The organism is Alkalicoccobacillus gibsonii (genome assembly GCF_016798245.1).
Lineage (GTDB): Bacteria > Bacillota > Bacilli > Bacillales > Bacillaceae_D > Alkalicoccobacillus > Alkalicoccobacillus gibsonii.
The window spans coordinates 389,923-447,593 of sequence record NZ_JAEUZA010000001.1; the positions used below are offsets into that span (position 1 = coordinate 389,923).

Below are 57,671 nucleotides of genomic sequence, written 5' to 3' on the forward strand. Positions count from 1 at the left end.
CTCCATTTTTTATAATAATGGAGGAGGACGGGATGTTTTGTCAGCTCGTAAAAATGTAGGAGGCGGTTTAAGTGAATATGATGGTACACGTTGTGCCAGTCCGTTCCAAATTGTTTAAACGTCGTTGCTCTAGCGACGTTTTCTAATGGTTTCCAGGGTAGTTTTATGTTAACTTGATTCATTCCTTTTGTGAGTGAAATCGGTTTTAATTCATAGTAGTCCGGTTTCTGTTTGTCTACTTCTCGTTTGGGTGCGTATCTTGGAGCGAGAATGCTGAGATTCAAAAGTGTATCTTTGGGACTATACACTTCCATTTGAAGTTCATTTTCAACAGGGTATGAGTAACGACTGATGAGTAAGCTAATTGTTGCACGTTTGTCTTTTGTGAAAATTGCATCGTCACTTACATGGACAGTGGATGCAAGCATAATGTTTTCGTATAAGTTCTTTTCAGCGACATGAACCTCAGAATTTCCTTCCTCTGGCACATAAAGTTCTACTTTTTTGAATTCAATGTCTGTGTGCTCTACCTTAAGTTTAATCGTTGCGATCCCGTTAAGCGCATATCTGGAATTGGCTAAAAGGGGGGCGTCATACAATGGCAACATTTTAATCAATGTTTCTAAGTTATCATGCCAAAACGCCTCAGCATCACCATCCGCTGCGATGGTCGCATACGAGCTTATCGCGGATATGGCAGAAAACCAACCATTTAAAACATAACCGTTTGGAGACATCGGGTATTCTTGAATACTAGGTCCTTTTGTGGATAGGTGCATCACACCACCATTTTGGACAGGGATTTTTAGACTGAGGTAAACGCGTTCGGCTGCTTTTAAAAAACGGTCTTCTTGAATGGTCTCATACACTTGGGCAAAGACTTCTGCGTAATACGATTGCGTTAAAGCTGAATAATAGGATTTACTTGTAGAATTAAACACGGAATCATTTTTATACCAGAATACAAGGGCACCTTGAAATTCCTCCATCCGATTAATCGCGGCTTCGGCTACTTGGATAACTGCTTGTTTGAATCGTTCTTCCTTTGTTTTCTTATATTGGTAGAGGTAGTCTCGAATGACGTAAATCCCGTAAATAGGATGAAGTTCTACTTTGTCTCCAATCATCTTCCCAGGATATCCGTCGGGCAAAAATGAAATCTTATACCTTTCTTTGCTTATCTTAGATAAGCGTGGGGTGAAGGGCGGCATTTGCATCTTTGTACACTCCTTAAAAGTCATTAGCTGATCCTATTTTATGCTGGAATGTCAGTGCCCGATAAGGACAAGTAATAGCAGAGATCTGTCTATTTTATACAGATGAAAAGAAGGTTTTAGAGAAGAAAGGGTAGAGATTATTAAACGGATTTTTTTTTAGAATTAGCACTACCATACTTGTATGGTAGTATGGTAGTATAGAGATCGTAAAGGAGGAAGGCTCGTTGAACTCATCTGTGAATCGTCCGTCATCTTCAAGCTCATCAAGAGTGTTTGTGTATGAAACGTTACGACAAAGCATCACAACGTTAAATTTGAAGCCTGGTGTTGCAATCTCAGAAAAAGAAATTGCAGCTGAATTAAATGTTAGCAGGACACCGGTTAGAGAAGCATTCCTACAATTAGCTCATGATCAATTATTAGAAGTTAGGCCACAACGAGGATCGTTTGTTACGTTGATTGACTTAGATCAAGTAGAAGATGCCAGATTTATTAGGGAGCAGCTTGAAGTTGGAATTGTTCGCTTAGCCTGTTCTACGTTTTCAGAAGATGATCAACAAAAAATGGAAACAAATTTAATCCTTCAAGAGCAAATGATGAAGAATCAGAAGTATGATGAACTCTTTAAACTGGATGGTGAATTTCATCGATTGATTGCCTCGAGTTGTGGAAAAGTGAAGGTCGCTGAAATGATTCAACATATGAATGTTCATTTTGATCGATTGCGGATGCTGAGTTTATCTTCCAACCTAAATTGGGAGGCCATTTATAATCATCATCAGAACATTTTGAAAGCCATCGTTAATCAAAATGAAGATCAAGCTGAGCAAGTAATGAAAGAACATCTTTCACTTATTACCGTGGACCAAGTCGCTTTAAAGAAGCAATTCCCGATTTACTTCAAATAGCTTGTCTATTTGAACATCAAATGTAAACGCATACGTGGCAAGGAGTGTTCGCATGTTTAAGAAATGTATGATTTTAACGTCTTTTCTTTTATTAGCAGGGTGTTCGCAGCAAGCCGTAAGTGAGAATGATGTGACTCATTGGAAGATGACACATATCTCAGATGCAAGTCATTTGTGGCATAAGACAGCTTTGGAGTTCTCAGAGCGAGTAAAAGAAAAAACAGACGGCAAGGTACAAATTGAAGTTTTTCCTAATAGCCAATTAGGAAATGAAGTAGATAGTATTAACAGCATAAAGTTTGGAGCAACAGACTTAACAATTACCGGAGAAACACTTGAGGTATGGACACCAAACGCAATATTGTTAGCGGTTCCATACGCATTTGAAGATGAAGAGCATATGAGGAATGTGATCGAAGGAGACATTGGTCAAACAATTGAAAACGATATCAAAGAGGACGTTGGTCTCACTCCTTTGTTCTACATGGAACGTGCTCCACGAAACCTCACATCGAATACGCCGATCTCTACTCCAGAGGATTTAAGAGGGTTTAGCATGAGAGTACCGAACGTGCCATTGTTTTTAGATACGTGGTCTGAAGCAGGAGCAAAGCCACAGGTTATTAACTTAAATGAAGTCTTTACGGGTCTTCAACAAGGAGTCATTGCCGGTCAAGAGAATCCAAATGACTTAATTTATAGTAACGGATTTTACGAAGTGCAGGACTATTTAAATGTGACAGAGCACGTGCGGTCTTGGATTTATGTAGTCGTTGGAAATGAGCAGCTTAAGAGTTTACCTGAGGATCAACGTCTAGCTGTGGAAGAAGCCGCATTAGAAGCACAGGATTATGCAAGAGATCTTCAAGAGGCTGAGCAAGAAGCTCTTTCAGATTTATTAAAAGAGCGTGGAATGACATTTAATGAAGACGTTGACCAACAAGCGTTTCGTGAAGCGATGTTACCAGCTTTAGAAGAAAATCTTGGGGATGAACAATACGAACTATATTTAGAAATGGTTGAACAAGGATCAGGAATAGAGGTGGATCGTTAATGAAAAAAGCAGCGAAGTTAGATCAACTATTAAACTATTTAACGATCATCTTATTCAGTAGTTTGCTCCTTGTTGTGGTCATTCAAATTATGAGTCGTTACCTTCCTTACAGTGCCATTTGGACAGAAGAGCTTTCAAGGTACTTGTTTGTTTATTCGATTACAGTTGCTGCTCCACTTGCCATTAGAAAGAATGAGTTCATCAAAGTGGATATGCTTTTAACGATGTTACCTGCACATATAAGAAGAATCTATGAATGTGTGACATATGCCATTGTCGGCGTATTTGGAATCATTTTATTTGTGACTGGGATTCGATTCTTTCAATTAGGAACAGAGTTCACATCGCCAACCATTGGCTTTCAGATGAGCTATGTTTATATTTCTGTACCGATTCTTGCGTTTTTAATTGTTCTGTATTCAATTCTTTTTATCATTGATCAATTTACTTTGCCAAAGTCAGAAGGTGAACAACCATGATGTCGATTCTTTTAGTCGGTTCTTTCTTAGTTTTTATTATGATAGGTATTCCGATTGCCTTTAGTTTAGGGCTTGCTTCGCTATTATATCTTTTATTAGCCGGTATTCCATTGACGATTATTCCACAAACCATGTTCTCTGGAATTAATTCATTCGTCTTACTTGCCATTCCTGCCTTTATTCTAGCTGGTAATTTAATGAATGCAGGTGGTATTACCGAGCGAATTATCAATTTTGCAAATGCAGTTGTTGGACATATAAGAGGTGGATTGGCACTTACCAACGTGGCGTCTTCACTTGGATTTGCAGGAATTTCGGGTACTGCCTTATCAGATACAGCGAGTATCGGGTCTGTAATGATTCCGGCTATGAAAAAGCAAGGATATGGATCTGGATTCTCGGCTGCTGTTACATCGATCTCTTCAACTGTCGGTCCAATGCTTCCACCTTCATTACCGATGATTATTATTGGAACCCTTGCAAGCGTATCCATTGGGGATCTCTTTCTAGCAGGTGCCATTCCAGGGATTTTGCTTGCAATAGGATTTCTGATTGTGACATACATTATTTCTGTAAAAAGGGGATATCCAAAAGGAGAACGTCAACCGTTATCTGTTGTAGGTAAGTCATTCTTAGGTGCCTTTTGGGCATTAATCATGGTTGTCATTATCCTTTGGGGAATCTTGGGTGGTTATTTCACACCTACGGAAGCTGCCGTTGTCTGTGTGATCTATGCTTTCATTATTGGTGGCTTTGTCTATAGGGAGCTAAAGCTAAAAGATATTCCTGCATTACTTACAAACACTCTAAGCTCAACAGCGTCCATCTTACTTTTAGTAGGATTTGCAAATCTATTTGGATGGATCTTAGTCAGTGAAGGTGTACCAATTTTAATTGCAGATGGAATTTTATCAATTACTGAAAATCCATTTTTCGTTATTCTTCTTATCGTTATCTTACTTTTAACGATTGGAATGTTTATGGAAACCATTGCTGCATTGGTTATTTTATTCCCAGTTTTATTACCGGTAGCAACGAGTGTAGGAATGGATCCCGTTCACTTTGGTGTTGTTATGGTCTTAACATTAATGATTGGTTTGTCAACTCCACCTGTAGGCGTCTGTCTGTTTGTTGCCTCTAGTTTTGCAAAAGTTCCAATTGGTAAAACGGTGAGGGAGTTAATTCCATACTTTGGAGTAGCCATCTTTATTCTTTTACTAGTCAGTTATATTCCATCACTGTCACTATTTTTACCAAGTTTATTTGAGTAAGGAGATGTTGTACATGCAAGCCATAACTGTAAAAGAGCCAGGAGATTTGCTCATAGAAACAGTCAATAAACCTGAGCTTATAGAAAAGACAGATGTATTAGTGAAAGTAAAGGCTGCAGGAATTTGTGGCTCAGATATGCACATTTATCATGGAAGCAATCCATTCACGGTGTATCCACGAGTCATTGGTCACGAAGTAGCAGGTGTTGTTGAAGAGGTAGGCGAGGATGTTCATGACCTCGCCATTGGGGACACGGTTGCATTAGAACCCATCTCTTATTGCGGCGAATGTTATGCATGCAGGAAAGGCCGCCAGAATGTTTGTGAGAAATTAGAAGTGTTTGGTGTTCATCAAGATGGAGGTATGCGAGAATGGATGGTAGCTCCTGCATTAAAATGGCATAAATTGAACGCAACAATTTCCTATGAAGCGGCTGCCTTAGTTGAACCATTAACCATCGGCGCACAGGCAACATCTCGTGGTGGCGTTGAGGCTGGTGACACCGTATTTATTATGGGGGCAGGACCTACAGGGTTGAGCTGCTTAATCCTTGCTAAACAAAAAGGTGCTAAAGTCTTTATTTCAGATTTCAATCAATCGAGATTAAATTATGCGAAAGAGATTGGTGCAGATGTTCTAATCAACGCTGGAATGGCTGACGTACATGAAGTCATTACCAAGGAAACGAATGGTGAATTGATTAATGTTGTCATTGATGCAGTAGGAACAGCTGAAACGTTTGCGCAGGCGGTAACCCTTGCATCGGTTGCAGGGACAGTTGTAGCTCTTGGTTTTAATGAAAAACCATCGCCAATTGCTTCATTATTTATAACTAAAAAGGAGTTAACGATTGTTGGTTCTAGGCTGCAAGCAAATAAGTTTAAGGAAATGATTCAATTGGTCAACGAGGGAGTATTGAAGCCTGAGGAAATGATTTCCCATAGATATGAGATGGCTAATGTGCAGGAAGCCTTTGATACGCTTGAAAAAGAACCTGACCAAATCAGAAAAATCGTACTTACTTTTTAATTCTAAGAAAGGGTGATTATTGATGAGAATGACATTTAGATGGTATGGAGAAGGAAATGATTCTGTAACTCTTGAACAAATTAAGCAAATCCCTGGAGTAGAAGGACTTGTTTGGGCATTACATGATTTGCCTGCTGGTGTAGTGTGGCCAGTAGAGAAAATTCAAGAAATTAAGGATCAAGCAGATAAATACGGCTTTCACCTCGATGTAGTAGAAAGCGTCAACGTTCACGAAGATATAAAATTAGGACTTCCTTCAAGAGATCAATATATTGAGAATTATAAAGAGACGATTAAAAATCTAGCAAAGTTTGATGTGAAGGTTATTTGCTACAACTTCATGCCCATTTTTGATTGGACGAGAACGGATCTTTTTAAAAAGATGGAGGATGGATCAACTGCTTTATTCTATGAAAAAGCAAAAGTAGATTCCATGAATCCACAAGACTTAATTAAACAAACAACAAGCTCAGGCTTCACCATGCCAGGCTGGGAACCAGAAAGATTAGCTGGAATTGAAAAATCGTTCGAAGCCTATAAAGGGATGTCTGAGGATCAATTATGGGATAACTTGCAATATTTCTTAGAACAGATCCTTCCGATTTGTGAGCAGCATGACATTAAAATGGCGATCCATCCGGATGATCCACCATGGTCTGTATTTGGTCTACCACGCATTATCACAAGTGAAAAGAATGTAGAAAGACTTCTTTCTCTATCAGATAGCCCGTCACATAATATTACGCTGTGTAGTGGATCGCTTGGAGCCAACCCGGAAAATGATATTCCTAAAATCATTCGTCGCTTCCACGACCGAATTCCATTTGCACATATCCGTAACGTCAAAATTTATGAAAACGGAGATTTTATTGAATCTTCTCATCGTACTCAAGATGGATCGGTTGATATCGCTGATGTCGTAAAGGCTTATCATGAAAATGGGTTCACAGGATATGCCCGTCCAGACCACGGTAGACATATTTGGAATGAAGAATGTCGCCCAGGCTATGGCTTGTATGATCGTGCTCTTGGTATAATGCATTTGTGGGGATTATGGGACGCATATGAGAATGTAAAAAAAGGGGGCGACTCACATGCTATCAACTCATAATTCGTTAGCTGGAAAAGTAGCAGTCATCACTGGTGGAAGCGGTGTCTTATGTAGCCAAATGGCAATAGAACTTGCTAGACAAGGGATGAAAGTCGCTATCTTAAATCGTTCAAAAGAAAAAGGAAAAGCACTTGAAGAGGAAATCGTGCATTCCAGGGGGGCAGCATTAGCTGTATCCTGCGACGTATTGAATGAGGAAAGTGTTCAACAAGCGAGTGAGGAAATCTTATCGAAGTTTGGACCATGTCATGTGTTAATAAATGGAGCCGGTGGGAATCACCCTGATGCCATTACATCGAAAGAAACATTCTCTGAATCAGACATTACGGATCCAGAGATTAAGAGCTTCTTCGACATGACCATGACAGGTTTTGATCACGTTTTTAAGTTAAACTTACTTGGAACCGTTTTACCGACTCAAGTTTTTGCAAAGCAAATGATCGACCAAGAGGGAACAACCATTATTAATATTTCATCGATGAGTGCGCCATCACCGATGACAAAAGTACCTGCATACAGTGCAGCAAAAGCAGGAATTGATAACTTTACTCAATGGTTAGCCGTTCATTTTGCAAGCGCAGGCATTCGTGTCAATGCGATCGCTCCAGGCTTTTTCTTAACAGATCAAAATCGCAATCTCTTAACAAATTCAGACGGAAGTTTAACAGAACGTGCTGAGAAGATTATTTCCCACACACCAGCTGGCCGTTTTGGTAAACCTGAAGATCTACTAGGTACTCTTTTATGGCTTGCCGATTCAGAGTATTCAAGGTTTGTAACAGGAATTATTGTACCAGTTGACGGAGGATTTATGTCGTATTCAGGTGTTTAGAAGGGAGAGAGACGAATGGGTGCAGACGTTGTAACGTTTGGAGAAACCATGGTTTTACTTGAAGCAGGTAGCAGTGGACCTCTTCGTTACGTAGAGACATTCACAAAGCGATATGGCGGAGCAGAATCAAATGTGGCAATTGGATTGTCTAAGCTAGGACATCAGTCGCTATGGATGAGCAAGGTTGGAAAGGATGAATTTGGTGAATTCCTGATCCAAAAGATAAGAGGAGAAGGGGTAAACACAGATTTTGTGAAAAGCTACCAAGGTGCACCAACTGGTATGTACCTAAAAGAAATGCGGAGACCGGGAGACCAGCGTGTGGTTTATTACCGCGCTGGTTCAGCGGCTAGCTTCTTTAACGAGAATGATTTAGACGAGGAACAGATCTCACAGGCCAAAATTCTACATCTAACAGGCATCACTGCTCTATTAAGCGAGTCGTGTCGTCAGGCGATGTTCAAAGCGATTGAGATTGCAAAAGAGAATAATGTATACGTTTCCTTTGATCCGAATCTTCGCTTTACATTAATGGGTGAGCTCGGTGAAGATGGAGCCCGTCAAGTGATTCGTCAGTTAGCAGAGAAAGCGGATCTTGTGATGCCAGGACTGGATGAAGCAGAATGGTTATTTGGTACATCTGATGAACAGGAAGTGGCCAATCTATTATTCGAATCTGGCGTGAAAAAAGTGGTTGTAAAAAATGGTGGAGAGTATCAATTTTATGCAGAATCAGGCGGAGAAACGGGCCGAATCCCAAGCTTTAAAGTGAAACAAATCGTTGATGCCATTGGAGCAGGGGATGGATTTGCGGCAGGTGTCCTATCAGGACTTCTTGATAAAAAAAGTCTAGGTGAAGCTGTTCATTTTGCGGCAGCAGTCGGGGCGCTTGTTGTCAGCTCACCTGGTGACATCGAAGGATTACCAACACGTGATGAGGTACTAAATTACATTGAACAAAAAGAAGGAAATGCAGGGGGCGTATTACGATGAGTAGATTTGAAACGTTAATTAGTTCAGGTGTAGTAGCCGTGATTCGGAAACAGCCTAGAGAGAATATTGTTCCTCTAGCAAAGGCACTTGTGAGTGGTGGAGTGTCCGGACTCGAAGTCACAATGGATTCAGAGGATGCACTCGGTGCCATTGCAGAGCTTCGCACTCAGTTTGGTGATGAGGTTGTGATTGGAGCGGGAACCGTACTTGATGCTGAGCAAGCAGTAGCTGCAATTCAAGCTGGCGCTGAATTTATCTTTGCTCCGATCCTACACGAGCCAACCATTCGTGCAGCAAAACGCCATGGAAAGATTATGATTCCAGGAATCTTTACACCAACAGAAGCTCAACAGGCAGTTGAATGGGGGGCAGATATGGTCAAGGCTTTCCCTGCAGACGTATTAGGGCCAGCTTTCATCAAAGCGGTGAAAGGACCTCTATCCCACATTAAAATCATGCCGACTGGTGGAGTGGACTTAGAAACAATTGATGGATTTATCAAAGCCGGTGCATTAGCCGTTGGAGCCGGTGGACCACTTCTACGTAAAGACTTAATCGAAGCCGAAGACTGGTCAGGACTAGAGCAGCACGCCGCAGCATTTGTTAGCCAGGCGAAGAAAAGCTTAGCAGGAAACTAATCACATTTGAATCTCTTATCTACTTTATGTGGGTAAGGGATTTATTCTTTTAAAAAAAAGCTGCCCACTAAGGACAGCTTTCAATTAGCTATTTCTTTCGACACTCACATGAGTCGCCACAGAAATCGCGTTTTTCACAATGCTTAGGTTTCTCATCGTGTTTGTCACACTTCTTATGCTCGTGTTTATCGCATTTTTTATCTTCATGTTTATCGCACTTTTTGTGCTCGTCTTTGTGACCTTTTTTATCTTCGTGTTTATCACACTTGTCATGCTTATCGTGATGCTTGCCGCATGAGCATGAATCAGACTCTTTATCTTCCTTGTCATGCTTTTTCTTCTTGTCCCACTTCTTATCGTGATCGTCGTGATGTTCTTTACGTTTAGGCTTACCAAACATAAAATGATCCCAGTTCATTCAATTCACCCCTTTTAAAAAACTATCTTGCACCATATTGTATGAATCATTTTACAAATGGTTTGGGGAAGTGACTGATTGGACTAGCGAAAGTATTGAAATTGGTCAATTTCATTAAAATGAATGTGTCCAATGCCCTTAATACTTAGACGAACAGGGTAGAAAACAGCCTCTTTCTCTGAGAAGAACCAGACTCTATGTTTCTTCACAAGAATAAACAACCCATTCACATCACCAAGAGGGGAGAAGTACTCATTCCCTTCACGAGCATTCGGAACACCAAGATGATTTAAACCATGGGCAAGAGTTTTGACTTGATTGGATACAATACCGATCTCACTAATGTTTATCACACTTCTAGCGTTAAAATGTGAATTCTTTTGTATCGTTTGGTCTTCATTTCTGGCAATGAACTCAACGATATTCCCAGCTGGATCAGTAAAATAAAGAGCACGAGCATCCCAATTTTTAAAATATACCTCATCACTTTCTTCATGCTTGTTTAAGTTAACGAGTGACTGAACCCATCGCTTAGCTTCTGAAAATTGATCTCGTGGAATATTCATTGCAAAATGATAAAATGGCTTGCTTTCAGAGAATGAGTGATTAAATTCAAGAGTTGTGTAGCCAATTTGTACTTTAAAGGATGAGGTGTTCTCTTCAGTTAAAGCGAATTGTAATGTCTCTGAGTAGAACGCTTTTAACGTCTCTAACTGGTCTGTTAATAAAACTAAGTGCGTTATTTTCATATGTAAAAACTCCTTAAGGTTGATAGCTTTTACTTTATACGTAAAAGCAGATACAGCCATCGGTCATCTTAAGGAATGTATCTACAACTTTAGTCTGAAGAAAAAAAAGGAAAGACCTTCCTTTGCACTTGTAGTAAAATTGTTAACATACAGGCCTCTGTAGCTCTAGAAGGGAAGAGCGCCGGAAAACAATGTGTAACCGGGTCGCAAGGTAAGGGTTTCAGAAGCACCGAAAAGCAAATCAGCTGAGGCAGGTGAAACTCCTAGCCGGTGAAAGTCCGTAGGGAAGCGTGTTCCCCCTAGCCTATGCTTACGAAAGGAGTGCGGGTTCGAATCCCGCCAGAGGCATATCCATCTAGAAGGTAGGAAACTATTTTGGAAAAGAAGATCATTGGTATTGCAATCGTTTTATTTCTGTTAACTGGCTGTGTTCGTAATGCTGATGTTGAACAAGTTGATCAAAAAAAGATTGATAGTACAGAAGAATCTGCTGTAACGGAAGAAGAAACAGTAACAGAAGAAACATTCGTTTTAGAAGAGACTACAACAGAGGAAAAAACTGAGGCAACGAACATTGCATTTGACATAGATCCATTAGTATTCGATGAGTTCACAGTTGAAATGAATTATGTGGAATTGTATCAGAAAGATGGAAAAGAGTATGCTGATGTTTCATTCACTTGGTTAAATCAAGCAGGTGATGGTGCTAAGAAGTTTATGTCACAATCTTTAGTATCTCTATATCAAAATCACACGGATCTTGATGAAATAACAGGAGATTGGGATATTGAGAACTCAAACAGTAGTAGCCTTTACTACGACAATGCAGAGAATGGTGAAGTAAATATCTTTTTAACTTATGAACTTGAAAATAAAGAAGACAATTTGAGGATATTATTTATGCCTATTAATGAGCTAGATGAGGAAGCTCAACAAATTGATTTCAATATAAAGTAAAATTAAAAAACGTCTGTCGATTGGGTATTCGTCTTTTAATTTCCCCATGAACTAATTCTTCTTAAATTTAAGTATTTTCTTATCTTAATGATCTCTCACCACAAACGTTCTCATCAAAAGGTCATACATTGATTGCTTCTTTTTTGTGAAGAGCGCGGTACCGATGTAAAGAAACATCACTGCATAGATCAGAATTTCGATTAGGGTATAAGGTAATGGTACTGAACCCTCGCCAATATACACAAGTCGGTACACTAGAAAGTGGGAGAGCTCCCATGGTAGAAACTTTATGATTGTGCGAATGGTTAATCTGAAAATGGAGACGGATTTTCCGTGTCTATCCACCAAACGAATGTTAGCTTTCTTTTTTCCAAACGATTGTCCAAAGAGGGTTGAATCACTTAGAATAAAGTAAAGTGAGATTGGTAGGGTCACCATCAGAAATCCAGTTAATTGTGCAATAACTAAAGAACCTGCAAAAAAGGTTTGTAGCGAAGGAAAAACAAACAGATTAACGACAGCAAGTAGGGCGAGGTAGCAAATGATTAAAATATAATCGTACATAAATGCTTTAAGTCGAATGAAAAAAGAAGCATAGGTCACATGGACCACCACCATTCTATTTTCTAGTTTTATCAATGCACATTATCTTTTATCCTACCACATTAATTTCCTAATGAATTGACTAAAATGCAGGAGGAACTATGTCTACACTGAAAGCTTATCTCTATACGATTTTGGGAGCTTCCTGCTGGGGACTGATTGGACTTTTTGTCGATCCGCTGTACCAGGAAGGATTTACGCCTTGGGAAGTGGTGGCGATTCGTGGGATTTTTACGTTTGTCATCCTATTTCTTTTTATGAGCATATGGTTTAAAAATCAATTAAGAACAAGAGCGCGAGATCATTTGATCTTTGCTGCTTCAGGTATTTGCAGCATTGCGTTTTTTAATTACTTTTACTTTGAGGTTTTTGCACAGTCAAATCTGTCCCTCGCAGTAACACTTTTATATACAGGACCTATGTTTGTAGCACTGCTTTCAAGAGTTTTCTTTAAAGAGATGCTTACGCCTTATAAAATAACGGCTCTTGTATTGTCATTAATTGGATGTGCGTTTGTTGTACAGCTTCTGCCGTTTGGTACGTCAAGCATACCTGGGTCGGTTATTATTATGGGAGTTCTATCAGGTTTTTTCTATGCATTGTATAGCATTTTTACCAAACCGATTACGAGTAGATATTCTCCGTTAACGATCACAACATACACTTTCTTATATACAAGTGTATTTATGCTTTTGGCCAGTCCCATTACTGAAAAGGCATCTTTGTTCACATCATCGTCTGTTCTAATACCGGCTTTGTTATTGGCGCTTGTTTCAACAGTAGGAGGCTATGTTTTCTATACTACAGGTTTAAAACATCTAGAGGCGAGCAAGGCATCGATTCTTGCAACGATTGAACCCGTTGTTGCCGTCATCTCTAGTGTATTGTTTTTAAATGATGTCTTAGATGGTTGGCAGCTTGTTGGTATTCTTGCTGTTTTGTATTCTGCTATACTAGTTTCAAAGCGAGGACGTACTAAAAGGCGAGCAAGACATGTTGCCTAGAAAAAGGAAGGTTATTTAATATGAATGAATTGACAGATCTTCATGAACATATTTTGAGCGGAAATGTTTCGGAGGCTTTAGAGTTCTATCAAAACATGGACTTTAAACCGTTTTATGATTCAATACTATTTGAAGCATTTGAACAACCGTCCATCTGTTATTATACCTTTGTTTTGTGCTTACTTTCAGAAGACGAAACTGTATCCCTTCATTCCCTAGCTACTAAGCTTCTTATTCATCCACTTTGTCATATGGAAGGGGCTTACTTTTCAGCTCTTTACCATGTTAGAAGATCTTTAGAATTAACTTCTTATCAAAGCATTGAGGACTTAGAGATGTTGCTTTTCTTATCGGAAGTCCCAGATCAGGTTGTCTCCATTGAAGAAGCAACTGATGCTGCTTATAAGATCATAGCGCTCGACCCTACAAACCAAACTACTAAAGAATTTATGAAAAAAATCAAGAAGTGAATGAGAATCCCGCGTAAGTAAATGAATCTTTTGAAAAAGGAGCGATACCATGATTAAAACTGGAATGTGTTCGGTCACATTTCGAGAGGAATCAGTGGATCAGGTGATCAAATGGACAAAAGAGTCAGGTCTTGATGGAATTGAGTGGGGAGCAGATATTCATCTGATTCCGGGCGACCTTGAACAGGCAGTAGACATTGCAGTTAAAACTCAGAAGGTAGGTCTAGAAGTGATGTCCTATGGATCTTATTACAGGGCAGGGGCTACGCAACATGACTATCCCTTTACTTCCATACTTCAAACTGCCAAAAAGCTCGGTGCACCTTCTATTCGAATTTGGGCTGGTGAAGCGGGGTCTGACGAAGTAACGATGTCTGAACGAAAGCAGGTAGTGGAAGACATTCAAGCCGTGGCAACACTTGCTAGTGAGGTTGGTATTGAGGTTCATCTTGAATATCATGGAGGTACGTTAACAGATACGAGCGATAGTGCAAAAAGGTTAATGGAAGAAGTTAATCATTCCAATGTCGCGCTCTACTGGCAACCAGCAGTCGGTCTTAGTGTGGAGGAACGTTTAGCAACCATTCAAGATGTTAAACCATTTATAAGGCATGTGCATGTGTTTCATTGGCAGGAGTATGATCGATTGGCATTGTCTGAAGGCGTGAACGATTGGGAGCTTTATCTTGATCAGCTTTTACTAGAGGATCAATTGTTAAATCAACACTTTTTACTGGAATTTGTAAAGGATGAGGATCCGGCTCAATTTAAACAGGATGCACATATATTAACTGATCTTATTACTCAACTGAAAAAGAGAGTGCTCTTATGAAGAAGGATCTTACTAACCGACTATCACCTATGCAAGCAGCAAAATTATTTGTATCCGAACATTTCTCAGATTGTAATGGAGCAATACTCGCTGGAAGTGTGGTGCGCGGTGAAGCAACGGAAACCTCAGATTTGGATCTTATCATTTTTGATGAAAGCCAATCTTCTTCATTTAGAGAGTCGTTTGTTAAATATGATTGGCCAATTGAAATCTTCGTTCATAACCTTACATCATATAAGACTTTTTTCAAATTGGATTTTGACCAAGCGACGCCTTCAATGCAACGCATGGTTTCAGAAGGGCTAATAATAAAGGACACTGGAATAATCTCTTCTATAAAACAAGAAGCAAATGATCAATTATTGAAAGGACCTGAGCCATGGTCTGATGAAAAAATACGAGAAAAACGGTATTTCATCACAGATACATTAGACGACTTTATTGGAAGTGTCGATAAATCAGAGTCCATTTGTTGTGCAAATACACTTTTTGAATTAGTCGCTAATTTTGTATTACGGACAAGTCGTCATTGGACTGGTACATCAAAGTGGCTCATCCGCTCATTAAGATAGTACGATGCAGATTTCTCGAAGCGATATGTAGAAGCATTTAATCAATTTTATAAATACGGGCATAAAAACCAAGTAGTTGAATTAGTTGATGATGTACTTAAACCGTTTGGAGGACGTTACTTTAATGGATTTTCGTTAGGGAAGAAAAATGTATAAAAAAGAAGTGAGCCACATCGCTCACTTCTTTTTTATTGTTCAAATTGGATTTTCTCGTCCACACTGCCATCCTGCTTATGAATAATAAGCTGCGTTCCTTTATTTTTTGCAATTTCCTTGCCACGTTTGACCGCTTCTGCTTTCGTTTCCATCACATCTGAAGGACGGTCAGCATCCTCAGATTGAACGGCCCAGCCTCCATCTGGATGAGGAGTGACAAATTGTGGCTTCTCATTCAGTTCGGGTCGCGAGGAACTTGAACGGTCATTTGAAGGCTTCACTTGTCCGTTATCTAAAAACGATTGGATCTCTTTTTCACTCGAATTTGAATGCCATTCTTTTGCTTGTTTTGTTGCGATAGGAAGGGCATCTCCTTCTTTATATCCATCATCAATCATACTATTTGCAATCTCAATTGCTTTTTTTCTTGTCGCTTTATTTAGGTTTTTTAATGAATCTGGATAATCATTTAGTGTCCAAGGCATTTTTATCTCCTTCTTTCATGTTTTAGATCTATTTCCGCATTCTCAATCACTCAAACCTTATCCATCCCTTTATCCATGTAACGCACCAAAACAATACGATTATCGCAGATTAGGTTAAAAACTATGTCACGTTTTATCACATAAATCACCAAGTATGAAAAAAGGCTCGTTATGATGATAGAAGATTAAATGAATTCTGAAAAATTGAGGGGTTTGTAGATGCCAATAGAGAAAAGAAGACAACGTCTCGTTTGGATTGGGAATGGAATGGCAGGAATGCGTTCGGTAGAAGAGGTTCTCGCTCTGGAACCGGGTTCTTTTGAGCTTACGATTATCGGCGGTGAGCCAGTCAGAAGTTACAACCGCATACTCCTTTCTTCTGCTCTTCAGGGAGAGGTTTCAGTTGACTCAATTTACTCTCAGCCAGAATCATGGTTTTCAGATCATCATATCAATTTATATTTAGGTGAAACAGTTGAATGGATTGATTCGGATGAAAAAGTGGTCTTAACCGATCATCACCGTACGATTCCCTATGACAAATTAATTATTGCTACGGGTTCTAGACCATTTGTGCTACCGGTACCAGGTCATGATATGGAAGGTGTATTTACATTTCGTACAATGAATGATTGTCTCGAACTCCTTAAGACATCGTCTAAATATAAGCGAGCAACAGTTATTGGTGGTGGTCTTCTTGGCCTTGAAGCTGCTAAAGGTTTCATTCATATGGGGATGAGTGTGGATGTTGTCCACCGAGCTAGCTCGCTAATGGAGCGACAGCTTGATCCAACGGCTGCGGGGCTTCTACAAAAAGAACTCGAAACGCAAGGGATGAGATTTCATCTTGATAAAGAGACAACAAGTATAACCGGTTTTAATCGTGTAGAAAGAGTGAACTTCTCTGACCATAGCTTTATTGATACAGATATTGTTATCATGTCTGCCGGTGTACGACCAAATATCTCTCTTGCAAAAAAGAATGGAATCAAAACAAATCGTGGCATCCTCGTTGATGATCGGATGTGTACATCAGTAACTGACATCTATGCGGTAGGTGAATGTGTAGAACACCGAGAGTTGACTTATGGCATGGTGAAACCTCTTTACGAACAAAGTAAAGTACTTGCCCAAGAGCTATGTGGGTTAGACGGAGCGCTTTTTAGGGGAACGACTCTCTCCACTCAGTTAAAGATTCCTGGTGTGGATCTTTTCTCAGTTGGTGAGGTTACAGAGAGTGGTACAACAAACTCGATCATGTATATGGATGAAGCCAACAGCCTTTATAAACGGTTATTTTTTAAGGGAGATTGTCTTACAGGAGCGATTTTATATGGCAACACAGACGGAAGTACACGGCTCGTTGATTTAGTAGCACAACAAACAGAATTGTCGAGTACTGAAAAAAATCAGCTTTTATACACAGAAGGTGATAGTGACTCGTTTATTGCCGATATGCCTTCAAGTGAACTCATTTGTCAATGCAATGCAGTTTCAAAAAAAGAAATCATTCAAGCAGTACAAAAAGAAGGATTAGCGACAGTTGATGAGGTCAAATCCTGTACAAAAGCAGCAAGCTCATGTGGAGGCTGTAAACCACTTGTTTCCAACCTATTATCCTATATTCAAAGTGATCAATTTGATGAAATAGTGGAGACTGTCCCTGCGCTATGTACTTGTACAACTTATACCGAAGCAGAAATCGTTGAAGGAATGTATAGACACGAGCTTACATCCATTGAAGCTATCCACTCCTTTTATGAGTGGAAGGATACTGGCGGCTGTAATTTTTGCGCCGGCGCACTGACTTATTATTTAAGCGTATTGGATCCCATGTACATCCCTTTTCATTTTAAAGAAAATGCCGTGAAGCAAACAGATGGCAGTTACGCGGTTTCCCTTCCTTTCTATCAAGGAACGAACGATGCAGAGGGGTTTCGGAAAATAGGGCAATACCTTCAGCAATACCCAGAAGCCAGGATGAACATAACTACTTATTCTGAGTTACAGCTGACAGGAATACAAAAGGATGACCTCGCCAATGTTTGGAAGATCTTTTCCCTTCCGAGTAAGGCGCTTTTAGAAAAACGGTTGCTTATCACTAACTCAATTGATCGGTGTGCGTGTAATCAATCTGCTGCACTCACAATTTCTTCAGAAATGAACGACTGGTTCGCATGGATTCCATTGCCAGAGACAACAGAACTTTCAGTGCAGGCTTGTCCACATGGCACGTTACACGGAGATATTCAAATTGCTAAGTCAGTTGTTGGATGGGAGATTCATATTGGAGAAGGCGAAGAGAACCAACTATTTTACATCATGCCAACGGATAAGGAAGTGACTGAATTACTTCCAATTTTAGTTCAATATTATCGGCAAACCGCCTATTTTCAGGAATCAATTGGAAGTTGGATGAACAGGATGGGACAGATTCATGTAAGAGAAATGATTTATGATTCAGGGTTTGCCCTAGATCGAATGGATGATCTTAATAAAACACGAATGTACGTGAAACATCATTTGAACCTAGATATGAAGGAATTGGTTTAACAAAGATGAGTGGGAGTGTTTAGAGTGGCAGATATGCTATTAAGCTACTTTCGAGAGAAACAGAAACATACGCAAAAGGAAAAAGTGTATCCAACACAATGCCCATTTTGCAGTGTTCAGTGCAAAATGCAATTAGTTGAACAAACGAGTGTAACGAGAAAGTCTTATCGAACGGTTGGTTTAATGAATCCAACTTCAAAAGGGAGGCTTTGTATAAAAGGATTAAATGCTCATCAACATACCTTCCATACGGATCGAATCACACACCCTTTACTAAAAAAAGATGGTGAGTTTGTCGAGGTAAGCTGGGACGTGGCACTTCAATACATTGCTAAGAACATTCATGATATCCAGAATGAACATGGAAAGAACGCAATGTCTGTATATGGCAGTGCTTCAATCACAAATGAAGAAGCTTACTTAATGGGAAAGTTCGCAAGGGTAGCACTCCAAACAAAATACATTGATTACAATGGACGATTATGTATGTCTGCCGCTGCATCAGCAGGTGCGCAAACATTTGGCATGGACCGCGGATTAACCAATCGATTGGAAGAAGTCATGTATGCAGAGTGCATCATACTAGCCGGAACAAATATAGCGGAATGTCAGCCGACAATCATGCCATATTTTGAGCAGGCAAAGGAAAATGGAGCTTTTATTATAGCCATTGACCCACGCGAAACGGCAACCACAAAGCTTGCTGACCTTCATTTAAAGCTTAAACCAGGAACAGACGCAGCTCTTGCGAATGGTTTACTCAAAATCATCATTGATGAAAAGTTAATGGATAAGTCTTTTATTGAGAATAGGTCAAATGGTTATGCGGAGGTGGCGCGACATTTAGAAGATCTGTCATTAGATGAAATCAGTGAGAAGACAGGAATTGTAAGGAAAGATCTCTATCGTGCAGCCGTAACATTCGCTAAAAAAGCAACGGGTATGATCTTAACAGCAAGAGGAGTGGAGCAACAAACGGATGGATCTCTTGCAGTAAGAAACTTTCTTAACATTCTGATCGCAACAGGGAAGATTGGAAAACAAGGCTGTGGCTACGGCGCTATAACGGGTCAGAGTAATGGTCAGGGAGCAAGGGAGCATGGTCAAAAAGCAGATCAACTACCAGGATACCGCTCTATTGAAAATGACGAGCATCGAACCTATATCGCCGATGTGTGGGGAGTGGAGGAGCCTGACCTTCCTAGAAAAGGTGTATCAGCGTTTGAAATGATTCAGAAAATGGACCAAGGAGAGATTAAAGGATTATTTCTACTATGCTCTAATCCAATTGTCTCCAATCCCAATGCTCGGTTCGTCAAAAAGGCATTAAAAAAACTAGACTTTCTCGTCGCGGTCGATCTGTTTATGTCAGAAACAGCGAAGCTTGCCGATGTCATTTTACCTACAACTTCTTATCTTGAAGACGAAGGTACCATGACCAACTTAGAAGGGAGAGTTACTTTACGCGAAGCAGCAAAATCAGCTCCAGGAGAAGCGAGACATGACTGGCAAATTATCTGTGATGTTGCAAAAGCTTTGGATAAGGAACGGTTCTTTTCTTATTCCTGTGCCGAAGATATTTTCAACGAGTTAAGGCTAGCAAGTAAAGGTGGTATAGCAGATTATTCTGGTATCACTTATAACAGATTACGTGGGAATGAAGGAATTCTTTGGCCCTGTCCGTCTGAAGACCATCCTGGAACAGGGCGATTGTTTGAAGAGTCTTTCGCCCATCCGAACGGAAAAGCAGTGATGGTTGTTGTACCAAATGAACCGATGATTGTTAAGGAAAAGCCTTGCGCGGAGTATCCGCTATATCTAACAACAGGAAGAGTGATGGCCCATTATTTAACCGGGGTGCAAACAAGAAAAAGTTCGTCTCTTGCAGCAAGACACTTTGAATCATTTATGGAAATTCATCCAGAAACAGCGAAGCAAATGAACATTACAGATCAGACGCTTGTACGAATCTCATCAAGGCGCGGTTCAATTGTGGTAAGAAGTAAATGGACTGCTACTATTCGCAAAGATACGGTCTTTGTTCCGTTTCATTGGGACGAGTCACAAAACGTGAATCGGCTTGTAGAAGACAAGCTTGATCCGACATGCCGAATGCCAGGCTTTAAGGTGAGTGCTGTTCAAGTAGAACTTCTAGATAGTCAAAGCTAAATCAAATAGGAGTGAGAGAGATGAAACTATCAGACTTAAAAAAGAGTGGCCATGCCCCTTCACTGTTTTCTGCTTTTTTATACTTTGATGTCAGCTTTATGATTTGGGTTATGCTTGGCGCGCTTGGTGTGTACATTACAAATGACTTTGGACTTTCTGCTTCTCAACTCGGGTTAATTGTCGCTATTCCTATACTTACAGGGTCTGTATTCCGAATTATAATGGGCGTACTAACCGACCGTTTTGGTCCTAAGAAAACAAGTATTGGCGGAATGATTGTCACGATGATTCCTCTACTTTGGGGATGGCTACTTGGAACATCCATCGCTGAGCTTTATCTAATCGGCATCCTATTAGGTGTAGCCGGTGCGAGTTTCTCAGCATCTCTTCCGATGGCAAGTCGCTGGTATCCACCAGAATTACAAGGTCTTGCCATGGGGATTGCAGGTGCAGGTAATAGTGGAACCCTACTTGCCACGTTGTTTGGTCCTAGACTCGCCGAGATTGTAGGCTGGAACGGTGTGATGGGTCTAGCGTTAATTCCACTCTCACTCGTTTTACTTTCATACATGCTTATGGCAAAGGAACCACCGAATCAACCAAAACCAAAACCATTAAAAGAATACTTTAAAGTCTTTAAAGAACGTGATACATGGTTTTTCTGCTTATTGTACAGTGTAACTTTTGGAGGGTTTGTCGGATTATCCAGCTTCCTTAGTTACTTTTTTGTGAGCCAATACACCTTATCTCCAGTAAGAGCCGGAGAGTTTGTAACAATCGTTGTAGCAGCAGGCAGTTTCCTTCGTCCAGTAGGTGGATTCATCGCTGACAAAATTGGCGGTGCAAAATTACTCTACTTCTTATTTGTTGGAATGACAATCTGTATGCTGACTGTAAGTACTTTGCCACCACTTCTATTTGTAACGATTGCTCTTTTTGTGGGAATGGGTTGCCTTGGAATGGGTAATGGTGCAGTTTTTCAATTAGTCCCTCAACGCTTTCAGAAGGAGATCGGGATGGTAACGGGAATTGTTGGAGCAGCTGGAGGAATTGGTGGGTTTTTCCTGCCAAATATTCTAGGAGTCTTAAGAGACTTGACGGGTACGTACGCAAGTGGTTTTATTGTATTTGCGATGGTCACACTGTTAGCTATAGGAATCCTGGCCTTCGCGCAGGCATCCTGGAGAAAACAGTGGAAGGTTGCAAAGGCAAATAAAAAAGCGATTCAAGTATAACCAATAGGAGAGTCTAAAGAGTAAGGAATGGTGAAGAATGGTTGCCATCTAAAAGGGTTTAAGAGAGGTTTTGTAGAAGATCTTCTCTAGATCTAAGCTCTAGACTCTTCTTTTAGTTATAGAAAGAAAGGTTGTTTCCTATTAAATACAAACCAAAAAAAGATTTATGGTATGGTCTTATGTTGTTACCAATAAGCTTATTTTGCCTCTTATTTGGTTTGATCTTCCCGTTTTATTTTGAAGCAGATGTAGTCGCTGTTATTGTCATATCAACGATCTTTTTTCCTTTTGGTGTATACGGAATATGGTGTTGGTTTGGTACTTCATATGTAATCAACGAAGAACAATTGATCATAAAGCAAGGACCATTTCGAAAAGCAATAAACGTTAACGAGATTGAATTCATTGAAAAAAATAGTCATCCATTACTGACTAGTGCTGCGCTAACTTTTGATAGTTATGTCATTCAATATAAACCTTACAAAACAGTCATTATAGCACCTGAGGAGATCGAGAGTTTTGTAGAAGTTCTCCAGATTAGAATAGGAGGACATGTTAATAAGATAAAGGGTATGTAAGGAGTTGCAGGATGAAGAATTTTCTTTTAATGATTGCATTTATGTTTTTTGGAATAGTAGGTGGATATGTCGTCCCCTTATTTCTACATGATATTGTTGGTTTTCCTATTGAACTGCCAATATGTGTGTTACTTGGTTTAGTATTATCCATGCAAGTCTTAAATTACATGACTCAAACTGGCTTGTTAGAAAAGATAGTTAAGAGAATAACATGAACATAAAGACATTCTTATTTTATAGAAGTCGTTTATTCTTCTTTCTTTTGCCCATAATAAAAAAGAAAATGCTCCAAACAAGAGTTGTTAAGATTAAAGGAGAAATCAAAAAAGCAATTATTAACAATGAAGAGCCGTGCCCTGACATTGTATCTGGTACCTCACCATATCTTGATAATTCATCGGTGTAATTAGCAAACTTGGACCTTCCATTGGCTTCTATCACAAAGTGAAGAATAAAAAGAATGACTGGAGGCGCAAAAACATATATTTTGTCTTTAGCCTATTTAAAAATAGGATAGATTATTGGAAACGAAACGGCTAAATAAATAAAAAAATAAATAGCAAAAGTAATACCCCCTCCAAAACCACACTTCCCATAAAGTAGCATCACTTCTAACAGGGACTCCATCTCTCCTCTATAAAAAAAGTATTGAATCCTTCAATTAATATCGTCTGTATAACTTCCCATAAGACCCTAAATGAATGGTAATATATAGATTATACATAATGTTGCGGAGGGGAGAAAGATGAAGGTCATTTTTTTATTCGGCCCACAAGCAGTTGGTAAAATGACAATCGGAGAGGTCCTATCAAAAGAACTTGAATTACCGTTATTATTTAATCACATGACTTTAGATGTTATTGCTCCTTTTTTAGGATGGACGAAAAAAACGTTTGAGTTGTCCAATCAATTAAGGAAAGATATTTTTCGTGAGGTGGTTGCACAAAAAGATAACAATGGACTGATATTCACATTTGTATGGGCACTCGATCATAAGGAAGATTGTGAAGAAGTAGAGCGCTTTAAACGGATTTTTACCGATTCTGGAATTGACGTTTTATTTGTAGAACTAGAAACCACTCTAAAGGAACGCTTACGACGAAACCAATCAGAGAATCGTTTGGCTAAAAAGCCTTCAAAAAGAAATGTTAAGCAAAGTGAAGAGGAGCTTTTAACAAGTAATCAAAAGCACCGGCTGAACTCGTTACCGGGCGAAATAAAAGAACCCTATTATTATCGCTTGAATGTGACAAATATTAGTGCGGGAGAGGCTGCTAGAAAGATCATTTCTGAGAATCAACTGTATTTAAAAATAGGATGTTCCGAATGAACTGTTTAGGCTGCCGATTAGCAAATAAAAAAGAACCTATTCACTTAATTTATGAAAACGATTTAATTAGTTGTTTCTTAGATCATGATCCATTCAACGCAGGTCACACATTAATTCTTCCAAAAGATCATGTGGAAGATTTAGATGAACTAGATGAAGCGACTGCTCAATCGATTTTAAAAGCGTCTATGAATCTATCTAAGATTCTAAAATTGCTATACAAGCCTGATGGAATAACCATTTGTCAAAATGGAGGCGTGTTTAGTGAATTAACACATTTTCATTTGCATGTTGTTCCGCGCTTTAAAGATCAATCGTTTGCTACGTTTTATTCTGATGAGCCGTTTAATAATGAGCATCTTAAGCAGCGATTTGTAACGATTAAAAACCAATTAAAGAAAGCATTAAATGAGATGTAAGCTTGGGGGTAAGAACATGAATATTGAAGAACAACTTTATCATGCTGCAAATGAACTACTTAACACTCGTTATCCAACGGGTTGGGGAGGAGCTGCTGCTTTGGCACTGGAGGATGGAACGATTCTAACAAGTGTAGCCCCTGAAGTAATTAATGCAAGTACAGAATTATGTATAGAAACGGGTGCTATTCTTGAGGCTCATAAATGGAATAAGCGCGTAACACATTCTATTTGCTTAGCTCGAGAAGATGAGGGCGCGAAACCAAAGGTTCTAACTCCGTGTGGCGTCTGCCAGGAAAGACTCTTTTATTGGGGAGATGAGGTGCGAGTGGCGGTTACAAAGCCTGAGTCGGACTTAGAGTTTAAAGCTCTCTCCATCGTTCAGCCTTATCACTGGAGAAAAGCATATATAGGAGATCAGGTATGAATCTAGTAAATGGCTCGAAGGATATGTTAGAAGAAATCCTATCTCGCCCTCTTTTTGCACATTTATCTACGGTAGAGAAGAACGAACCACATGATTCACCAGTATGGTTTTTGTGGGAGAATGAAAGGATATGGATTCTGGGAAGCTACCAATCTAATTCATTTACAAGACGTATTGAAAAGGAATCTAATTGCGCAGTAGGTATTGTAGATTTTAATCGAGAGACTGGACTTGTTCATCACGTAGGTTTACGTGGAAAAGCAGAGCTCCAATCTCATCAAGAGGATAAAGTAAAGAGGTTATTTACCAAATACATGGGACATGAAAAACACTGGGATCCTAGATTTAAAGCAGTTTTAGGTGACTCTGACTGGTTACTCGTTTGTTTTACGCCGAATTCAGTTGTGGTGAGAGATCAATCGTATCAACTCATTAAATAATTTCATATACCGTATTTGAATCTTTCATCTGAGGAGGCCCTATGAATTTAGGAAAACCGATTGCTAAAGGAAACACTGCAACCATGTATAAAGTTAATGGCAAAATGGTTAAGGTGTTTAATCAAAATTTGGATGCAACGTATGTTGAATATGAAGCGGCTAAGCAAAGAATCGTTTACCAGACAAGTCTCTTTGTACCTGAAGTGATCGAACTGACTAAGGTAGAAGGAAAACAAGCGATAATCATGGAATACATAGAAGGGAAAACACTCGGTGAGCTTTTTCAAGAGAATGGTGAACAGGTAAGAAGGTATCTTGAACAATCTATAGACGTTCAAAAGACAATTCACCAGATTACAAGCACTAAATCGTTAGAAAAAATGAGCGAAAAGTTAACAAGACAAATTCATGAGGCTTCTTTGCTAAGTACAGCTCAGAAAAAAGAGTGTCTCATGCTACTGAACTCTATTTTTGAAGGAGAGACACTTTGTCACGGAGATCTTCATTTGTTTAATCTAATACAAACCCCCACTAAAGAGATTGCTATTATCGATTGGATCGATGCTTCCATGGGTGATGCCTGTGCCGATGTATGCCGTTCGTATCTTTTGTACACACAGCATTCAGTAGAACTGGCTGAATTATACCTTGAGATTTATTGTGATCGTAGTGGAAAGACTAAAGAGGACATTCTTCAATGGTTACCAGTGATTGCAGCAGCACGACTGTCTGAACATGTCCAAACAGAGGATTCAAAGCGATTAGTGCAATATGTAGAATCAGCTTTTTCGTAAAAAGGAGAGCAAATCAATGTCGAACAGTGAATTAGGAATTACATTTATCTATCCAAATAATTGTGGGAATTCCCCTAAAACGGTGAAGTTAAAGGAACTTTATCAGTCATTAATTGCAGGCAATTTAGATTTATTAATAGAGAGTGTAGATGAAGAGGTTCTTTGGACTTTGATAGGTGATAGTCAGATAAAAGGGAAACAAAACCTCATTGATAAGGTTGATTCGTATTCATTGGAACAAATCGATTCTCTAGTTCTAAAGTCAATTATCACACACGGAAAGTTAGGATCAGTAAGTGGAAAGTTTACTTTAAAAGAAGACACGAGGGACGTTCATTTTTCAACGACTTTTCTTTTCAGTAGTGCCGGTTCAAAATCAAAAATAATTGAAATAGATACTTATATCATTAGAGGTAGTGTTTGATAATACTTTGGTTTCTTTTATAGTACCGGCAAAAGAAAAGTAGCTGGATGATTACATCAATCATCCAGCTACTTTTTTGGGTGTTCTTATATAAACAAATACGGCAAGAAGGAGTAAGAAGGAAGTCATCAGACTCGAACTAACAAATAAGAAAGGGTAGGGGAAAAAGTGCCGATCAAATGCGTAGTTAATGTAATCCAGATGTGAAACGTCACTTGGTGAAATCATCTTGTCAAATCGTTGTAAATCAAAACGGAGTTCCGTCCCTACATACCAAGTCATGATGAATGAAAAAGTTGCGAGCATCAAACCGAGTCCAATAGGTATTGAGAACTTGTAAAAAATAAGATACACCTCCATATACTACTTCACTTATTATAACGAAAGGTTTTATGCAATGTTTGTCGAATAGTGAGAATTAAGAAGAAAATACAAAATGAGGAGCAGAGTTAGTGAATCAATTTTAGGAAGGGTGTTGGTGAATGACACATGTTCTGTGCATTGGTGGGACTGGAATGCTACTTGAAACAACAGGTTGGCTAGATGAGAGTTTTGAACGCGTAAGTGCTATCGCTCGGGATCAATTGAAGGTTCGTGGATTAGTTGAAAATCATAAGTCCGGTTTTACTTTTTATAAGGTTAATTACCAAGATACTGAGAAACTTATTAATATACTAAAGCAAATACTTACAAGAGCTCCCATTGATTACGTCATTGCCTGGATCCATAGCGGAACAGCTCCGGAAGCACTTCCGACTGTTTTAAATGAAGTTGAACAAAACCAGCATAGCTCCTTTCGTCTGTTTCATGTCAAAGGAAGTGCGCATGCAATAAAAAAAGAAACAGTACTTGTCCCAGCAAACTGTTTGTATCGAGAAGTCATTTTGGGCTTCCAATATGACGGGACAAACTCAAGATGGCTGACTCATTCAGAAATTTCTAAAGGAGTGATTGCAGCCATTCAGGAGGATGCAGAATCAACAACCATTGGAGTCCTTTCTCCATGGGAAAAGCGACCATCATAAAGAAAAATCATCAAAGCATATGCTTTAATGATTTAAAAGTAATCCGAGAACCAAGGCTCGTTATTCGGAATGATTTGTTCTAAGAAGTGTATGGTTTCTTCTGAAGCAGAAAGACGCCCAACCTCTTTTAAATGAGAGGCTTTTTTGTAGTTCAATAACATCGTACATAACGTTTGAACATCCGTTTTGATAACATGCTCCTGTTGTGCATTAGATTCAGTTAACTTCTTTTCGTTGTTCCACTCAAATGAAAACGTTCCAGTATTCCATTCAAGAATCGGATCGGTTAATTCAAGGGTGAAGCCAGATTTAGGTTGATTCGTAAAAGGGAATTCTAATAAGAACTCACTAGCATCAACAATTCGCGCCATATAGTAAGGGGAAATCTTTTCTTCAATTTCACCATCCTCTAAAAAGAAGGATAGTGGTTCATTTTGAAAGATTTTTCCTTCTACATAATAAACCATTGAGAAGTGTGCACCAATAAAGTTCCATAAGCCTCTTCTTGCATCTTCATTATTAAAGATCATCTCACGTACATAAAATGTTTCATTCTCTACCTTGTAATACATATATCCAGTCGGTTCGTGATACTCGTTGTAATAGACACAAGCAGAGAGCTCCTCGCGTTCCCAACGGAAATGCTCATCCCAGGCTAACTCATTCCGAATCATTGCTGCATTTTCTTTTCGTGAGAACTGTTCATAAGCCTGTTTGATATCTGGATGATCCCACTTTACTCGTTCCATTCGTCCGGATACTTCATAAGGCTTTGGAATCTGTGTATCTCTTACTTTATACGTAATCACATCAGAGATGATTTCCCAGCCTTTTTTTCTGTAGTAAGGAATGGAGTAAGGAAATAGATAAGAGATGTGTTGTCCTGCAGCTCTCATATTTTGAAGACCTTGTTTCATTAAGTCATTCATTAGTCCAAGTCCGGCGTATTCAGGATACGTGCCAACTCCTGTCACTCCGCCCATCTTAAACGCTTTTCCATGAATATTAACGTCGAAGGGATAGACGACTAATTGTGAGACTAGCTTTTCTCCAGCAAACCATCCAAGACCATCACATTGCTCAAGTACAGGTTTTTTCCATTGCATCGGATGTTGGCCTTGAATTTGAGCAAGATCCTGATTTGTCACTTGAAAGACATAGGTTAACAATTCGGCAGATTGGTCCACGTGCTGAACATCTAATGATCGAATGTCCAATGAACGCTTTATCTCCTGCTTTGACATACATTTCACTGTCCTTTTTTATCCGTTTCATTTAATGTAACATAAAATGTAACAAAAATCCTTTTGAATGGTTGGAAGACGGGAATTACATTGTGATTAAGGTTAGCGAGATAAGAAGGAATCATAGAGATTTTGTCGAATGATTAAATTAGGAAAGATCTCTCAATAAATGAGGAGATGGGACATTCATGATTCTTAGATCAATGGCAGTAGCTTTTCTCATGAATGAAAATCAAGAGGTATTGTTTCTGAATAAAAAAGATGACGCTGCCTTTTTGCCAGGTTACTTAGTTCCAGTAGGTGGACATATAGAACCCGTTGAATTAAAGGAGCCGCTTATTAGTTGTTATCGTGAGATCGAAGAAGAAACAGGCTTACATAAGAACCAAATAGAAAACCTCCGATTAAAATACATCATTTATCGATTAAAAGGGTTTAATGACGTAAGAGTTCAGTATGTCTTCTTTGGAGAAGTTTTGAAACATTCAGCTCTCGTAAGTAGCGATGAGGGAAAAGTGCAATGGGTGCCTCTCCCAGACCTTGATAAAAACAGGTATCTGAGACTACAAGGGAGCTGATTGATCATTACATATCATACGAGCAGTCAGAATCTATTTACGTTGGATCTATGTGTAAAGAGAATGGTCATCCTAAAATGAATTGGAGCATTTTAGAAGACTGGGAACATTAACTCGATAAAAATAAAACGTTAAAAATAAAGGTGATCAAATGTCAGACGTAAAGCTCTATACATTATGTATTGTTCAAAATGAAAAAAAGGAAATTCTACTTATCAATCGTCCAGATAAGCTGGGCTTTCCAGGCTACATCGGGCCAGGTGGAAAAGTGGATTTTCCAGAAAGTTTAACCGAGGGAGCGATTCGAGAGGTATGGGAGGAAACAGGTCTACGTGTTCAGGATTTAGAATACAAAGGTCTTGAAGAGCACTCAGATCCAGATGAAGGCACACGGTACATGGTCTTTAATTATCTCGCAACGTCCTTTGAAGGTGAGTTGTTAGAGGATCCACCTGAAGGAGATTTGCACTGGGTTTCAATAGAAGAAGCCTTTAAGTTGCCTATGCAATGGTGGTTTAAAAGAAGGCTGGAATTGTTCTTTAAGCCCGGAACATTTGAAATTCATTCACTGTACAATGAAAAAGCGGATGAAGTGATGAAAGAAACGATTAAAGCTTTGTAAATGATGGAGGGACATAACATAAATGTTGCGATAATCCGCTACAGGAGAATCCCTCGCACCCACAAGAACGGCCTCAGCCCCTTTCGCGATAACACGAAAGGCGAATGATTCCGCAATCGAATCGTTCGCCTTTTCAAATTGATTTATAGTTATGTTACAGCCTCAAAGCCTATGAATGAGTCGATTCACCAGCATCCACATGAAGTACTTGAGCCGTAACAAGTCTTGAATCATCCGAGGCTAAGTATACATATGTTGGTGCAAGCTCAAACGGCTGACCGACTCGATCAAACAGGTTTCCACCATGTAGCGCGTTTTGATCAGCTGAAAAACTAGCCGGAATAAGAGGGGTCCATATTCTTCCTGGGGCTACGGCATTCACTCGAATTCGTTTATCGGCAAGATTCTTTGCGAGTGAACGAGTCCAGCCGACAATGGCTCCTTTTGTTGCGGTATAATCAATTAATTGTGGTTGTCCTGCGTACGTTACAACGGAGGCGGTCCCAATAATAGAACTACCTGCTTTTAGATGGGGGAGTGCTGCTCGTGTTGTATAAAAGTGAGAGTAAATATTTACTTTAAACGTGTCATCAAACTGCTCATCTGTTATATCCATCAAATCAAGCTGCTGAAATTGAATCCCTACATTATTCACCAATATGTCTAACTGGCCAAACTGCGCAACGGTGTCTTCAACCATTTTGGCGCAGTGCTCCTTGTCACGAACATCTCCGGGTAACAATAGACATTCCTGATTGAAGTACTCTATACGTTTCTTGGTCCGTTTGGCATCTTCTTCCTCATCTAAGTATGAAATGGCCACATTTGCTCCTTCTTTTGCAAAGGCAATCGCCGCTGCAGCACCAATTCCACTGTCCCCACCAGTGATAAGAGCAACCTTGCCTTTTAACTTACCACTTCCTACATAATTCGGATTTTCGATAATTGGTCTTGGAACCATCAACCCTTCAAGTCCTGGCTGCCGAAGTTGACGCTGCTCCGGGTTACTTAATGGCACATCTTCATAGCGAGTGATGGTTCCATACTGAGGGTAGATGGGATAAGGATCTGTTTGTTTATGTTCTTCAAACCATGCTTGCATCTTTTTAATATAATCGAGTTCTTCTGGTGTTGGTTGTTCAGGTGTATCTCTTTTGTCCATAGATAAGCCTCCTCCGCTTTTGCACTGCAATCAGCCTATGTAAGGGCGAATGTACCTGTGCATGATTTGATATGAGAAAGTGGACAGTCTCTTTTCTAGCTACAATCGAATAGGGTAAGAGAAAAGGGGGAGATTTATTGAATCCAGTTGTCATCTATCCAGAAATAACACTTCTAACGAGTGATCAATCAGATAAGAGCGTACGTATTCAATTTGCAGAGACGTCATTTATGTTACCGGAGATTGGACCAAGACCACCTTACTATACGAATCCTAAAATTGAGCCTGTGTATCCTGTGGTATAAGAGTGAAAGGAGGATGTCTGAATAAGATATTCTCCTTTTTTTGTGAATTCACTGAACATTCATGTTTTAAGAGGGAGAGAACGGGAAGAGGAGGAGAGATTCTATTTTATAGGAGGGTTTTATTTGTTCAAACGAATAGACAAGCTTCAGATTGATTTACCGAAACTGGATCAGCCGGACCCGGAATCAGCAGGGGTCGTACAAGAACTGTTAGGTGGAAGATTTGGTGAGATGTCGACGCTGAACAATTACATGTTTCAATCGTTTAACTTCAGAAGTAAGAAGAAACTAAGACCTTTCTATGAATTAATTGCAAGTATTACGGCAGAAGAGTTCGGCCATGTAGAGCTTGTATCTAATACGATCAATCTATGTCTAGATGGTTCTGTTGGTAATGGAAGTACAAATCCTGATGATACTCCACTTGGAGCAGCTCTTGGACTTGGAAATAAGTTTAACTTTGTACTAGGTGGCCAGAATGCAATTCCAGCGGATTCTACTGGAAAGCCGTGGACGGGCGATAATGTATTCTCAAGTGGAAACCTTGTGAACGATTTGCTACACAATTTTTATTTAGAATGTGGTGCAAGAACACATAAGATGCGTGTTTATCAAATGACGGAGAATGAGACTGCGAGAGAACTCGTTGGGTACTTACTTGTTAGAGGAAGCGTACATGCTGTTGCCTATGCAAGGGCACTTGAGGAAGTAACAGGGGTCAACATGATGAAGATGCTTCCTGTTCCCAATCTTGATAACAGTAAGTTTGACCATGCTAGAAAATATGAGGCACTGGGCGAGCATCGTAAGCTGTACCGCTTTAGTGACGATGATTATAAATTATTAGACCGAATTTGGACAGGTCCTACACCGATTGGTCCTGAGGGACAATTGGAAGTTGTAGATGGAACGCCAGAAGGTGCGGAAATTCCAGATTTGGATCAAGTACCGGAAGAATTTGCACCTGGATTTGATGCAGAGCAGTTTAGAGAATTATCAAAACGATTGCAGTATGAAGCTGGAATCAGGTAAGGGCTTACATTGTTTTTGTTAAAAAATAAAATCAAAAAGATTAAAAACACGAAACCCGGATGATTCTTAGACAAGGACATCCGGGTTTCGTGTTTTCTCTAATCAATAAAGATGAACAAATATTGATGTTAAAGAGTTTAACTGAAATTTACCATCAATTAGACTTTTTAAATGTTCGTGTTTAATAAGATCATAATTAGTTGTATAAAATCATTAGCTTGTTGGAAACTTTTTAAATGTAGCAATTAGTCTGAATTTCTTTTATACTGATTGGCGGACAAACTTACGAAGATTGTCGAATAGCATAAGATTAGGAGTTTTTTTGGTGTCTAATAAAGTTCCATTTTCATTTACAATCGTCATTGGGTTAATGTTATTTGCATTATTTTTCGGTGCAGGAAATTTGATCTTTCCAGCCATGCTTGGTCAATCAGCTGGTGAGTCTTTATGGGCGGCCAATGCAGGCTTTTTAGTAACAGGTGTAGGGTTACCACTATTGGGTGTTTTAGCGTTTGGCTTTTCCGGTAAGGAAGATCTTCAGGCTCTAGCCAGTCGAATTCATCCAACATTTGCGTTAGTCTTTACCACCATTCTTTACTTATCAATAGGACCGTTTTTTGCAATACCGAGAACTGGTGGTGTTTCATTTGAGGTTGGTGTCAAACCTTATTTGCCTGAGAGTATGGCAAGTGTAGGCTTAATCATTTTCACCCTTTTATTCTTTGCTTTAACATGTTTGATTTCTCTGAATCCAGAAAAAATTATTGATATAGTTGGAAAAATATTGACCCCAATTAAATTGCTTTTTATTGGGATCTTAGTTATTGTTGCAATCGTGAATCCACTTGGTAGCTTTCAAGCACCAGTAGGACCATATATCACGCAGCCATTTTTTAAAGGTTTCCAAGAAGGATATTTGACGATGGACACATTAGCTTCATTTGTGTTCGGAATTATGATTATTCAAGCAATCAAACAAAAAGGGGCAAGCACTAAGAAACAGATGATGGCTGTCTGTTTAAAAGCGGCAGGAATTGCTGCAGTCATCTTAATCGTACTTTATACTTCGTTTTCGTTTCTTGGCGCTTCAAGCGTAGAGAAAATTGGATATGCAGATAATGGAGGTACGGTTTTAGCGCAAGTCTCAGCGATTTATTTTGGTGAATATGGAGCAATCTTACTTGGATTGATGATTACTGTTGCTTGTTTAACAACAAGTGTTGGACTGATCACGTCATGCTCGACTTATTTTCATAAGCTATTCCCTTCTATTTCATATAAGAAATTTGCCGTAATCTTATCGGCTTTTAGTATGGTTGTAGCAAATGTGGGACTTACACAATTAATTGCTATTTCAGTTCCGGTGATGACTGTGATTTATCCGGTTGCTATTGTACTGATCTTTTTAACCTTCCTACATCCTTTATTTAAAGGAAGTCGATTGGTGTATCAAGGAACCATTTTATTCACATTAATTGTGAGCATATTTGACGGTTTAGAGCAGGCAGGATTATCTATCTCATTCGTCCACCGATTTTTTGAGAGCTTCCTTCCATTCTACAGTTTAGGCTTAGGGTGGATATTACCTGCTATCGTCGGTGGCCTTGTTGGCTATATAGTTAGCTTAATTGCAGGTGGACAAAAACAACTAGCTGAAAATTAAATTAGTCAATTGAAGAATCATTCTCAGTGTGGGATGATTCTTTTTTTTTATGCAGGAAATAGGTGATATTTACAGAATTCCAAAGAAGAGGGGAAGTGGAGTTAACATGCTGAGGCAACTTTATATAGAGGATGATGATCACGTTTTAACATTGTTTCATGGGAAGGAACTTGATTTTGGATTTTTATTAAATGAACTTTTAGCCAACAGGTATGGTGGTGAGAAGTTAAAGGTATATGGAGAGTTTGAGAAAGGCAATTTAGTTTCCATTCTAATCAATAATGGACTTAATGTCAGTTATTTCTCAAATGAAAATAGAGATGTGGATATTTACAATAAAATATTATCTGCAGCATCTTATACAAAAATATCCGGAGTACACGATATGATTGAACCATTTAAAAGCTCGCTCAAGATTAAAGAAGATGTGAGCAGTTATCTAGGTTTTATTCAGCATGTATTGGTTGATCCAAACTCCACAAATACACAAATACATACGCTTCAATCAGCAGAGGAGTGGAGTCAATTATATGATTTGTTAGCATCTACAACTGAGTTTTCTTCAGTTCTCCCAGCTAGTAAATCAACCTATATTTCACAGCAACTTCTTTTAATAAATGACACCACAACCAGAACATGTTCCCTGACACTTAATGGAGACATGGTTGCTACAGCATCAACGATCTCCGAATACAAAAAAAGTGCGATTATAACTGGGGTGTATACGAATCCTCTACATCGTGGGAGAGGATTCGCAAGGGAAGTATTGATTCAGCTCTGCTTAAGGCTGTTAAAAGAGGGAAAAGTTCCATATTTTTTTTACAACAACCCTAAAGCGCGATCCCTTTATAAAACGATAGGGATGGTTGAAGTATGTAAATGGAGAGTACTATATAAATAACCGAATAACAGCCATAGCGACTACACCTGTGAGCACAGTTAGAGATAAACTTTTTGTAGTGAGAGCAACAATAAGCGTAGGAATGATCGCCATTATTGCTGATGCATTGATATGAATAGCGCCAAATTCACTGTCTAGGAGTAGTTCATCCATTACCAATGCAGTTAATATACACACAGGAATGTAGGTAAGCCATCTTAAAAAAGGGTCTGGCAGTTGAAATTGTCGTACGAATACAAACGGAAGAACTCTAGGTAACAGTGTGAATATTGCACTTCCAATAAGAATCCAAAAAAAGTAAGCGCTCATGATGGTTCAGTCACCACCCCTATTGTAGCTGCAATGACAGTTGCTAAAAGAACGGCAATGTGAGAAGGAATCAACAAACTGAGTCCAATCATCAAAATGACTACACATAGAATAATCTTTACATAATGTCTGAACTTTGATTGTGTTACTGTGTTTAATTGAAGGATAAGAAGAGCTACAAACATGGCAGCTAGCGAAAAATCTAATCCGAGAGCTTCGGGGTTTGTAATCCACTGGCCGAACTTCGCTCCAATGATCGTCACTACTATCCAGCACAAATAGGCTGTAATATTTAATCCATTCATCCACTTATCTTGCAAAGAGTGCTCCTTGGCAGCTTTTGTTGATGCAACGCCAAACGTTTCATCAGTGATCAATGCACCAATCCCGATATTCTTTAATAATGAGTGTTTCCTGAAATGAGGGGCAAGTGTTAAACACAGAAGCAGATGCCTTAAATTAACAATAAAGGTTGTAAGGATAATAGCTGAAATCGGAGCTTGTGCAACAATAAGCGCACAGATGATAAATTGTGCAGCTCCTGCATAAACAAAAATAGACAAAAGGGCAAGTTGCCAAACACTTAAGCCTGAAGCCGTACCCACAATTCCAAATGCCAACCCGACACTCATGTAACCAAATAATGTAGGGACACAGTCTTTTACACCTTGAATATAAGAATTAGTCTCTACAGAATACATAGATGCTTTTTCGATAGCCATATGAACGTCCTTTCTAACAAAAATTCGTGTGAAGCTGAATGTCGTATAGTATAATGATCATAAAGGTTGAGATAACGACCGTTCTATATATCATACACAATGAACGTTATATTGTATAGATTGAAAGGAGAAAAAATGGAGGAAATCCAATTCATTCTTGCTAGAAACTTAAAGACCATTAGAGAGAAAGAAAAACTTAGTCTAGAAAAGCTTTCGCAATTAAGTGGAGTAAGTAAAACGATGATTGGTCAAATTGAACGTGGAGATTCAAGTCCAACCATTACAACCATCTGGAAAATTGCGAATGGACTCAAGGTATCCTTTTCTTCGTTAATTGATAACCCTCAGCCTGAAAGCAAAGTTATCCTTCGAGAGGACGTAAGAGTTGCAACGGAGGATGAAGGGAGATATCGTGTATTTCCGATTTTTCCTTTTCACGAGGAGAAGAGGTTTGAAGTATATCGACTTGAGATTGATGAAGGTGGGAAAAACGAATCAGTCGCTCACAAGGATGGGACCGAGGAATACATCACCGTTTATGAAGGCGAAACGACCATCACTGTAAATGAGAAAACCTATGTTTTACGGACAGGAGATTCGATTCGATTTAGGGCAGACCGACCTCATGCATATATAAATACGGGTGATGGAATGGCTAAGTTGAGTATGACGCTTTATTATACAAGTACTTAATAAGAAAAACTCTGCTAACGAGATGGCAGAGTTTTTCTCACTTTAATCAAAAATAAATGAAATAACACTTGCTCAACAATTCACAATATGATATTCTATAAACAGAAACACACAGGAGAGTATACAAATCCTTTTTTGTGAAATGCTGAACAATCATATGTGAATAATTTCACATGATTAAATAATTGGAGGAATGGAGAATGAGAGTACTTGTAATTGGATGCACACATGCTGGAACGGCAGCTGTTAAGAATATGAAAATGCTCCACCCAGATGCTGAGGTTATTGTTTATGAACGAAATGATAATGTTTCCTTCTTATCATGCGGGATTGCGCTTCATGTTGGTGGTGTTGTGAAACAAGCGGACGATCTTTTCTATTCTTCTCCGGAAGAGCTAAAAAAACTTGGAGTAACAATGAAGATGAAACATGAAGTATTAGATATCGATACAGATGCGAAAAAAGTACAGGTTCGAGATCTAGAATCAGATATGATCATGGAGGATTATTTTGATAAGCTGGTAATGGCAACAGGCTCATCTCCAATTATTCCACCCATTACCGGAGTTGGATTACAAAATATTCAGCTTGCAAAAAACTATCACCAAGCAAAAGAAATTATACAAAAAGCGGAGAAAGCGACAAACATTGCAGTCATTGGCGCTGGTTACATTGGTGTTGAACTAGTAGAGGCATTTGAGGCGTACGGCAAACATGTTACCTTTATCGAAGGAGCAGATCGAGTATTAAACAAATATTTGGATGCGGAATTTACCGAAATTGTTGAACAAGAACTAGATGAGCACGGAGTGAAGCTTGCTTTGAATGAGACGGTTGAACAATTTGTGGGAGATACAGAGGGACGAGTGCAAAAAGTCATTACATCAGAGGCCACATATGAAGCAGACCTTGTGTTATTATGTGTAGGCTTTAAGCCACAAACGGATTTACTAAAAGGGAAGCTAGATATGCTGGCTAATGGAGCCTTAATCGTTAATGATTATATGCAAACAAGTCACCCAGACATCTACGGAGCAGGAGATAGCTGTGCAGTATTTTATAATCCTGCAAAGACACATGCTTACATTCCACTCGCAACGAATGCAGTAAGAATGGGTACATTAGTAGCCCAAAATATAGCTGGCCCAAAGATTAAGTATCGTGGAACTCAAGGAACCTCAGGGTTAAAATTGTACGACTTAAACATGGCTTCAACAGGAATTACCGAAGCAAATGCTTTCTTTTTCGGATTAAATGTGAAAACAATCACAATAGATGAGGCTTATCGCCCTAACTTTATGCCAACGGCTGAGAATGTTAAATTAAAGCTTGTATATGAGGCAGAGAGCCTTCGTTTAGTAGGAGCTCAAATATTGTCTAAAGTAGACCTAACTCAAGCGATGAATACGTTATCTGCTTGTATACAGCAGAATATGACGATTGAGGATCTTGCCTTTGTTGATTTCTTCTTCCAACCACACTACAATCAACCATGGAATTACCTTAACAAAGCTGCGTTACAAGCGCTAGAGCAAGAAAGAGATGTAGCTGTTTTAGTATAATGATTTGGAAGCAAAGTTTCCTTTATGGAGCTTTGCTTTTTTTAATTGTTTTAAAGCATGACAAAAGGAATTAAAATCATATTTATGATAGGATTAAATTTGTCTCATACTAACTAGTGTGCTGATTGTTCTTAAGTGAAGGGTTGGATTGAAATGGATGTCATGTTTACGGTCTTATTGCTATTTTTTATTATTGGATTATCGAATGTTATTCAACGGTTTGTTCCGTCAGTCCCACTTCCTCTGGTGCAAATTGCTATTGGTGTAATCATCTCGATTAGTCCCTCAGGGTTACATATACCGCTAGAACCCGAATTATTTTTTGTTTTATTTATTGCACCATTATTATTTAACGATGGAAAAGTAACACCACGTGATGAACTCTGGAAGTTAAGAAGGCCCATTCTTCTATTAGCTCTTGGACTAGTGTTTGCCACAGTTATTGTTGGTGGAACATTTATTCACTTTTTGATTCCTTCTATCCCACTTCCGGCTGCTTTTGCCCTTGCAGCGATCTTATCACCAACAGATGTTGTAGCCGTTGGTTCCATTGCAAGTCGAATGCATATGCCTAAAGGGATTATGAGACTCCTCGAAGGCGAAGGGCTTATGAATGATGCGTCAGGGTTAGTTGCTTTTAAATTTGCCGTAGCAGCAACGGTGACAGGTTTCTTTTCGATTTATCAAGCTACTGGAAGCTTTCTTCTTATTTCAATCGGAGGCCTTGTCTCGGGAGCTGTGTTAGCGCTCTTCATTATTTGGATCAAAGTCTTATTACGTCGCTTTGGATTAGAGGATATTACAGTTCACATGCTCATCCAGATTATGACACCTTTTATTATTTATATTCTAGCTGAGGAGCTAGGTTTTTCAGGGATTTTAGCTGTTGTTGCAGCTGGTGTCATTCATGCCGTAGAAAGAGAGAGGTCTGAGTCACGTACGCTTGAACTTCAAAAGGTATCGGATAACACATGGTCCGTTATCTTATACATTTTAAATGGCCTTGTCTTTGTTCTTCTTGGACTTCAGGTTCCTGATGCGAGCCGTGTCATTATTGAGGATCCAAATTTAGCAAATGGACAAGTTTTAGGCTACATCTTTGCCATTACGCTTGTTCTGTTAGCATTACGTTTTATCTGGTTAACGGCATTCTGGAAAAAGATCAAACCGCTTCTTACGTTTAAAGAAAGTGACTTACCGAAATATCGTGCAATTGCCACACTTACCGTTTCAGGTGTTCGTGGTGCAGTCACGTTAGCTGGTGCATTCTCTATTCCTTTTGTGATTTCAGGTGGGGCGCCATTTCCGGAAAGAGATCTCATTATCTTTTTAGCTGCGGGTACCATTTTACTTACATTAATCATTGCAAGTGTTTTCCTGCCGATTCTCTCTAAACAAACAGCAGGAAATATGGTGGATCAAAAACAATTAAGCTTTGAGGATGCTGCAAACCGTGCATGGGAAGAAGGAAAAGCATACCTTCAAAAGCTCCGTACAAGTGAGAACCGTCTAGCAGTCCGCAGGTTATCTAAGGAATATTCGGTGACTTCGGGAGATATGATGTATGGCGGATTAGGAACTAGAGAATTTAGTCGTAATAAAAAAGAGCATCATATTCGCTTAAAAGCGTTCCAAATTGAGCGTAATTTGCTTGTAAAAGAGTTAAAGAAAAATGATGAGTTAAGTGATCCAGTTGTTGAGTATTTACAATTACGTTTGCAAATGGTTGAAGAACTACTCAGAAACAAATCAGGACTTTCTTTATTTGCGATTCGAATTAAAGGCTTGGCTCAGCGAGTATTTCCTGGAACGAAACGCAATAACTTGAGTCAAACAGATGGTAAACAGGTACGAGAAATTATGAGCGAAATCTATGCGGAAATCATATTCCAATTACAAAAAGGATTAAATTCTGATGATAGTTACGTCGCTACTTCAAGATTAATCCCGCTTTATGAGAAAGTGCTTATCCGAATGAGCGAAACGGACCTCGATCCCGTTTTAGAACATCAAGTATTGGATTTGCATTATCAAGTAATGGAAGAAATGCGCCGTTTCACACAAGAGCTGTTCCAAGAAAATAGTACGTCCAGAGAAACAACACAGCAGTTACGAAAATACTTGAATTATGTAGAAGCAGCTGTTGCTGAGAACGCACAAACTCCAGCCAATCATTAAAAATAGGCTTGTTTTTATATGAATCGGGAATAGTATAGATAGTTCTTGTGTAAAAGGAGTGTGTTCATAATGAAAGCTGTTGTTATTAATGAATATGGAAGTAAAGATAAACTCGTTGAGCAGAAAGTACAAAAACCTGTTCTCGAGAAGAATCAAGTGATTGTTGAGCTAAAAGCTACATCCATTAATCCGATTGACTGGAAGCTTAGAGAAGGGTATCTAAAAGGAATGTTTGATTGGGAATTTCCCATCATTTTAGGTTGGGATGCAGCAGGCGTTATTACAGAAGTTGGTGAACAGGTGACAAAGTGGAAGGTGGGAGACAAGGTCTTTGCCAGACCAGAAACGACACGGTTTGGCACATATGCTGAATACACTGCTGTGGATGAGCATTTACTTGCATCCATTCCTGATTCCATTTCGTATGAAGAGGCTGCTGCCGTTCCACTTGCAGGATTAACGGCATGGCAGGCGTTGTTTACTCATGGTTCATTGTCAGAAGGACAAACTGTTTTGATTCATGCTGGTGCAGGTGGTGTAGGAATCTACGCCATTCAATTAGCTAAACATGCTGGAGCGAAAGTGATTACGACAGCAAGCGAGAAGAATCATGAGCTTCTTTACTCATTAGGCGCCGATCAGGTCATTGATTACAAGAAAGAAAACTTTGAAGAAGTTGTTTCAAACGTAGATCTTGTTTTTGATACTATGGGCGGAGAAGTAGCTGAGAAAAGCTACAAAGTCCTTAAGCCAAACACGGGGAAACTCATCACAATTGTAGGAGAACCAGATCATGATGCAGCTTCTGCTCATCACGTAACAGCAAAAGGAATTTGGCTTCAGCCAGATGGTGAGCAGCTGCAAAAAATAGCAGATTTACTGAATGAGGAAAAAGTAAAATCCATTGTGGGCTCAACCTTCCCATTCAGCAGACAAGGTATATATGATGCGCACGCATTAAGTGAGACCCATCACGCTGTTGGCAAGATCGTGATTACGTTTTAAATAAGAAAAAGAGCTTGTTTCAAAACTAGAAATTAATGAAAAATGGCGAATGATTCAACGATCGAATCATTCGCCATTCGTATTAACAAAACAAGCGTAAGGAGAACCCGAGACTCCTGCGGAAAAATACGTGGTGAAGACACTGTAGCGGCGCTTTTTCCGCGGAAGGGGCTGAGGCCGTATCCGCGGAAAGCGAGGGATTCTCCTGTAGCGGATATTGTGCTATGTTCGTATTTTGCTAATTACATTAATGTTATATTCCGGGATCTTCTTTTTAATGTGCGAAAGATTCTTCGTGTTGTTTTGATCGTTTTTTATCATATGAGTTCCAGATACGAGAGATCGCAATAGTTAACACTAATGCTGCGGTTAAGCGAATGACAAGCAGTGGCCAAACGGGAATACCTAGAATCAAAAAGACTAATGTATCCTCTACGACTGCGTGACAAGCGACTAAAAAGATGAAGACAATATATAAGTCCTTTTTCTTCACTTTATCTTCTTTAACTGCATCAATCATCACACCAGCACCATAAGCAAGACCTATGGACAAACCTGACGCTAAGGTCACAGACGTATTCTTATCAACTCCGATTAGTTTAGTAAGCGGAGCAAGGCCATTCGCAATCAGCTTAAGCCAATTTTTCTCGCGCATGATTTGAACAACCAGCATAAGCGGTATCACGATTAGGGCAAGCTGTGCAATTCCAGTTACTCCAGCAAGCACACCTTCACCCAAGATCGCAAGCCATCCAGAAGGTTCTGGAGTTACGGGTGCTGCTGCTGAACCAAATCCATACACAGCCTGCTCACCTCCACCTTGCCAAACAAGGTTTATCACAAAAGCTGATACTAAGGCAAGCCCCACTCTGACAGCAATAATAATGGGAATTCGTAACCCGACCTTAGCAGCTACAGCCGATTCAACGAATAAGTTGTGAGAGAATGAAAGCATTATGGCTAAAATAAATACTTCTTTTACCGTTAAATCTAAACTAAGAATGGCACCGATCCCAGCATAGAGATTTAAGGCGTTCCCGACGACTAAAGGAATGGCAGCCTCACCAGTTAGTCCAATCATACCCATGAGTGGAGAGATAAAGGAAGCAATCCAATGAAGAACGGGTGTATAGCCAAGAATCGTAATGAATAAAGTGATTGGAAAAATTACTTTACTTAATGTCCAGGTCGTTGATAGGCCAGACATAAGTCCTCTTTTTATCATAAAAATCCTATCCTTCCGTACGTTAATCTACAAAATTCATTATACATGAAATGAGATGAATTAATCACAAAATAATCACTTTTCTTTATGGGACAAAACCAATTATAGTTAAGGTAGTACAAGTTGAAAGGGTGAGTCTGTATGTACGTTGTGATGAATGAACTACATGTTCCGAGTGAAAGAAAAGCGATGCTAACTGAGAGGTTTGGCAAGTCTGCAGAAAATATGAAGAATGTACCAGGGTGTTTAGAATTTCTTTTCTTAGATAATGAGAAGGAAGATGGAAAGCAAGTGGTCTTCACGAAATGGGAATCAAAAAACGACTATGAGAATTGGCTTGAAAGTGATGCTTTCAAACGAGCACATCAACAAAAAGGAAGTAGAGACAAGCCTGCTGCGCCATCAAATGAATTGCAAGCCTATACAGTTGCTCATTCAAGCCGTTCTGAAAATGAATCTTAAAAATGTATCCAGAAGCCATCATGCTTCTGGATTTTTACTTATATGCATGCTATAATAAATGGTTGTTACGATGATATGTAGTGATTGTTTAAATAGAATGTGTAAATGAGAACTGAAATGAGGGTATAAAATGATTAAACCATCCATCTATGGATTAACATTAGATCAGTTAACGGAGTGGTTACTAGAACACGGACATAAAAAATTCCGCGCGTCTCAAGTGTGGGATTGGTTATACAGAAAGCGTGTTACTCAATTTTCTGAGATGAATAATGTAAACAAAGAATGTATTGATGTACTTGAGGAAAACTTCTCTATCCAAACGCTTACAGAACACGTGCGTCAAGAATCAAAAGACGGTACAATCAAATTCTTATTCCGCTTACAGGACGGGAATTTAATTGAGACTGTTCTAATGAGACATAAGTATGGTTTGTCGGTATGTGTAACCACTCAAGTAGGCTGTAACATTGGTTGTAGCTTCTGTGCGAGTGGACTATTAACAAAAAACCGTGATTTAACGAGTGGTGAAATTGTTGAACAGATCATGAATGTACAGCTTCATCTTGACACTAAAGGACAGGATGAGCGTGTGAGTCATATCGTTGTTATGGGAATTGGAGAACCATTTGATAATTTCCAGAACACGGTGGACTTCCTTGAAGTTGTGAAAGATCATAAAGGACTTGCCATTGGCGCACGTCATATTACAGTTTCAACAAGTGGTCTTGCTAATAAAATTTATGAGTTTGCAGATCTTAAGCTTCAAGTAAACTTAGCCGTTTCACTTCATGCGCCGAACAATGAGCTTCGCACAAAAATCATGAAGATTAATAAAGCATTCCCAATTGAGAAATTGATGGATTCCATCGATTACTATTTAGAAAAAACAAACCGTCGTGTCACATACGAATATATTTTAATTCGTGATGTAAACGACCATAAAGCTGAGGCACTGCAATTAGCAGAGTTAATCGGTGACAAACGTCATCTTTCTTATGTAAATTTGATTCCTTACAATCCGGTAGATGAGCACGGAGATTACCAACGTAGCACACCTGAAGCGATCTCTGAGTTCTTTGATACGTTAAAGAAAAAGGGGATTAACTGTGGTGTTCGTCTTGAACAAGGGGCAGATATTGACGCAGCATGTGGTCAGTTAAGAAGTAAGCAAGAGAAGAAAAAAGAAAAAGTAAAATAAGATTAAAAAAGCGCCGTCCAATCAAGGATGGCGCTTTTTGTATTAATGTACACCTTGCATAAATTTACGAATAAATGGAGTAAGAAGATAGAGGATAATACCAAGCACAATCGCTAGGCCGCCAATAACTCCAAAATAAACAACTTCAGTTTCAACACGATAGAATTGAACAATTTGAGCGTTTACTGCTTGTCCTGCGGCATTTGATAAGAACCAAAGGCTCATTGTTTGAGCAGAGAAAGCAGCTGGAGCAAGCTTTGTTGTTGCAGATAGTCCTACAGGTGATAGGCATAGCTCACCTAATACTACGATAAAGTAACTAAGCACAAGCCAAAGAGGACTTACAAGACCTGTTCCACCGGATAAATAGGCTGGTACAAGCATAACAAGGAAAGATAGTCCCGCAAATAACAAGCCGAAAGAAAACTTTCTTGGAATAGACGGCTGTTTTGCCCCTAGCTTAACCCATAACCAAGCAAACACCGGTGCAAGTAAAATAACAAAGAGTGGATTTAATGATTGAAACAAAGCAGGTGAAAGATTAATACCAGCAATACTTAACTCTGTTCTTTTGTCTGCATAGCTTGCAAGAATGGTTGATCCTTGCTCTTGAATCGCCCAGAACATCACAGCTGCAAGGAATAATGGAATGTATGCGAGAATTCTTGATTTCTCTGTTGCTGATGTTTTATTGCTACGATACATCACGACAAAATAAATAGTCGGAATGACAAATCCGAGGATGCCAATAAGTCCAATGAATACAGGTAGTGTAAGAACATTCGTATAGAGACCAAATGCTACGAAAAGTGCAATAATTATAGCAGCTGATGTGAACATAATACTAAGGCGCTTCTTCTCTGTAGCATTTAACGGATTAAGCGGGTACGTCCCGGCAAGTCCAAGATTCTTTTTGCGAGTCAGTAAAAATGTAAGAAGACCTATAAACATCCCAATAGCCGCTAATGAAAACCCTAGATGAAAATCTATTTCTGTGCCTACGGACCCAACAATTAGAGGTGAAATGAGCCCACCAAGATTAATTCCCATATAAAAAATACTAAATCCAGCATCTCGTCGGTTATCTTCTTCACTATATAGATCTCCTACCACACAGGATACGTTTGGTTTCAGTAGTCCAGTGCCAAGAACAATTAGTACCATAGAAGTAAAGAATAATGGTACATTACCTGGTATGGCCAGTACGATATGTCCTAGCATAATAAAGACGCCGCCATAAAAAACGGCTTTTGACGTACCGAAAACTCGATCAGCTAGCCAACCTCCAATGATTCCTGACATATAAACAAGTGATCCATAAATAGACATAATGGCGAGTGCTAGATTTTCAGGTAAACCTAAGCCGCCTTTGGATACTTCATAATACATGTAAAATAAAAGAATAGCTCTCATTCCGTAATAAGAGAACCGTTCCCAAAATTCTGTGAAGAACAAGGTAAATAATCCTTTAGGATGACCAAAAAAACCTTTTTGAGGAACACTTGCTATCACTTTTTGTTTATCAAGATGTGACATGATATACACTCCTTTAGTATCTTGAAATAATACTCCTTTTACGAGTTGTTTGTCAAAAGTAATAATAATCAGTAAAAAGTAATCGTAATCATTGTGTAATTGGTATATTTAAATAACATAATTTAATGAATAATCAGTAAGAAATCACTTTAATTGTAGAAAAGATGAGGTATAATAATATGAAAACGCTTACTTTAGGAGGGGGAAGCTGTAGTGTTACGAACGAGGTTTCTCAAATGGATGAATCATCTGAAGCTAAGAGAGAAACTTATGCTAACCTTTATTGTGGTTGTTTTACTCCCAATCATTTTAGTTGGGCTCTTATTGACTCAGGAGCTGCGTTCAATTGCTTTAGATGACATGATGAAGCAGTCAAAGTCAAACTCAGAGCGAGTCAAAGAACGAACCTACGAGCTATTAAAAATCCCTACCTTTATCTCAAATAGTCTGGAGCTTGATAGGGAATTAGAAGAACTCGTCACAACAAGGTATACATCAACATTCGACGTGTTTACCCGTTATTATCAGTATCAGAATTTTCAATCATACCTTTATACACAACGAGAAATCCAAGCCGTTCGCTTTTATTATGATAATTCAACGTTAATCAATAACTGGGAGTTCATACCGGTAGACCAAAAGATTAGAAACGAAAGCTGGTATCAACAAGCAGAAACAGATGTAGGATATAACCGTTGGAGGCTTCTACCCGATGAAACAAATAACGGACAGATTTTTCTAAGTTTAGTTAAACGAATTAACTTTATCGAAGATCAAACATTTGGAGTTGTTGTCATCACAATTGAACCAAGTCAGTTGGATTCAATTTTAAAACAAGAATCATTGCTTACATTTATAACAGATGAAGAAGGTCAAGTGATTTCTTCAAATCAACCGAAATATAAAGGTGTGTCAATAACGGATCAAGTTGATCACAATTTACTATGGTCACCCGGTAATTATGAACTCTCATTTAATGGGGAGCCTGCGCAAGTGACTGTGGATTTACTTAACCCGATGATGAGTCAAAGTGATTTATCCATTGTGACAGTCACATTAAATAATCAAGTGATTGAACGGGCAAATCGCTTAGGCTTAACGGGCATTTTTATTACATTTATTGGTGTGACATTAGCTATTATTCTCATTACCATTTTCTCTAAAATGCTATCGAATCGGCTATCGAATTTAAGTCGAAAAATTGAAAGAGTAGCAGCTGGAGATTTAACAACGAAAGTCGATATTGATGGGACAGATGAAATTGGCCAGCTCTCAGATCAATTTAATGAGATGGTTGATAATTTAAGAGGAATGATTGATCAAGTCATTGAAACCAACCGACAGAAAAATCAAATTGAAGTCAATCAAAATGAAATGAAATTTAAAATGTTAGCCAGCCAAATCAATCCTCACTTTTTGTTTAATACGCTTGAATCGATTCGTATGAAGGCACATATAGAAGGGGAGAAAGAGATTGCAAATGTCGTAAAGCAACTAGGTCAAATTATTCGTAAAAGTCTCGATACAGAAGGGAAGCCTTTGCCTTTAAAAGACGAAATGGAGCTTGTTCGAACATATTTAGATATTCAGACCTTTCGTTATGGTGATCGGCTTAAGTACGAATTAAATATAGCACCTGAAACAAGCCATTTACTTATCCAGCCTTTAACGATTCAGCCTATTGTAGAAAACGCTGTGTACCATGGGTTAGAAGCTAAAGAATCTGGAGGAAAGGTCGTTATCTCATCATATCTTGCAAACAATCGCGTTATTATTTCCGTTCAAGACAATGGAGTCGGTATGACTGAAGAACGATTAGAGCAAATAGATGCGATGCTAGAGGAAAAAGAAACGAATGGCCAAAACAGGATTGGATTGAGGAACGTACATCAACGATTGAAACTCATGTATGGTGCAGATGCAGGGTTAAATATTATGAGCGAGCAAGGAAAGGGGACATATATTCAATTTAGTATACCTTGGGAGGGGAAATGATGTATCAGGTTCTAATTGTAGATGATGAGCCGATGATTCGTGAGGGGTTATGTTCATTAATTTCATGGCATCAATATGGGTTTCGTGTTCAAGGAACAGCAAAAAATGGGAAAGAGGCTCTTCAATTGTATCAACGTCTTAAACCAGACGTCATCATTGTAGATATACGGATGCCAGAAATGGGAGGGTTAGAATTAATTCATACAATTAGAGAAACTGACTCAACCATACGTTTTATTATTCTAACGGGTCACGCCGATTTTACGTATGCGAAGGAAGCGTTAGTCCATAGAGTTGATGGCTATCTTTTAAAACCGTTGGATGAAGAGGAACTTATTCCACTGCTTAAGCAAATTCAAGTAGATTTGCGGCAACGAAACACCTTAACGGAGCTGTTAGAAGAAGATTTTCAGATGAAGAAAGATCGATTTATTACACAAGCTCTAACGAGATCGAACACATTGAGTAAGGATCAATTCTATGAACAATGTAAGGTATACGGACTATCAGCCAAAAGCTATCGTATTATGCTCTTTCAAGTTCAGCAATCAAAAGAATTAACAGAGAGAGAGTTAAAGCAATTAGAACGAACATTACCAAATGGGTTTGTCTTCACTAACCCAAAAGTAGGAGTGATTCTCTTAAACGAGGCAACGGAATGGGAAAGGCAATTAAATTCTTTTGTCCAGGCGAAAGAGGGATATGGAGCAATTGGGGAAGCTGTAACAGATCCATTAACCCTCATTCAGTCCTATTCAAATGCACTAGACCTTCTTTCATATACATTTTTATTTAAAGAATCAACCTGTTTAACAAATAATCATCTAAATATAAATGACATTGAAAAAAAGGATCAAGATCTCAATTTAGAAGACTATGTAAAAAAGCTTTCCATTATGGTCACACTAGGACTTGTAACTTCGTGCAGAGATTTGATTCAAGAATTAATAGATGATTTAATTGATCGAAGGTATCAACCAATGAGTGCTCAGAAAACAATGATCCACTTTTATTCAATGGTGGTTAACAAATTAGTGCTCCATGATCCTAAAAAACTTACTCTTATCGAGTCATTGCCTTTTAATCCGTCCGTCATCTATGAACAATCACATATTTATGAGGTTGCGAAGATCATGACAAACCGGGTCATTGAATTAATCCATTTGATCTATTCTGAAAGTAAAACAAGTACTGTTGAAAAGATGATGGAATTGATCGACAAACAATTTGCTGAGAATTTGAGACTTGAAGGTATTGCTGAACTACTTAATTACAATGCAGCTTACTTGGGCAAGGTTTTCCGTGAACAAACAGGGGAGTATTTTAACACCTATCTCGATAAAAGTCGGATAAAGTACGGAAAAATATACCTCGAACAAGGGTATAAAGTGTATGAAGTATCTGAAAAGGTCGGCTATAAAGATGTTGATTACTTTCATCGGAAATTTAAAAAGTATGTAGGGATATCTCCAAGAGCGTTCCAAAAACAACAGATTCTCCTTCAAAACCTTAAGCAAAGCAATATCCAATAATGCGATAGGTCCTGGTTTGGACTTGTCGTTTTTCTTTTTGGGATTTGTACCACTAATTTATATCTGATTTTTGATGAAATGTATCATGTATTTTCTTCTTTATATTCCGTATATGATAAATTCTAGGAAGGAGAGAAAAGATGAAAACAAAAATGAAAACGCATTCAAATGCTAGCGTTTCTTTACAGAAAAAAAGTTTTTGGACTATATTCAAGCAACAAAAAATCCTATATTTAATGTCGCTTCCTTTTGTCGCTTGGGTTTTTGTTTTTAATTACCTACCTCTTGGAGGCTGGGTCATGGCATTTCAAAATTACCGGCCAGGCCTTGGATTCTTTGAACAAGAATGGGTTGGGTTGCAGCAATTTGTCCAACTCTTTCAAGATGAACGGTTTTATTTAGTGTTACGAAACACAATTGTAATGAGCATTATGGGTTTAACAGTAGGATTTACGGTTCCTATTATGTTTGCTGTACTCTTAAACGAAATTCGTTTAAAAGCCTTTAAACGTACGGTTCAAACTGTCTCCTATCTTCCCCACTTTGTGTCCTGGGTCATTGTGGCAGGGATTGTTACAAAGATGCTTTCCGTAGATGGGGGAGTCATCAATGATCTACTTGTGGCTGCTGGGCTTCTTGATCAACCAGTTCAGTTCATGACTAAAGGTGAGTATTTTTGGGTGATTGTCACTTTAGCGGATTTGTGGAAGGAAATGGGCTGGAACTCTATTATCTTCTTAGCAGCAATTGCCGGTATTGATCCGCAATTATATGAAGCAGCTAAAGTAGATGGAGCAAGTCGTTTTAGACAAATTTGGCACATTACCTTAACAGGTATCCGTCCTACAATTCTAGTTGTGTTGATTCTTTCAATTGGAAACTTAATTACGATTGGGTTTGAGAAGCAATTTCTACTAGGTAACCCAACAGTCGTTAACTTCTCTGAAGTGTTAGAGCTGTATGCCTTAAATTATGGGATTGGTCTAGGACGCTTCTCCTATGGAACAGCAATCGGAATTTTTAATTCACTTGTAAGTATCATGCTGTTATTCATAGCGAATGGCATCTTTAAGCGATATGCGAACCAAAGTGTAATGTAGAGGGAGGGCAGGATGTATGAGTAAGTTTAGCAGTAACCGATTAACAAAAGGGGATCGAATATTCGATTTTGTGAACTATACGTTCCTCATTCTAGTGTTTATTGTCACCTTATATCCTTTTCTAAATGTATTAGCTATTTCTTTAAATGATTCTACAGATACTGTCCGTGGGGGCATTCATATCTGGCCAAGAGAATTCACATTAGAAAACTATAAGACAATCTTTGAGTACGATAATCTTGTTACAGGATTAATTAACTCCATCCTTCGCACAGTACTTGGCACAGTGCTCGGAGTATTCTCATCAGCCATGGTTGCATTTACGTTGAGCCGGTCTGATTTTCAAGGGAGAAAATTTGTCTCGATCTTTATTGTACTTACGTTGTACTTTTCTGGAGGGCTAATCCCTGGCTACATGTTAATGAGAGAACTTAACTTAATCAACACGTTCTGGGTCTATATCTTACCTGGTATGGTCAACGCATTTAACATTATTATTGTTCGTTCGTTTATGGATGGGCTGCCATTTGCACTCCAAGAATCTGCAAAAATGGATGGGGCGAGCGACTTTACGATATTCTGGAGAATTGTTATGCCACTTTGTATGCCAGTACTCGCAACCATTGCTTTATTTGTAGCAGTAGGACAATGGAATGCATGGTTTGATACGTATTTGTACAACAGCTCAAACCCATCTCTGACAACCTTACAATATGAATTAATGAAAATCTTACAAAATACGAATATGGGTGCTTCAGACGCGAATTCCTTTAGAGGAGTTGCTGGTGAAGAGGCAGCAAAGCAGGTATCACCTGAATCGATTAAGATGGCGATATCGATGGTCACTATTATACCGATTTTGTTAGTATATCCGTTTCTTCAAAAATACTTTGTGCAGGGGATGACATTAGGCGCAGTAAAAAGCTAAAGGGGGTATTGAAATTTTATTTCATTGACTGATAAACAAATTTTTTAGTTTAACAAATAAACGATCAATTTTAAGGGGGATGTAGCATGAAAAAGCATTGGAAAACAGGAATGTTTTTAACCTCAGTTGTTTTGGTAAGCGGTTTAATTGGATGTAGTAAAGATACAGCGAACTTGGAAGACGAAGATCCAGAAGGTGATATTACGCTCTCGCTATTTAGTGGAGATTTGCACTCTCAATGGGATAACATGGAAAGTCCAGTCAGTCAGGTTGTAAAAGAAAAGACAGGTGTTACGATCAATGGTGAATTTGATGTAAACGGAGGCGATCAAAAAATCGCTTTAATGGCTGCTAGCGGAGACTATCCAGACTTAATTTGGCCAAAAGGAAACGCAGGAACACTCGTTGATGCAGGAGCGTTTCTTGATCTAACTGATTTAATAGAAGAACACGCTCCGAATTTAAAAGAGATTTATGGAGATTATTTTGATCGACTCAAATGGAGTAATGAGGATGAATCCATTTATATCCTACCAACCTCAGAGGTGGATCATACGTATTGGGAGCCAGGAACTGGTTTCATGTTGCAGCATGCTGTTGTAGAGGAACTAGGTTATCCAGAGATTCGAACGGTAGACGATTTTGAGAACGCAATTAGAGAGTACAAAGAAAAGAATCCAACTATTGATGGTCAGCCTACCGTTGGGTTATCTTTACTAGCGGATGATTGGCGCATCATGATCTCAACAACAAATCCGGCCTTTTTTGCGACAGGTGCACCAGATGATGGTGAATTTTATATTGATCCAGATACGTATGAGGCGAAGTTCCATTACAGACGTGCTGAGGAAAAGGAGTATTTCCGTTGGTTGAACCACATGAATGATGAAGGGTTACTTGATCCAGAGAGCTTTGTACAGAAGTACGATCAATATCTAGCTAAGATCTCATCTGGTCGTGTGCTCGGTTTGATTGATGCAGATTGGCAAGTGGATCAGGCACAAAATGCATTAAGAGAAGCAGGGAAAACGGAACGCATGCACGGAATGTACCCAGTTACCTTAACGGACGAATTTAAGCATCCAAACTTCCAGCAAACCGGTTATTTAGGTGGATGGGGAATTGGAATCTCAGTAGATTGTGAGAATCCTGTTCGCGCCATTAAATTCCTTGATTTTCTTGCTTCAGAGGAAGGACAGATTCTTCAAAACTGGGGAATCGAGGGAGAACATTATACAATAGAAGATGGCAAACGAGTGATCAGTGAAGAACAGATGGAAGAGCGTAATAATAACGCAAACTTCTCTAAGCAGACAGGTATCGGCGTATTAAAAGGATTTAGCCCGGTTTATGGGAATGGTGCCGAAGACTCAACAGGTCAAACATATACAATCGCAAGTCCTGAACAAATTAAGGATTCGTATACGGATAAAGAAAAAGAAGTACTCGATGCTTATGATGCCGAACTTTGGAAGGATCTTTATCCTCAAGAGGATGAGTTCCCGGTAAAGCCTTGGGGAGCCGCTTATAACATGGCTGTACCTGCCGGATCAAATCTAGAACTCGTCATGCAAAGATGCCTAGACATTATGAAACGTAAGATACCAGAGGCCATCCTTGCCGATCCTGAGAAATTTGATGCAGTTTGGGATGAGTTCCAAGATGAATTACTCGCAGCAGGTGCAGAAGAAGCAGAGAAGGAATACACAGAATTGATTAAAAACCGCATCGAGCTCTGGGGAGAATAAGGTTAAAAAGCCGTGAGAAGGTTACTCTTCTCACGGCTCTTTACTTTAGTATTTTGGTGTAATGGTAATGAGGTTAGAACTCTTTACTACGGTCCAACTACCTTGAATGAGTTCATGCAATCGTATCTCTTCTGATGAAGAGAGATGAATTCCAATTAACTTATGATCTTGTTGACTATAATCAACTCCATCGCTTTTGTTAAAGCGGAGCGCAAGAAGTTTCTTTAAGCCATTAAGATGTAAAAATTTAAAACTGTACCCTTCTTTGATCGCTTCTTCCCAGGGTTCGCTAAGCTCTTCTGCCGTTTGAATTCGTTCATCGAAATTCATCGTGGGATCAACAACTTGATCTACAATGAACTTGAACTCACGGTTCTTTATGATCTGAATCAGCTTATCATCAGACACACCGCTTGTTCGAAGGTTTTCAATTAAAAAAGCAATCGGCATTGAAAGTCTCACTGGTTTTGTCATTGTTGTACCACTTCAACATCTTTTAGTAACACGACACCAGATGGTAGAGTTTTTACGCCACTAATTTGATTAGAAACACCAAGTAGATCCAGAGGATAATATAGAAAATCAAACGGGACATCATTCGCTACGATTTGTTGCGCTTCTTCAAACAAATCGTTACGCTCATCCTCATCTGTGGTTTGTATGGATTGATCAACGAGCTCATCAAATGCCGGGTTCGCGTACGTATATCTTAATTGGTTACTGCTTTGTTTATTAGAATGAAGAATGGTAAACAGTGCATTATATCCATCGCCTGTTGGACTTGAACGTCCAAGTAGGAACAAATCTGCTTCGCCCTGCCCGGTATATTCTACGAAAGATGCAAACTCCATTTGACTAATGGTAACGTTCACGCCTATGTCTTGTAGGGCTTGTTGGATATAAGTAGCAATGTCTACACGTGTCCGATCATCATTCACGGATAATTCTAGTGATAAATCGCTTTGACCTACTTCATTAAGTAACTCTTTTGCTTCTTCTGGATCATATGGCAATGCCTCAACGTCAGCAAATCCAAAGTCATAAGGTGAAAGTGGACTGTTAGCAATTGTACCAACACCATTTAAAATAGAATCAACAATTACGTCCTTGTCGATTGCCATACTAATTGCTTGTCTAACACGCACATCATCAAACGGTTCTTTATTTGTGTTAAATCCAAGGAAATTCACGTAAGTTGAGTCTGTTTCTACGATCTCAGCAGCATCACTATTTATTATTTGTTCTATGCTATTAGGATTTACTGAATCAATAATGTCTGATGCCTGTGTTTCAAGATCTGCCACTCGTGTTAATTCTTCTGGGACAATCTTGTACGTAACCCCTTCAATATTAGGTGCTCCGCCCCAATAATCCTCGTTTCGAACCAATTTGATTTCTGAACCTGGATCCCATGATTCAAACTTAAATGGACCTGTACCAATTGGTTTATTTGCGACAACACTACCAGGATCCTCTCCATTTGCTACTGCTTCGTTATCTTCTTCAATAACGGCAGGACTCAGCATAGAACCACCATATTGAGCAAGGTGTGCAGGTAAAGAGGCAAAAGGTTCAGATAAATGAAACCGAACCGTATAAGGATCTACGACTTCTATATCCTCAATGCGATCGTATAAGTAAGCAGTAGGTGAGATCGTTTCCTCGGCAAGACTACGATCTAGATTTGCTTTTACTGCATCAGCATTAAATTCAGTACCATCGTGAAAGATTACATCCTCTCTTAATTTAAATTCCCATGTGGTAGGATCAATGGTTTCCCATTCTGTAGCAAGTCCAGGCTCCAGTTCCATCGATTCATTTTGGGTAACTAGTCGATCATATACATTAAAGCCAACTTTCCAATTGACAACTACATTTTCTGTATGTGGATCAAGTTTCTGAATATCTGTGGCTAGTGAGTATGTAATCTCCCTTCCAACTTCATTAATCGTGGATGAATCGTTTGAAGGCTCGTTTGAATCACTCGAGCATGCTGTAAGCAATAGAACTCCAGTAAGTAAAGAAACAGTTAATAGATTTTTCAATATAATTCCTTCTTTCTTCTTATGTCTCATCATTGGTGATGGAATGTTTCGAAAATTGATTAGAAATAGCCTCAGTACTTCCATGTATGTGATTAAACATCATTTCTTTCGTAAGCGTAGAATTTCTTTCATGTAGAGCGGCAAGTAAGTGTTTGTGGTCGGTTATTGTTTTTGTTTTAACCTCATTGCTATATGGCATCAAGTCAAGAGCTGGATTAATAAGTGTGCGGATTTTTCGGATAGCCCTTTCTAGATACGTATTACCTGAGGCTCTACCTATTAAAAGGTGAAATTTTACATCAAGAGACCGAAACTCTTCACGTTCAATCAACTGATGCTGGCTTTGATCCAAAATCACTTGAAGGGAATCTAATTCTTCGTCCGATATTCTCAATGCGGCGAGCCTTGCAGCTTCAGGCTCAATAATGGAACGATACTCAAAAATGTCCATTAAATCCTTCCATGAAGATTTAATTTCAGAACTCGATCGATGATTTGATCGCTTTGTAGTAGGAAGGACAAATGTTCCTCCTTTTGCACCTAATCTTTTTTCAATTAATCCATGTTGTTCAAGGGCAGCCAATGCTTCTCTTAATGCTAGGCGACTACAGTTAAATAAGGTAGAAAGCTCTCTCTCAGAGGGTAGCCGCTCATTAGAAAAAAATTCTTTTAAAATAATGGCTTCTTCAAGCTGTTCATAAATGAAATCGCTCACTTTTTTTGATTGAACTTGGTTTAAAGAAAGTTTGTAAATAAAAGATTCCCTCCTTTTATGTGGTAAAAGGTATAAACCTTATACCATTGAAAATACAATTTTAGATAATTCGTACAGGAATACACGGCTTTAATAAGAAGATCCTAGCATAGGAAGATTTTGCTGTCAACTTATGAATGAAGTTACCTTCCTCAACACATTGACAAATCTATCTTCTACAAATTCATGATTTCTTAATTAAAATTTACTATAATAGATTGTGAATGTTGGATAATACATCCATAAACTAGTTCTTGAGCAATGGTTAGAAGGGAGTTAACCATGAAAAAATATCAATTAAAATTACAAGAAAAGATTGAAAAGACCTTAGATAATTGGGAGGCTCAACTTACTGTCTCCTATGATGAGTTGTATCGATTTCTTCATTCGATAGCAGGTACAGGCTCTTCCATTGGATTACCGCAGCATTCAGCGGAAGCAAGGGGGAAGCTTGAATTACTTCCTCTTGATAAAGAAGAATGGTCTCATGAAGAAATTTTTCACTACTTAAAAGACACAGTATTAGTTGAAAGAAAGAGTAAAGAGGTTCTTAGTGCAAACGCAGATCCATCTCTCGTATTAATCATATCTGAAGATGGTAGTTACTTAGCTTATCTTAAGCGTAGCCTTGAAGAACAGGGCTTTATGGTAACTGGAGCCCTTAGCCTTGAAAAAGGTAATCAGTTTTTTAATGATCAGAAGCCAGAGTGTGTGATATTGGTTGACCCCAATGAGGTAACCGTTAATTCGGCAGAGTTAAGTGCTCTTTCCCAGAAATTATGGACAGAGATCGTCCCAGTGATGGTATTAAGCGAAAGAAGCTCTTTAGAAGCTCAAAATCAAGCATACAAAAATGGTGTAACGGACTATTTTGTAAAGCCTGTTCATATGAGTGAATTGACTGTCCGGATCACAAATCGAATAAAGCTACGAAGTATATTTGAACGCTCTCTTATGTACGATGATTTGACCGGTGTGTTTAATAGAAGGTATCTACGACTTGAAGGAACTAGACAGCTTGAACTATTCCATCGCTATGACACGATGTTTTCGCTTGTCCTGCTTGATTTGGATTTCTTTAAAAAGATCAATGATACATATGGGCATCTAACTGGAGATGACGTGTTAAAAGGATTTGCAGACTTCTTAACAAGCAAAAAAAGAGAAGGAGACTTAGTGATACGTCTTGGTGGAGAAGAGTTTGTACTGTTACTTCCAAATACCAATAAATATCAAGCGTTACAAATGGTTGACCGTTTTCGAATTGAATTTCAAGAGCTTCCATTTACAAGTGAGGAGACCACGTTTCATGTAACGGTTTCAGCAGGGATCTCTGAAGTGGCTAAAGACATTAGCAAAATAGAAGAATTGAGTGATAAAGCAGATAAAGCTCTTTATGCTGCAAAACGAGCTGGTCGAAATAAGGCCCTAATCTACAATCCAAATGAGGTTTACGAAATTGAACATGTTGTCACCATTTGTATCGTTGATGATAATGAGGTTGTTAGAGATGTGGTGGAGGATGAGCTTCAAAAAATTGTGGTTCAAGGATCGGTCTTTAGGATTTTAACATTTGAAAGCGGAGAAGATTTTCTCCAATCAGATTGGTATCAACCAAGACAAAAATTCTTAATTGTACTGGATCGCATGATGCCAAAGGTAGATGGCTTAGAAGTGCTTAGTCACATTCGATTGAATTTCCCTGAATTAGATATTCTAGTAGTTATGTTAACAGGAAAGTCCAATGAAGAGGAAATTGTACAAGCATTAAACGCAGGAGCCGATGATTATATTACTAAGCCATTTCAACCAGAGGAGCTACGGGCTCGCATTCAACGATTGTTAAAGCGAACATTATTATAAGGATTGAAAAGAGGAGATTACATGAAAAAAGTACTTGTTGCTGATGATGAAGAAGTACTAAGAATGTTAATTACAGATACACTTGAGGACTTAGACCTTGATGTATATGAAGCAAGCGATGGTCAGGAAGCGT

The 57,671-nt window shown here is 38.9% G+C and carries 59 protein-coding genes (2 of these 59 only partly in view); 45 read left to right on the forward strand and 14 right to left on the reverse strand.

Annotation, left to right across the window (positions count from 1 at the left end):
* Nucleotides 1-1,217, reverse strand: partial view of a D-glucuronyl C5-epimerase family protein gene (locus tag JNO66_RS02155; RefSeq protein WP_203086553.1) — the 5' portion only. 67 nt of this gene lie to the left of the window's left edge; the window shows 1,217 of its 1,284 coding nt (coding positions 1-1,217); its start codon is at nucleotides 1,215-1,217; its stop codon lies off the left edge, out of view.
* Between the two features lie 224 nt (nucleotides 1,218-1,441).
* Here JNO66_RS02155 and JNO66_RS02160 point away from each other — a divergent pair, with 224 nt between their 5' ends.
* The 9 genes from JNO66_RS02160 to JNO66_RS02200 are packed head-to-tail and all read left to right on the forward strand — an operon-like array spanning nucleotide 1,442 to nucleotide 9,533.
* Nucleotides 1,442-2,125 (forward strand): GntR family transcriptional regulator, encoded by a 684-nt coding sequence (locus JNO66_RS02160; protein ID WP_210340745.1) that lies wholly within the window; start codon nucleotides 1,442-1,444, stop codon nucleotides 2,123-2,125.
* Between the two features lie 52 nt (nucleotides 2,126-2,177).
* Nucleotides 2,178-3,179: a TRAP transporter substrate-binding protein gene (locus JNO66_RS02165; RefSeq protein WP_203086554.1), complete on the forward strand. Its 1,002-nt coding sequence runs from the start codon at nucleotides 2,178-2,180 to the stop codon at nucleotides 3,177-3,179.
* Nucleotides 3,179-3,658 (forward strand): TRAP transporter small permease, encoded by a 480-nt coding sequence (locus tag JNO66_RS02170; RefSeq protein ID WP_203086555.1) that lies wholly within the window; start codon nucleotides 3,179-3,181, stop codon nucleotides 3,656-3,658. Before JNO66_RS02165 ends, JNO66_RS02170 begins: the two co-directional genes overlap by 1 nt.
* Complete coding sequence (locus tag JNO66_RS02175; protein ID WP_203086556.1) at nucleotides 3,655-4,929, forward strand: TRAP transporter large permease; 1,275 nt, start codon at nucleotides 3,655-3,657, stop codon at nucleotides 4,927-4,929. The genes JNO66_RS02170 and JNO66_RS02175 overlap by 4 nt, the downstream gene beginning before the upstream one ends.
* 13 nt (nucleotides 4,930-4,942) lie before the next feature.
* Nucleotides 4,943-5,959 (forward strand): zinc-binding alcohol dehydrogenase family protein, encoded by a 1,017-nt coding sequence (locus JNO66_RS02180; RefSeq protein WP_203086557.1) that lies wholly within the window; start codon nucleotides 4,943-4,945, stop codon nucleotides 5,957-5,959.
* Nucleotides 5,960-5,981: 22 nt separating this feature from the next.
* A complete protein-coding gene (gene uxuA / locus JNO66_RS02185) occupies nucleotides 5,982-7,070 on the forward strand; it encodes a mannonate dehydratase (RefSeq protein ID WP_203086558.1) in 1,089 nt (362 codons plus the stop codon).
* On the forward strand, nucleotides 7,054-7,902 hold the full coding sequence (locus JNO66_RS02190; RefSeq protein WP_203086559.1) for an SDR family oxidoreductase: 849 nt from the start codon (nucleotides 7,054-7,056) through the stop codon (nucleotides 7,900-7,902). Before uxuA ends, JNO66_RS02190 begins: the two co-directional genes overlap by 17 nt.
* A gap of 15 nt (nucleotides 7,903-7,917) precedes the next feature.
* Entirely contained in the window at nucleotides 7,918-8,895 is a 978-nt protein-coding gene (locus JNO66_RS02195; RefSeq protein WP_203086560.1) for a sugar kinase, read from the forward strand.
* Nucleotides 8,892-9,533, forward strand: coding sequence for a bifunctional 4-hydroxy-2-oxoglutarate aldolase/2-dehydro-3-deoxy-phosphogluconate aldolase (locus JNO66_RS02200; RefSeq protein WP_203086561.1), 642 nt, complete (start codon nucleotides 8,892-8,894; stop codon nucleotides 9,531-9,533). Before JNO66_RS02195 ends, JNO66_RS02200 begins: the two co-directional genes overlap by 4 nt.
* Nucleotides 9,534-9,621: 88 nt before the next feature.
* On the opposite strand, the gene JNO66_RS02205 is transcribed toward JNO66_RS02200, so the two are convergent.
* Nucleotides 9,622-9,951 carry a hypothetical protein gene (locus JNO66_RS02205; protein WP_203086562.1) on the reverse strand — a complete coding sequence of 110 codons (330 nt, stop codon included), beginning with the start codon at nucleotides 9,949-9,951 and terminating at the stop codon, nucleotides 9,622-9,624.
* Between the two features lie 83 nt (nucleotides 9,952-10,034).
* The gene (locus JNO66_RS02210) at nucleotides 10,035-10,700 is read right to left on the reverse strand and encodes a VOC family protein (protein WP_203086563.1); all 666 of its coding nucleotides are present in this window, start codon (nucleotides 10,698-10,700) and stop codon (nucleotides 10,035-10,037) included.
* Nucleotides 10,701-11,075: 375 nt separating this feature from the next.
* Between JNO66_RS02210 and JNO66_RS02215 the strand changes: the two genes are divergently transcribed.
* Nucleotides 11,076-11,657 (forward strand): hypothetical protein, encoded by a 582-nt coding sequence (locus JNO66_RS02215; protein WP_203086564.1) that lies wholly within the window; start codon nucleotides 11,076-11,078, stop codon nucleotides 11,655-11,657.
* An 84-nt stretch (nucleotides 11,658-11,741) separates the two neighbouring features.
* Here the strand turns inward: JNO66_RS02215 and JNO66_RS02220 are convergent, their stop codons facing one another.
* Nucleotides 11,742-12,296: an RDD family protein gene (locus JNO66_RS02220; RefSeq protein ID WP_246483150.1), complete on the reverse strand. Its 555-nt coding sequence runs from the start codon at nucleotides 12,294-12,296 to the stop codon at nucleotides 11,742-11,744.
* 65 nt (nucleotides 12,297-12,361) lie between these two features.
* Between JNO66_RS02220 and JNO66_RS02225 the strand changes: the two genes are divergently transcribed.
* From JNO66_RS02225 to JNO66_RS02240, 4 genes are read left to right on the forward strand one after another with little or no spacing between them, the layout of a single operon-like run.
* Complete coding sequence (locus JNO66_RS02225) at nucleotides 12,362-13,264, forward strand: DMT family transporter (RefSeq protein ID WP_203086565.1); 903 nt, start codon at nucleotides 12,362-12,364, stop codon at nucleotides 13,262-13,264.
* 20 nt (nucleotides 13,265-13,284) lie between these two features.
* Nucleotides 13,285-13,734 carry a hypothetical protein gene (locus tag JNO66_RS02230; protein ID WP_203086566.1) on the forward strand — a complete coding sequence of 150 codons (450 nt, stop codon included), beginning with the start codon at nucleotides 13,285-13,287 and terminating at the stop codon, nucleotides 13,732-13,734.
* A gap of 49 nt (nucleotides 13,735-13,783) precedes the next feature.
* On the forward strand, nucleotides 13,784-14,566 hold the full coding sequence (locus tag JNO66_RS02235) for a sugar phosphate isomerase/epimerase family protein (RefSeq protein ID WP_210340746.1): 783 nt from the start codon (nucleotides 13,784-13,786) through the stop codon (nucleotides 14,564-14,566).
* Nucleotides 14,563-15,138, forward strand: a complete 576-nt coding sequence (locus JNO66_RS02240) for a nucleotidyltransferase domain-containing protein (RefSeq protein WP_307730675.1) — start codon at nucleotides 14,563-14,565, stop codon at nucleotides 15,136-15,138. Before JNO66_RS02235 ends, JNO66_RS02240 begins: the two co-directional genes overlap by 4 nt.
* A 188-nt stretch (nucleotides 15,139-15,326) precedes the next feature.
* Here the strand turns inward: JNO66_RS02240 and JNO66_RS02245 are convergent, their stop codons facing one another.
* Complete coding sequence (locus JNO66_RS02245) at nucleotides 15,327-15,779, reverse strand: DUF2188 domain-containing protein (protein ID WP_203086567.1); 453 nt, start codon at nucleotides 15,777-15,779, stop codon at nucleotides 15,327-15,329.
* Nucleotides 15,780-15,998: 219 nt separating this feature from the next.
* On the opposite strand from JNO66_RS02245, the gene nirB reads away from it, so the two are divergent.
* From nirB to JNO66_RS02305, 12 genes are all read left to right on the forward strand, one after another.
* A complete protein-coding gene (gene nirB / locus JNO66_RS02250) occupies nucleotides 15,999-18,332 on the forward strand; it encodes a nitrite reductase large subunit NirB (RefSeq protein WP_203086568.1) in 2,334 nt (777 codons plus the stop codon).
* A 24-nt stretch (nucleotides 18,333-18,356) separates the two neighbouring features.
* The gene (nasC, locus tag JNO66_RS02255; RefSeq protein ID WP_203086569.1) at nucleotides 18,357-20,501 is read left to right on the forward strand and encodes an assimilatory nitrate reductase catalytic subunit NasC; all 2,145 of its coding nucleotides are present in this window, start codon (nucleotides 18,357-18,359) and stop codon (nucleotides 20,499-20,501) included.
* Between the two features lie 20 nt (nucleotides 20,502-20,521).
* Nucleotides 20,522-21,736 carry a nitrate/nitrite transporter gene (locus tag JNO66_RS02260; protein WP_203086570.1) on the forward strand — a complete coding sequence of 405 codons (1,215 nt, stop codon included), beginning with the start codon at nucleotides 20,522-20,524 and terminating at the stop codon, nucleotides 21,734-21,736.
* A 179-nt stretch (nucleotides 21,737-21,915) separates the two neighbouring features.
* Nucleotides 21,916-22,314 carry a PH domain-containing protein gene (locus JNO66_RS02265; RefSeq protein WP_203086571.1) on the forward strand — a complete coding sequence of 133 codons (399 nt, stop codon included), beginning with the start codon at nucleotides 21,916-21,918 and terminating at the stop codon, nucleotides 22,312-22,314.
* 11 nt (nucleotides 22,315-22,325) lie between these two features.
* Nucleotides 22,326-22,529 (forward strand): hypothetical protein, encoded by a 204-nt coding sequence (locus tag JNO66_RS02270; RefSeq protein ID WP_203086572.1) that lies wholly within the window; start codon nucleotides 22,326-22,328, stop codon nucleotides 22,527-22,529.
* A gap of 530 nt (nucleotides 22,530-23,059) precedes the next feature.
* Nucleotides 23,060-23,644: a DEAD/DEAH box helicase family protein gene (locus JNO66_RS02275; protein WP_203086573.1), complete on the forward strand. Its 585-nt coding sequence runs from the start codon at nucleotides 23,060-23,062 to the stop codon at nucleotides 23,642-23,644.
* On the forward strand, nucleotides 23,641-24,063 hold the full coding sequence (locus JNO66_RS02280; protein ID WP_203086574.1) for an HIT family protein: 423 nt from the start codon (nucleotides 23,641-23,643) through the stop codon (nucleotides 24,061-24,063). Before JNO66_RS02275 ends, JNO66_RS02280 begins: the two co-directional genes overlap by 4 nt.
* A 16-nt stretch (nucleotides 24,064-24,079) precedes the next feature.
* On the forward strand, nucleotides 24,080-24,490 hold the full coding sequence (locus JNO66_RS02285) for a cytidine deaminase (RefSeq protein WP_203086575.1): 411 nt from the start codon (nucleotides 24,080-24,082) through the stop codon (nucleotides 24,488-24,490).
* A complete protein-coding gene (locus tag JNO66_RS02290; RefSeq protein WP_203086576.1) occupies nucleotides 24,487-24,930 on the forward strand; it encodes a pyridoxamine 5'-phosphate oxidase family protein in 444 nt (147 codons plus the stop codon). Before JNO66_RS02285 ends, JNO66_RS02290 begins: the two co-directional genes overlap by 4 nt.
* A gap of 41 nt (nucleotides 24,931-24,971) precedes the next feature.
* Nucleotides 24,972-25,724: a phosphotransferase family protein gene (locus JNO66_RS02295; protein ID WP_203086577.1), complete on the forward strand. Its 753-nt coding sequence runs from the start codon at nucleotides 24,972-24,974 to the stop codon at nucleotides 25,722-25,724.
* Between the two features lie 16 nt (nucleotides 25,725-25,740).
* Nucleotides 25,741-26,148 (forward strand): ketosteroid isomerase family protein, encoded by a 408-nt coding sequence (locus JNO66_RS02300; protein ID WP_203086578.1) that lies wholly within the window; start codon nucleotides 25,741-25,743, stop codon nucleotides 26,146-26,148.
* A gap of 482 nt (nucleotides 26,149-26,630) precedes the next feature.
* Nucleotides 26,631-27,173, forward strand: a complete 543-nt coding sequence (locus tag JNO66_RS02305; RefSeq protein WP_203086579.1) for a Rossmann-fold NAD(P)-binding domain-containing protein — start codon at nucleotides 26,631-26,633, stop codon at nucleotides 27,171-27,173.
* A 32-nt stretch (nucleotides 27,174-27,205) separates the two neighbouring features.
* On the opposite strand, the gene JNO66_RS02310 is transcribed toward JNO66_RS02305, so the two are convergent.
* Complete coding sequence (locus tag JNO66_RS02310) at nucleotides 27,206-28,417, reverse strand: GNAT family N-acetyltransferase (protein WP_203086580.1); 1,212 nt, start codon at nucleotides 28,415-28,417, stop codon at nucleotides 27,206-27,208.
* 188 nt (nucleotides 28,418-28,605) lie between these two features.
* Here JNO66_RS02310 and JNO66_RS02315 point away from each other — a divergent pair, with 188 nt between their 5' ends.
* Together JNO66_RS02315 and JNO66_RS02320 are read left to right on the forward strand one after the other, a co-directional pair.
* On the forward strand, nucleotides 28,606-28,995 hold the full coding sequence (locus tag JNO66_RS02315) for an NUDIX domain-containing protein (protein ID WP_203086581.1): 390 nt from the start codon (nucleotides 28,606-28,608) through the stop codon (nucleotides 28,993-28,995).
* Nucleotides 28,996-29,146: 151 nt separating this feature from the next.
* Nucleotides 29,147-29,617 (forward strand): 8-oxo-dGTP diphosphatase, encoded by a 471-nt coding sequence (locus JNO66_RS02320; protein WP_203086582.1) that lies wholly within the window; start codon nucleotides 29,147-29,149, stop codon nucleotides 29,615-29,617.
* A gap of 169 nt (nucleotides 29,618-29,786) precedes the next feature.
* Here the strand turns inward: JNO66_RS02320 and JNO66_RS02325 are convergent, their stop codons facing one another.
* Nucleotides 29,787-30,779 (reverse strand): SDR family oxidoreductase, encoded by a 993-nt coding sequence (locus tag JNO66_RS02325; protein ID WP_203086583.1) that lies wholly within the window; start codon nucleotides 30,777-30,779, stop codon nucleotides 29,787-29,789.
* Between the two features lie 137 nt (nucleotides 30,780-30,916).
* On the opposite strand from JNO66_RS02325, the gene JNO66_RS02330 reads away from it, so the two are divergent.
* The 4 genes from JNO66_RS02330 (at nucleotide 30,917) to JNO66_RS02345 (ending at nucleotide 34,680) form a co-directional block, all read left to right on the forward strand.
* Nucleotides 30,917-31,084, forward strand: a complete 168-nt coding sequence (locus tag JNO66_RS02330; RefSeq protein ID WP_203087537.1) for a hypothetical protein — start codon at nucleotides 30,917-30,919, stop codon at nucleotides 31,082-31,084.
* Between the two features lie 123 nt (nucleotides 31,085-31,207).
* Nucleotides 31,208-32,116 (forward strand): manganese catalase family protein, encoded by a 909-nt coding sequence (locus JNO66_RS02335; protein WP_203086584.1) that lies wholly within the window; start codon nucleotides 31,208-31,210, stop codon nucleotides 32,114-32,116.
* Nucleotides 32,117-32,441: 325 nt separating this feature from the next.
* Complete coding sequence (gene brnQ / locus JNO66_RS02340; RefSeq protein WP_203086585.1) at nucleotides 32,442-33,779, forward strand: branched-chain amino acid transport system II carrier protein; 1,338 nt, start codon at nucleotides 32,442-32,444, stop codon at nucleotides 33,777-33,779.
* Between the two features lie 49 nt (nucleotides 33,780-33,828).
* Nucleotides 33,829-34,680, forward strand: coding sequence for a GNAT family N-acetyltransferase (locus JNO66_RS02345; protein ID WP_203086586.1), 852 nt, complete (start codon nucleotides 33,829-33,831; stop codon nucleotides 34,678-34,680).
* On the opposite strand, the gene JNO66_RS02350 is transcribed toward JNO66_RS02345, so the two are convergent.
* The gene (locus tag JNO66_RS02350; protein WP_203086587.1) at nucleotides 34,669-34,989 is read right to left on the reverse strand and encodes an AzlD domain-containing protein; all 321 of its coding nucleotides are present in this window, start codon (nucleotides 34,987-34,989) and stop codon (nucleotides 34,669-34,671) included. The two genes, JNO66_RS02345 and JNO66_RS02350, sit on opposite strands and share 12 nt — an antisense overlap.
* Nucleotides 34,986-35,711, reverse strand: coding sequence for an AzlC family ABC transporter permease (locus JNO66_RS02355; protein ID WP_203086588.1), 726 nt, complete (start codon nucleotides 35,709-35,711; stop codon nucleotides 34,986-34,988). The genes JNO66_RS02350 and JNO66_RS02355 overlap by 4 nt, the downstream gene beginning before the upstream one ends.
* A gap of 135 nt (nucleotides 35,712-35,846) precedes the next feature.
* Between JNO66_RS02355 and JNO66_RS02360 the strand changes: the two genes are divergently transcribed.
* From JNO66_RS02360 to JNO66_RS02375, 4 genes are all read left to right on the forward strand, one after another.
* Entirely contained in the window at nucleotides 35,847-36,404 is a 558-nt protein-coding gene (locus JNO66_RS02360; protein WP_203086589.1) for a helix-turn-helix domain-containing protein, read from the forward strand.
* Between the two features lie 200 nt (nucleotides 36,405-36,604).
* Nucleotides 36,605-37,966 (forward strand): FAD-dependent oxidoreductase, encoded by a 1,362-nt coding sequence (locus JNO66_RS02365; RefSeq protein WP_203086590.1) that lies wholly within the window; start codon nucleotides 36,605-36,607, stop codon nucleotides 37,964-37,966.
* 135 nt (nucleotides 37,967-38,101) lie between these two features.
* On the forward strand, nucleotides 38,102-40,144 hold the full coding sequence (locus JNO66_RS02370; protein WP_273753141.1) for a Na+/H+ antiporter: 2,043 nt from the start codon (nucleotides 38,102-38,104) through the stop codon (nucleotides 40,142-40,144).
* 69 nt (nucleotides 40,145-40,213) lie between these two features.
* Nucleotides 40,214-41,149 carry an NADP-dependent oxidoreductase gene (locus tag JNO66_RS02375; protein WP_203086592.1) on the forward strand — a complete coding sequence of 312 codons (936 nt, stop codon included), beginning with the start codon at nucleotides 40,214-40,216 and terminating at the stop codon, nucleotides 41,147-41,149.
* Between the two features lie 274 nt (nucleotides 41,150-41,423).
* On the opposite strand, the gene JNO66_RS02380 is transcribed toward JNO66_RS02375, so the two are convergent.
* The gene (locus tag JNO66_RS02380) at nucleotides 41,424-42,374 is read right to left on the reverse strand and encodes a nucleoside recognition domain-containing protein (RefSeq protein WP_203086593.1); all 951 of its coding nucleotides are present in this window, start codon (nucleotides 42,372-42,374) and stop codon (nucleotides 41,424-41,426) included.
* 153 nt (nucleotides 42,375-42,527) lie between these two features.
* Between JNO66_RS02380 and JNO66_RS02385 the strand changes: the two genes are divergently transcribed.
* Complete coding sequence (locus JNO66_RS02385; RefSeq protein WP_308807424.1) at nucleotides 42,528-42,836, forward strand: antibiotic biosynthesis monooxygenase family protein; 309 nt, start codon at nucleotides 42,528-42,530, stop codon at nucleotides 42,834-42,836.
* A 130-nt stretch (nucleotides 42,837-42,966) separates the two neighbouring features.
* Complete coding sequence (gene rlmN, locus JNO66_RS02390) at nucleotides 42,967-44,037, forward strand: dual-specificity RNA methyltransferase RlmN (protein ID WP_203086595.1); 1,071 nt, start codon at nucleotides 42,967-42,969, stop codon at nucleotides 44,035-44,037.
* Nucleotides 44,038-44,079: 42 nt separating this feature from the next.
* Here rlmN and JNO66_RS02395 read toward each other — a convergent pair whose 3' ends face one another.
* Entirely contained in the window at nucleotides 44,080-45,573 is a 1,494-nt protein-coding gene (locus JNO66_RS02395; protein ID WP_203086596.1) for a peptide MFS transporter, read from the reverse strand.
* Nucleotides 45,574-45,813: 240 nt separating this feature from the next.
* Here JNO66_RS02395 and JNO66_RS02400 point away from each other — a divergent pair, with 240 nt between their 5' ends.
* The 5 genes from JNO66_RS02400 (at nucleotide 45,814) to JNO66_RS02420 (ending at nucleotide 52,876) form a co-directional block, all read left to right on the forward strand.
* Complete coding sequence (locus JNO66_RS02400) at nucleotides 45,814-47,568, forward strand: cache domain-containing sensor histidine kinase (protein WP_210340748.1); 1,755 nt, start codon at nucleotides 45,814-45,816, stop codon at nucleotides 47,566-47,568.
* A complete protein-coding gene (locus JNO66_RS02405) occupies nucleotides 47,568-49,100 on the forward strand; it encodes a response regulator transcription factor (RefSeq protein WP_203086598.1) in 1,533 nt (510 codons plus the stop codon). The genes JNO66_RS02400 and JNO66_RS02405 overlap by 1 nt, the downstream gene beginning before the upstream one ends.
* Nucleotides 49,101-49,240: 140 nt before the next feature.
* Complete coding sequence (locus tag JNO66_RS02410; RefSeq protein ID WP_203086599.1) at nucleotides 49,241-50,200, forward strand: ABC transporter permease; 960 nt, start codon at nucleotides 49,241-49,243, stop codon at nucleotides 50,198-50,200.
* Between the two features lie 16 nt (nucleotides 50,201-50,216).
* Nucleotides 50,217-51,128: a carbohydrate ABC transporter permease gene (locus JNO66_RS02415; RefSeq protein WP_203086600.1), complete on the forward strand. Its 912-nt coding sequence runs from the start codon at nucleotides 50,217-50,219 to the stop codon at nucleotides 51,126-51,128.
* An 86-nt stretch (nucleotides 51,129-51,214) separates the two neighbouring features.
* A complete protein-coding gene (locus tag JNO66_RS02420) occupies nucleotides 51,215-52,876 on the forward strand; it encodes an ABC transporter substrate-binding protein (protein WP_203086601.1) in 1,662 nt (553 codons plus the stop codon).
* 45 nt (nucleotides 52,877-52,921) lie between these two features.
* On the opposite strand, the gene JNO66_RS02425 is transcribed toward JNO66_RS02420, so the two are convergent.
* The 3 genes from JNO66_RS02425 to JNO66_RS02435 are packed head-to-tail and all read right to left on the reverse strand — an operon-like array spanning nucleotide 52,922 to nucleotide 55,636.
* Complete coding sequence (locus JNO66_RS02425; protein ID WP_203086602.1) at nucleotides 52,922-53,350, reverse strand: hypothetical protein; 429 nt, start codon at nucleotides 53,348-53,350, stop codon at nucleotides 52,922-52,924.
* Nucleotides 53,347-54,921 carry a glutathione ABC transporter substrate-binding protein gene (locus JNO66_RS02430; protein ID WP_203086603.1) on the reverse strand — a complete coding sequence of 525 codons (1,575 nt, stop codon included), beginning with the start codon at nucleotides 54,919-54,921 and terminating at the stop codon, nucleotides 53,347-53,349. Before JNO66_RS02430 ends, JNO66_RS02425 begins: the two co-directional genes overlap by 4 nt.
* Before the next feature lie 19 nt (nucleotides 54,922-54,940).
* Nucleotides 54,941-55,636 (reverse strand): FadR/GntR family transcriptional regulator, encoded by a 696-nt coding sequence (locus JNO66_RS02435; protein ID WP_273753143.1) that lies wholly within the window; start codon nucleotides 55,634-55,636, stop codon nucleotides 54,941-54,943.
* A gap of 321 nt (nucleotides 55,637-55,957) precedes the next feature.
* On the opposite strand from JNO66_RS02435, the gene JNO66_RS02440 reads away from it, so the two are divergent.
* Together JNO66_RS02440 and JNO66_RS02445 are read left to right on the forward strand one after the other, a co-directional pair.
* Nucleotides 55,958-57,538, forward strand: coding sequence for a GGDEF domain-containing response regulator (locus tag JNO66_RS02440; RefSeq protein WP_203086604.1), 1,581 nt, complete (start codon nucleotides 55,958-55,960; stop codon nucleotides 57,536-57,538).
* Between the two features lie 21 nt (nucleotides 57,539-57,559).
* Nucleotides 57,560-57,671, forward strand: partial view of a response regulator gene (locus tag JNO66_RS02445; protein ID WP_203086605.1) — the start only. Its footprint extends 251 nt past the window's final position; 112 of the gene's 363 nt are visible here — the first part of the coding sequence; it begins with the start codon at nucleotides 57,560-57,562; its stop codon lies off the right edge, out of view.

Excerpts from the sequence above, each read along its gene's own strand:
- JNO66_RS02200 (WP_203086561.1), top strand. The coding sequence starts at position 8,892 with ATGAGTAGATTTGAAACGTTAATTAGTTCAGGTGTAGTAGCCGTGATT.
- JNO66_RS02320 (WP_203086582.1), top strand. The coding sequence starts at position 29,147 with ATGTCAGACGTAAAGCTCTATACATTATGTATTGTTCAAAATGAAAAA.
- JNO66_RS02415 (WP_203086600.1), top strand. The coding sequence starts at position 50,217 with ATGAGTAAGTTTAGCAGTAACCGATTAACAAAAGGGGATCGAATATTC.
- JNO66_RS02360 (WP_203086589.1), top strand. The coding sequence starts at position 35,847 with ATGGAGGAAATCCAATTCATTCTTGCTAGAAACTTAAAGACCATTAGA.
- JNO66_RS02365 (WP_203086590.1), top strand. The coding sequence starts at position 36,605 with ATGAGAGTACTTGTAATTGGATGCACACATGCTGGAACGGCAGCTGTT.
- nirB (WP_203086568.1), top strand. The coding sequence starts at position 15,999 with ATGCCAATAGAGAAAAGAAGACAACGTCTCGTTTGGATTGGGAATGGA.
- JNO66_RS02240 (WP_307730675.1), top strand. The coding sequence starts at position 14,563 with ATGAAGAAGGATCTTACTAACCGACTATCACCTATGCAAGCAGCAAAA.
- JNO66_RS02225 (WP_203086565.1), top strand. The coding sequence starts at position 12,362 with ATGTCTACACTGAAAGCTTATCTCTATACGATTTTGGGAGCTTCCTGC.
- JNO66_RS02190 (WP_203086559.1), top strand. The coding sequence starts at position 7,054 with ATGCTATCAACTCATAATTCGTTAGCTGGAAAAGTAGCAGTCATCACT.
- JNO66_RS02410 (WP_203086599.1), top strand. The coding sequence starts at position 49,241 with ATGAAAACAAAAATGAAAACGCATTCAAATGCTAGCGTTTCTTTACAG.
- JNO66_RS02405 (WP_203086598.1), top strand. The coding sequence starts at position 47,568 with ATGTATCAGGTTCTAATTGTAGATGATGAGCCGATGATTCGTGAGGGG.
- JNO66_RS02305 (WP_203086579.1), top strand. The coding sequence starts at position 26,631 with ATGACACATGTTCTGTGCATTGGTGGGACTGGAATGCTACTTGAAACA.
- JNO66_RS02325 (WP_203086583.1), bottom strand. The coding sequence starts at position 30,779 with ATGGACAAAAGAGATACACCTGAACAACCAACACCAGAAGAACTCGAT.
- JNO66_RS02315 (WP_203086581.1), top strand. The coding sequence starts at position 28,606 with ATGATTCTTAGATCAATGGCAGTAGCTTTTCTCATGAATGAAAATCAA.
- JNO66_RS02195 (WP_203086560.1), top strand. The coding sequence starts at position 7,918 with ATGGGTGCAGACGTTGTAACGTTTGGAGAAACCATGGTTTTACTTGAA.
- JNO66_RS02205 (WP_203086562.1), bottom strand. The coding sequence starts at position 9,951 with ATGAACTGGGATCATTTTATGTTTGGTAAGCCTAAACGTAAAGAACAT.
- JNO66_RS02355 (WP_203086588.1), bottom strand. The coding sequence starts at position 35,711 with ATGGCTATCGAAAAAGCATCTATGTATTCTGTAGAGACTAATTCTTAT.
- JNO66_RS02375 (WP_203086592.1), top strand. The coding sequence starts at position 40,214 with ATGAAAGCTGTTGTTATTAATGAATATGGAAGTAAAGATAAACTCGTT.
- JNO66_RS02270 (WP_203086572.1), top strand. The coding sequence starts at position 22,326 with ATGAAGAATTTTCTTTTAATGATTGCATTTATGTTTTTTGGAATAGTA.
- rlmN (WP_203086595.1), top strand. The coding sequence starts at position 42,967 with ATGATTAAACCATCCATCTATGGATTAACATTAGATCAGTTAACGGAG.
- JNO66_RS02380 (WP_203086593.1), bottom strand. The coding sequence starts at position 42,374 with ATGATAAAAAGAGGACTTATGTCTGGCCTATCAACGACCTGGACATTA.
- JNO66_RS02245 (WP_203086567.1), bottom strand. The coding sequence starts at position 15,779 with ATGCCTTGGACACTAAATGATTATCCAGATTCATTAAAAAACCTAAAT.
- JNO66_RS02385 (WP_308807424.1), top strand. The coding sequence starts at position 42,528 with ATGAATGAACTACATGTTCCGAGTGAAAGAAAAGCGATGCTAACTGAG.
- JNO66_RS02300 (WP_203086578.1), top strand. The coding sequence starts at position 25,741 with ATGTCGAACAGTGAATTAGGAATTACATTTATCTATCCAAATAATTGT.
- JNO66_RS02420 (WP_203086601.1), top strand. The coding sequence starts at position 51,215 with ATGAAAAAGCATTGGAAAACAGGAATGTTTTTAACCTCAGTTGTTTTG.
- JNO66_RS02345 (WP_203086586.1), top strand. The coding sequence starts at position 33,829 with ATGCAGGAAATAGGTGATATTTACAGAATTCCAAAGAAGAGGGGAAGT.
- JNO66_RS02210 (WP_203086563.1), bottom strand. The coding sequence starts at position 10,700 with ATGAAAATAACGCACTTAGTTTTATTAACAGACCAGTTAGAGACGTTA.
- JNO66_RS02395 (WP_203086596.1), bottom strand. The coding sequence starts at position 45,573 with ATGTCACATCTTGATAAACAAAAAGTGATAGCAAGTGTTCCTCAAAAA.
- JNO66_RS02295 (WP_203086577.1), top strand. The coding sequence starts at position 24,972 with ATGAATTTAGGAAAACCGATTGCTAAAGGAAACACTGCAACCATGTAT.
- JNO66_RS02265 (WP_203086571.1), top strand. The coding sequence starts at position 21,916 with ATGTTGTTACCAATAAGCTTATTTTGCCTCTTATTTGGTTTGATCTTC.
- JNO66_RS02165 (WP_203086554.1), top strand. The coding sequence starts at position 2,178 with ATGTTTAAGAAATGTATGATTTTAACGTCTTTTCTTTTATTAGCAGGG.
- JNO66_RS02230 (WP_203086566.1), top strand. The coding sequence starts at position 13,285 with ATGAATGAATTGACAGATCTTCATGAACATATTTTGAGCGGAAATGTT.
- JNO66_RS02400 (WP_210340748.1), top strand. The coding sequence starts at position 45,814 with ATGAATCATCTGAAGCTAAGAGAGAAACTTATGCTAACCTTTATTGTG.
- JNO66_RS02440 (WP_203086604.1), top strand. The coding sequence starts at position 55,958 with ATGAAAAAATATCAATTAAAATTACAAGAAAAGATTGAAAAGACCTTA.
- JNO66_RS02350 (WP_203086587.1), bottom strand. The coding sequence starts at position 34,989 with ATGAGCGCTTACTTTTTTTGGATTCTTATTGGAAGTGCAATATTCACA.
- JNO66_RS02180 (WP_203086557.1), top strand. The coding sequence starts at position 4,943 with ATGCAAGCCATAACTGTAAAAGAGCCAGGAGATTTGCTCATAGAAACA.
- JNO66_RS02275 (WP_203086573.1), top strand. The coding sequence starts at position 23,060 with ATGAAGGTCATTTTTTTATTCGGCCCACAAGCAGTTGGTAAAATGACA.
- JNO66_RS02290 (WP_203086576.1), top strand. The coding sequence starts at position 24,487 with ATGAATCTAGTAAATGGCTCGAAGGATATGTTAGAAGAAATCCTATCT.
- JNO66_RS02175 (WP_203086556.1), top strand. The coding sequence starts at position 3,655 with ATGATGTCGATTCTTTTAGTCGGTTCTTTCTTAGTTTTTATTATGATA.
- JNO66_RS02280 (WP_203086574.1), top strand. The coding sequence starts at position 23,641 with ATGAACTGTTTAGGCTGCCGATTAGCAAATAAAAAAGAACCTATTCAC.
- JNO66_RS02235 (WP_210340746.1), top strand. The coding sequence starts at position 13,784 with ATGATTAAAACTGGAATGTGTTCGGTCACATTTCGAGAGGAATCAGTG.
- JNO66_RS02170 (WP_203086555.1), top strand. The coding sequence starts at position 3,179 with ATGAAAAAAGCAGCGAAGTTAGATCAACTATTAAACTATTTAACGATC.
- JNO66_RS02425 (WP_203086602.1), bottom strand. The coding sequence starts at position 53,350 with ATGACAAAACCAGTGAGACTTTCAATGCCGATTGCTTTTTTAATTGAA.
- JNO66_RS02260 (WP_203086570.1), top strand. The coding sequence starts at position 20,522 with ATGAAACTATCAGACTTAAAAAAGAGTGGCCATGCCCCTTCACTGTTT.
- JNO66_RS02310 (WP_203086580.1), bottom strand. The coding sequence starts at position 28,417 with ATGTCAAAGCAGGAGATAAAGCGTTCATTGGACATTCGATCATTAGAT.
- JNO66_RS02285 (WP_203086575.1), top strand. The coding sequence starts at position 24,080 with ATGAATATTGAAGAACAACTTTATCATGCTGCAAATGAACTACTTAAC.
- uxuA (WP_203086558.1), top strand. The coding sequence starts at position 5,982 with ATGAGAATGACATTTAGATGGTATGGAGAAGGAAATGATTCTGTAACT.